The organism is Streptomyces sp. NPDC058671, from assembly GCF_042716475.1.
Taxonomy (GTDB): Bacteria; Actinomycetota; Actinomycetes; order Streptomycetales; family Streptomycetaceae; genus Streptomyces.
Window position 1 is genome coordinate 229,524 of sequence record NZ_JBHXSA010000009.1, and the last position, 50,531, is coordinate 280,054.

At 72.8% G+C, this 50,531-nt stretch carries 44 protein-coding genes (1 of these 44 only partly in view); 24 read left to right on the top strand and 20 right to left on the bottom strand.

Annotation, left to right across the window (positions count from 1 at the left end):
* On the top strand, nucleotides 1-59 hold the final stretch of the coding sequence (locus tag ACFWV2_RS14405) for an NUDIX domain-containing protein (RefSeq protein ID WP_384405287.1). Its footprint begins 976 nt before the window's first position; the window shows 59 of its 1,035 coding nt (coding positions 977-1,035); the start codon falls outside the window, past its left edge; its stop codon occupies nucleotides 57-59.
* A 13-nt stretch (nucleotides 60-72) separates the two neighbouring features.
* Here the strand turns inward: ACFWV2_RS14405 and ACFWV2_RS14410 are convergent, their stop codons facing one another.
* Complete coding sequence (locus ACFWV2_RS14410) at nucleotides 73-753, bottom strand: MBL fold metallo-hydrolase (RefSeq protein WP_384405288.1); 681 nt, start codon at nucleotides 751-753, stop codon at nucleotides 73-75.
* Between the two features lie 85 nt (nucleotides 754-838).
* Nucleotides 839-2,203 carry a dipeptidase gene (locus ACFWV2_RS14415; RefSeq protein WP_384405289.1) on the bottom strand — a complete coding sequence of 455 codons (1,365 nt, stop codon included), beginning with the start codon at nucleotides 2,201-2,203 and terminating at the stop codon, nucleotides 839-841.
* Nucleotides 2,204-2,562: 359 nt separating this feature from the next.
* Between ACFWV2_RS14415 and ACFWV2_RS14420 the strand changes: the two genes are divergently transcribed.
* The gene (locus ACFWV2_RS14420) at nucleotides 2,563-4,044 is read left to right on the top strand and encodes a geranylgeranyl reductase family protein (protein ID WP_384405342.1); all 1,482 of its coding nucleotides are present in this window, start codon (nucleotides 2,563-2,565) and stop codon (nucleotides 4,042-4,044) included.
* 168 nt (nucleotides 4,045-4,212) lie between these two features.
* Here the strand turns inward: ACFWV2_RS14420 and ACFWV2_RS14425 are convergent, their stop codons facing one another.
* A complete protein-coding gene (locus ACFWV2_RS14425; protein ID WP_384405343.1) occupies nucleotides 4,213-5,109 on the bottom strand; it encodes a maleylpyruvate isomerase family mycothiol-dependent enzyme in 897 nt (298 codons plus the stop codon).
* Between the two features lie 117 nt (nucleotides 5,110-5,226).
* Nucleotides 5,227-6,459 (bottom strand): MFS transporter, encoded by a 1,233-nt coding sequence (locus ACFWV2_RS14430; RefSeq protein ID WP_384405290.1) that lies wholly within the window; start codon nucleotides 6,457-6,459, stop codon nucleotides 5,227-5,229.
* Between the two features lie 114 nt (nucleotides 6,460-6,573).
* Here ACFWV2_RS14430 and ACFWV2_RS14435 point away from each other — a divergent pair, with 114 nt between their 5' ends.
* Complete coding sequence (locus ACFWV2_RS14435) at nucleotides 6,574-7,800, top strand: ROK family protein (protein ID WP_384405291.1); 1,227 nt, start codon at nucleotides 6,574-6,576, stop codon at nucleotides 7,798-7,800.
* A 67-nt stretch (nucleotides 7,801-7,867) separates the two neighbouring features.
* Here ACFWV2_RS14435 and ACFWV2_RS14440 read toward each other — a convergent pair whose 3' ends face one another.
* Nucleotides 7,868-8,335 carry an SRPBCC domain-containing protein gene (locus tag ACFWV2_RS14440; RefSeq protein WP_384405292.1) on the bottom strand — a complete coding sequence of 156 codons (468 nt, stop codon included), beginning with the start codon at nucleotides 8,333-8,335 and terminating at the stop codon, nucleotides 7,868-7,870.
* Nucleotides 8,336-8,538: 203 nt separating this feature from the next.
* On the opposite strand from ACFWV2_RS14440, the gene ACFWV2_RS14445 reads away from it, so the two are divergent.
* On the top strand, nucleotides 8,539-9,309 hold the full coding sequence (locus ACFWV2_RS14445; RefSeq protein ID WP_384405293.1) for an SAM-dependent methyltransferase: 771 nt from the start codon (nucleotides 8,539-8,541) through the stop codon (nucleotides 9,307-9,309).
* 73 nt (nucleotides 9,310-9,382) lie between these two features.
* On the opposite strand, the gene ACFWV2_RS14450 is transcribed toward ACFWV2_RS14445, so the two are convergent.
* Both ACFWV2_RS14450 and ACFWV2_RS14455 read right to left on the bottom strand, forming a co-directional pair.
* The gene (locus ACFWV2_RS14450) at nucleotides 9,383-9,988 is read right to left on the bottom strand and encodes an ATP-binding protein (RefSeq protein ID WP_384405294.1); all 606 of its coding nucleotides are present in this window, start codon (nucleotides 9,986-9,988) and stop codon (nucleotides 9,383-9,385) included.
* A gap of 231 nt (nucleotides 9,989-10,219) precedes the next feature.
* On the bottom strand, nucleotides 10,220-10,540 hold the full coding sequence (locus ACFWV2_RS14455; protein ID WP_384405295.1) for a hypothetical protein: 321 nt from the start codon (nucleotides 10,538-10,540) through the stop codon (nucleotides 10,220-10,222).
* A gap of 173 nt (nucleotides 10,541-10,713) precedes the next feature.
* Between ACFWV2_RS14455 and ACFWV2_RS14460 the strand changes: the two genes are divergently transcribed.
* Nucleotides 10,714-11,856 (top strand): PLP-dependent cysteine synthase family protein, encoded by a 1,143-nt coding sequence (locus ACFWV2_RS14460; protein WP_384405296.1) that lies wholly within the window; start codon nucleotides 10,714-10,716, stop codon nucleotides 11,854-11,856.
* On the opposite strand, the gene ACFWV2_RS14465 is transcribed toward ACFWV2_RS14460, so the two are convergent.
* The 3 genes from ACFWV2_RS14465 to ACFWV2_RS14475 all read right to left on the bottom strand — a co-directional run bounded on the left by ACFWV2_RS14465 (nucleotide 11,816) and on the right by ACFWV2_RS14475 (nucleotide 13,819).
* Nucleotides 11,816-12,316 carry an SRPBCC family protein gene (locus ACFWV2_RS14465; protein ID WP_384405297.1) on the bottom strand — a complete coding sequence of 167 codons (501 nt, stop codon included), beginning with the start codon at nucleotides 12,314-12,316 and terminating at the stop codon, nucleotides 11,816-11,818. The two genes, ACFWV2_RS14460 and ACFWV2_RS14465, sit on opposite strands and share 41 nt — an antisense overlap.
* A 241-nt stretch (nucleotides 12,317-12,557) precedes the next feature.
* On the bottom strand, nucleotides 12,558-12,995 hold the full coding sequence (locus tag ACFWV2_RS14470; protein WP_384405298.1) for an SRPBCC family protein: 438 nt from the start codon (nucleotides 12,993-12,995) through the stop codon (nucleotides 12,558-12,560).
* Nucleotides 12,992-13,819, bottom strand: coding sequence for a DeoR/GlpR family DNA-binding transcription regulator (locus tag ACFWV2_RS14475; RefSeq protein WP_384405299.1), 828 nt, complete (start codon nucleotides 13,817-13,819; stop codon nucleotides 12,992-12,994). The genes ACFWV2_RS14470 and ACFWV2_RS14475 overlap by 4 nt, the downstream gene beginning before the upstream one ends.
* Before the next feature lie 134 nt (nucleotides 13,820-13,953).
* Here ACFWV2_RS14475 and ACFWV2_RS14480 point away from each other — a divergent pair, with 134 nt between their 5' ends.
* Nucleotides 13,954-16,404 carry a hypothetical protein gene (locus tag ACFWV2_RS14480; protein ID WP_384405300.1) on the top strand — a complete coding sequence of 817 codons (2,451 nt, stop codon included), beginning with the start codon at nucleotides 13,954-13,956 and terminating at the stop codon, nucleotides 16,402-16,404.
* Here ACFWV2_RS14480 and ACFWV2_RS14485 read toward each other — a convergent pair.
* From ACFWV2_RS14485 to ACFWV2_RS14500, 4 genes are all read right to left on the bottom strand, one after another.
* Nucleotides 16,374-18,779, bottom strand: a complete 2,406-nt coding sequence (locus tag ACFWV2_RS14485) for a right-handed parallel beta-helix repeat-containing protein (RefSeq protein WP_384405301.1) — start codon at nucleotides 18,777-18,779, stop codon at nucleotides 16,374-16,376. The two genes, ACFWV2_RS14480 and ACFWV2_RS14485, sit on opposite strands and share 31 nt — an antisense overlap.
* 247 nt (nucleotides 18,780-19,026) lie before the next feature.
* Entirely contained in the window at nucleotides 19,027-19,851 is an 825-nt protein-coding gene (locus ACFWV2_RS14490) for an MOSC domain-containing protein (RefSeq protein ID WP_384405302.1), read from the bottom strand.
* 54 nt (nucleotides 19,852-19,905) lie between these two features.
* Entirely contained in the window at nucleotides 19,906-20,400 is a 495-nt protein-coding gene (locus ACFWV2_RS14495) for a DUF6643 family protein (RefSeq protein WP_384405303.1), read from the bottom strand.
* A 385-nt stretch (nucleotides 20,401-20,785) separates the two neighbouring features.
* Nucleotides 20,786-21,997: a glycosyltransferase gene (locus tag ACFWV2_RS14500; protein ID WP_384405304.1), complete on the bottom strand. Its 1,212-nt coding sequence runs from the start codon at nucleotides 21,995-21,997 to the stop codon at nucleotides 20,786-20,788.
* A gap of 57 nt (nucleotides 21,998-22,054) precedes the next feature.
* Between ACFWV2_RS14500 and ACFWV2_RS14505 the strand changes: the two genes are divergently transcribed.
* The 6 genes from ACFWV2_RS14505 (at nucleotide 22,055) to ACFWV2_RS14530 (ending at nucleotide 28,657) form a co-directional block, all read left to right on the top strand.
* Nucleotides 22,055-22,849, top strand: a complete 795-nt coding sequence (locus ACFWV2_RS14505) for a glutamate racemase (RefSeq protein WP_384405305.1) — start codon at nucleotides 22,055-22,057, stop codon at nucleotides 22,847-22,849.
* Between the two features lie 61 nt (nucleotides 22,850-22,910).
* Nucleotides 22,911-23,477: a hypothetical protein gene (locus tag ACFWV2_RS14510; RefSeq protein WP_384405306.1), complete on the top strand. Its 567-nt coding sequence runs from the start codon at nucleotides 22,911-22,913 to the stop codon at nucleotides 23,475-23,477.
* Between the two features lie 137 nt (nucleotides 23,478-23,614).
* Complete coding sequence (lnt, locus tag ACFWV2_RS14515; protein ID WP_384405307.1) at nucleotides 23,615-25,213, top strand: apolipoprotein N-acyltransferase; 1,599 nt, start codon at nucleotides 23,615-23,617, stop codon at nucleotides 25,211-25,213.
* Nucleotides 25,214-25,333: 120 nt separating this feature from the next.
* The gene (locus ACFWV2_RS14520; protein ID WP_384405308.1) at nucleotides 25,334-25,816 is read left to right on the top strand and encodes an NUDIX domain-containing protein; all 483 of its coding nucleotides are present in this window, start codon (nucleotides 25,334-25,336) and stop codon (nucleotides 25,814-25,816) included.
* 55 nt (nucleotides 25,817-25,871) lie between these two features.
* Complete coding sequence (locus tag ACFWV2_RS14525) at nucleotides 25,872-26,687, top strand: 3-hydroxybutyrate dehydrogenase (protein ID WP_384405309.1); 816 nt, start codon at nucleotides 25,872-25,874, stop codon at nucleotides 26,685-26,687.
* A 77-nt stretch (nucleotides 26,688-26,764) separates the two neighbouring features.
* Entirely contained in the window at nucleotides 26,765-28,657 is a 1,893-nt protein-coding gene (locus tag ACFWV2_RS14530; protein ID WP_384405310.1) for a helix-turn-helix domain-containing protein, read from the top strand.
* A 72-nt stretch (nucleotides 28,658-28,729) separates the two neighbouring features.
* Here the strand turns inward: ACFWV2_RS14530 and ACFWV2_RS14535 are convergent, their stop codons facing one another.
* Both ACFWV2_RS14535 and ACFWV2_RS14540 read right to left on the bottom strand, forming a co-directional pair.
* Nucleotides 28,730-30,097, bottom strand: coding sequence for an MFS transporter (locus ACFWV2_RS14535; RefSeq protein WP_384405311.1), 1,368 nt, complete (start codon nucleotides 30,095-30,097; stop codon nucleotides 28,730-28,732).
* 346 nt (nucleotides 30,098-30,443) lie between these two features.
* The gene (locus ACFWV2_RS14540; protein WP_384405312.1) at nucleotides 30,444-30,965 is read right to left on the bottom strand and encodes a DUF5597 domain-containing protein; all 522 of its coding nucleotides are present in this window, start codon (nucleotides 30,963-30,965) and stop codon (nucleotides 30,444-30,446) included.
* 252 nt (nucleotides 30,966-31,217) lie between these two features.
* On the opposite strand from ACFWV2_RS14540, the gene ACFWV2_RS14545 reads away from it, so the two are divergent.
* The 4 genes from ACFWV2_RS14545 (at nucleotide 31,218) to ACFWV2_RS14560 (ending at nucleotide 34,168) form a co-directional block, all read left to right on the top strand.
* Complete coding sequence (locus ACFWV2_RS14545; RefSeq protein WP_384405313.1) at nucleotides 31,218-31,751, top strand: hypothetical protein; 534 nt, start codon at nucleotides 31,218-31,220, stop codon at nucleotides 31,749-31,751.
* A 799-nt stretch (nucleotides 31,752-32,550) separates the two neighbouring features.
* Nucleotides 32,551-33,090, top strand: coding sequence for a hypothetical protein (locus tag ACFWV2_RS14550; protein WP_384405314.1), 540 nt, complete (start codon nucleotides 32,551-32,553; stop codon nucleotides 33,088-33,090).
* A 2-nt stretch (nucleotides 33,091-33,092) separates the two neighbouring features.
* Nucleotides 33,093-33,476, top strand: a complete 384-nt coding sequence (locus ACFWV2_RS14555) for a tail fiber domain-containing protein (protein ID WP_384405344.1) — start codon at nucleotides 33,093-33,095, stop codon at nucleotides 33,474-33,476.
* On the top strand, nucleotides 33,473-34,168 hold the full coding sequence (locus ACFWV2_RS14560) for a 2OG-Fe(II) oxygenase (RefSeq protein WP_384405315.1): 696 nt from the start codon (nucleotides 33,473-33,475) through the stop codon (nucleotides 34,166-34,168). The genes ACFWV2_RS14555 and ACFWV2_RS14560 overlap by 4 nt, the downstream gene beginning before the upstream one ends.
* Before the next feature lie 148 nt (nucleotides 34,169-34,316).
* On the opposite strand, the gene ACFWV2_RS14565 is transcribed toward ACFWV2_RS14560, so the two are convergent.
* On the bottom strand, nucleotides 34,317-35,135 hold the full coding sequence (locus tag ACFWV2_RS14565; protein ID WP_384405316.1) for an SDR family NAD(P)-dependent oxidoreductase: 819 nt from the start codon (nucleotides 35,133-35,135) through the stop codon (nucleotides 34,317-34,319).
* 298 nt (nucleotides 35,136-35,433) lie between these two features.
* Here ACFWV2_RS14565 and ACFWV2_RS14570 point away from each other — a divergent pair, with 298 nt between their 5' ends.
* Together ACFWV2_RS14570 and ACFWV2_RS14575 are read left to right on the top strand one after the other, a co-directional pair.
* The gene (locus tag ACFWV2_RS14570) at nucleotides 35,434-36,273 is read left to right on the top strand and encodes an SDR family oxidoreductase (protein ID WP_384405317.1); all 840 of its coding nucleotides are present in this window, start codon (nucleotides 35,434-35,436) and stop codon (nucleotides 36,271-36,273) included.
* Nucleotides 36,274-36,779: 506 nt separating this feature from the next.
* Entirely contained in the window at nucleotides 36,780-38,555 is a 1,776-nt protein-coding gene (locus ACFWV2_RS14575) for a cation:proton antiporter (RefSeq protein ID WP_384405318.1), read from the top strand.
* 9 nt (nucleotides 38,556-38,564) lie between these two features.
* On the opposite strand, the gene ACFWV2_RS14580 is transcribed toward ACFWV2_RS14575, so the two are convergent.
* Nucleotides 38,565-40,412: a glycoside hydrolase family 15 protein gene (locus ACFWV2_RS14580; protein ID WP_384405319.1), complete on the bottom strand. Its 1,848-nt coding sequence runs from the start codon at nucleotides 40,410-40,412 to the stop codon at nucleotides 38,565-38,567.
* A 251-nt stretch (nucleotides 40,413-40,663) separates the two neighbouring features.
* Between ACFWV2_RS14580 and ACFWV2_RS14585 the strand changes: the two genes are divergently transcribed.
* From ACFWV2_RS14585 to ACFWV2_RS14600, 4 genes are all read left to right on the top strand, one after another.
* The gene (locus ACFWV2_RS14585) at nucleotides 40,664-42,019 is read left to right on the top strand and encodes a DUF2254 domain-containing protein (RefSeq protein WP_384405320.1); all 1,356 of its coding nucleotides are present in this window, start codon (nucleotides 40,664-40,666) and stop codon (nucleotides 42,017-42,019) included.
* A gap of 9 nt (nucleotides 42,020-42,028) precedes the next feature.
* Complete coding sequence (locus ACFWV2_RS14590) at nucleotides 42,029-42,274, top strand: TetR/AcrR family transcriptional regulator (protein ID WP_384405321.1); 246 nt, start codon at nucleotides 42,029-42,031, stop codon at nucleotides 42,272-42,274.
* A gap of 320 nt (nucleotides 42,275-42,594) precedes the next feature.
* Nucleotides 42,595-43,167, top strand: coding sequence for a potassium channel family protein (locus tag ACFWV2_RS14595; protein ID WP_384405322.1), 573 nt, complete (start codon nucleotides 42,595-42,597; stop codon nucleotides 43,165-43,167).
* A 32-nt stretch (nucleotides 43,168-43,199) separates the two neighbouring features.
* Nucleotides 43,200-44,579 carry a chloride channel protein gene (locus tag ACFWV2_RS14600; protein WP_384405323.1) on the top strand — a complete coding sequence of 460 codons (1,380 nt, stop codon included), beginning with the start codon at nucleotides 43,200-43,202 and terminating at the stop codon, nucleotides 44,577-44,579.
* Nucleotides 44,580-44,605: 26 nt separating this feature from the next.
* Here ACFWV2_RS14600 and ACFWV2_RS14605 read toward each other — a convergent pair whose 3' ends face one another.
* Complete coding sequence (locus tag ACFWV2_RS14605; RefSeq protein ID WP_384405324.1) at nucleotides 44,606-44,902, bottom strand: hypothetical protein; 297 nt, start codon at nucleotides 44,900-44,902, stop codon at nucleotides 44,606-44,608.
* Between the two features lie 23 nt (nucleotides 44,903-44,925).
* Nucleotides 44,926-45,240 (bottom strand): hypothetical protein, encoded by a 315-nt coding sequence (locus ACFWV2_RS14610; protein WP_384405325.1) that lies wholly within the window; start codon nucleotides 45,238-45,240, stop codon nucleotides 44,926-44,928.
* A gap of 269 nt (nucleotides 45,241-45,509) precedes the next feature.
* Here ACFWV2_RS14610 and ACFWV2_RS14615 point away from each other — a divergent pair, with 269 nt between their 5' ends.
* Together ACFWV2_RS14615 and ACFWV2_RS14620 are read left to right on the top strand one after the other, a co-directional pair.
* A complete protein-coding gene (locus tag ACFWV2_RS14615) occupies nucleotides 45,510-49,244 on the top strand; it encodes a S8 family serine peptidase (RefSeq protein WP_384405326.1) in 3,735 nt (1,244 codons plus the stop codon).
* Between the two features lie 137 nt (nucleotides 49,245-49,381).
* Nucleotides 49,382-50,380 (top strand): TrmB family transcriptional regulator, encoded by a 999-nt coding sequence (locus tag ACFWV2_RS14620; RefSeq protein ID WP_384405327.1) that lies wholly within the window; start codon nucleotides 49,382-49,384, stop codon nucleotides 50,378-50,380.
* Nucleotides 50,381-50,531 lie beyond the last annotated feature (151 nt).

Genomic DNA, 50,531 nt, shown 5'->3' on the forward strand with positions numbered 1-50,531 from the left:
TGCGCGCCCGCGAACGCGGCACGGTGCTCAACCTGGAGGCCGGAGTCCCGGTGGGCTGACGGTCGTCGGGCCCTATCCGGCCGCGGCGGCGAGCAGGGCCGCCGCGTCCTCGGTCACCGGAGCGCCGTGGCCGCAGCACAGCACCGAGGGGGCGAGCTTCGCGAGGCGCCGCATCGAGTCGAGCGCCGCCGCGCGGTCCCCGTGGAACACACCGAAGGTCACGCCCTGGACGGACGCCACCGTGTCCCCGGTGAACAGCACGCCATGGCGCGGCAGATGCACGGCGATCGAGCCGGGCGTGTGCCCCGGCGTGTGGACCACCACCGCGCCGTCGCCGAAGCCCAGCTCCTCACCGTCCTCGACCTCCCGGTCCACCCGGGTCGGCGGCGCCTCCGGCACGGTGAGCCCGTGCGCGAACAGCGGCACCTCCCAGTCGAGGAGGTCGGGTTCCGGCACCGGCGCCTCGCCCCGGACCACCGGAGCGTCGAGCCGGTGCGCGAGGATCTCCGCGCCGTGCCGGTCCGCGAGCTCCTGCGCCGCGCCCACGTGGTCCCGGTGGCAGTGGGTCAGCACGACGCGGCGCAGCCGGTCCGGGTCCAGGCCGGCCGCCCGTATCGCCGTCGCCGTCCCGGTCGCCGTGCCGGCCCAGCCGGCGTCGATCAGGGTCAGCTCCTCCTCGTCCCGCCAGAGGTAGGCCTGTCCGATGGAGAAGTCGAGGAGGTGCAGCCGCGGGGTGATCCGAGTGGGTTCCATACGGCGAACCTACGCATCCGCGCAGGCCCGCCGCGTGTTCCTACGCTCTCGGCGAGCTTCGCCGAGCGCTGAACCCGACGTCCGGTCAGACCTGCTTCGAGCGGGCGTAACCGAGCAGGAAGTGCGCCTCCGCCACCGAGAGCCGCTCCAGCTCCTCGGGGGAGACCGACTCGTTGGGCGCGTGGATCTGCGCCTCCGGCTCGCTCAGACCGATCAGCAGGATCTCCGCCTCCGGGTACAGCTCGGCCAGCGTGTTGCACAGCGGGATCGAACCGCCCATGCCCGCCGCCTGCATCTCCTGACCCGGGTACGCGATCCGCATCGCCTCGGCCATCGACGCGTACGCCGGGCTCGACGTGTCCGCCTGGAACGGCTGGCCCTGACCCACCTGTTCGAGGGAGACCCGCGCGTTCCACGGCGTGTGCTTCTCGATGTGCGCGAACAGCAGCTTCGTCGCCTCCGCCGCGTCCTGGCCCGGTGGCACCCGCAGGCTGATCTGGGCACGCGCGGACGACGGGATGGAGGGGGTCGCGCCGGCCACCGGATGGCAGTCGATGCCGACGACGGTGACGGCGGGGCGCGCCCAGATCCGGTCGGCGACCGTACCGGCGCCCGGCAGGGCCACGCCCGAGAGAACCTTGGCGTCCCGGCGGAAGTCGTCCTCCGGGTACTGCAGGCCCTCCCACGCGCTGTCGCACGGGAGGCCGTCGATGACGGTCGAACCGTCCGGGCCGCGCAGCGAGTCCAGTACGCGGATCAGCGCGGCCAGCGCGTCCGGCGCGGCGCCGCCGAACTGGCCGGAGTGCAGGTTGCCCTCCAGGGTGTCGATCCGCACCCGGATCATCGTCATCCCCCGCAGGGTCGCCGTCACCGTCGGAAGACCCACCCGGAAGTTCCCCGCGTCGCCGATCACGATGGCGTCGGACGCGAGGAGTTCGGGGTGCTGCTCGGCGTACCGCTCCAGGCCGCCGGTCCCCTGCTCCTCCGACCCCTCGACGATCACCTTGACCGTCACCGGGACACCGCCGTTCGCCTTCAGGGCGCGCAGCGCGAGCAGGTGCAGGACGAAGCCGCCCTTGCAGTCGGCGGTGCCGCGCCCGTACCAGCGTCCGTCGCGCTCGGTCAGCTCGAACGGCGGGGTGAGCCAGGCGGACTCGTCCAGCTTCGGCTGCACGTCGTAGTGCGCGTAGAGGAGGACCGTCGGCGCTCCGGCCGGGCCGGGCAGGATGCCGTACACCGCCTGCGAACCGTCCGGGGTGTCGAGCAGCGCCACGTCCTCGAATTCCTCGGCCCGCAGGGCGTCGGCGACCCAGTTCGCCGCCGCCTCGCACTCGCTGCGCGGCGCCACGGCCTCGTCCGCCACCGACTCGAAGGCCACCAGTTCGGCGAGCTCGGCCTTGGCCCTGGGCATCAGGGACCGTACGGTCTCGGCGATCGGATTCGAGGTCATGGGCACGCTCCTGGTGGGTGCGACGTTACGACGTAAGGACGGCGATCGGCGTATGTCGTGGTACGACGAACGCACCGCCGATCCTACGGCGCGGGCCCCTGGCGACCGCGCCGTAGGATGCGTCAGGAGCAGACCACCGGTCGGATCAGGAGCAGAAGCACATCGTGAGCAGCGAGCACGCAGAGAACGCCGGTCCGGAGAACACCTCGCCCGAGGGCGCGGCTCCTGAGGGCATCGGTGTGGACGGGGCGGCGGACGTGGACGACGCGGCGGAAGCGGACCGGGGGGCGGAAGCGGATCCCGCGGACGTGGAGCCGAAGGCGGACGTGGATCCGACGGACGGGGGTGCCACGGCGGACGTGGATCCGTCGGCGGCCGGTGACGGTGACGGGGACGGCGACGTCTGGGACGTCGTGGTCGTCGGCGCCGGTCCGGCCGGGGCGACCGCGGCCTACGCGGCGGCCGTGGCCGGGCGTCGGGTGCTGCTCCTGGAGAAGTCCGAGCTGCCCCGCTACAAGACGTGCGGCGGCGGCATCATCGGCCCCTCCCGCGACTCGCTGCCGCCCGGCTTCGAACTCCCCCTCCAGGACCGGGTGCACGCCGTCACCTTCTCCCTCCAGGGGCGCTTCGCCCGTACCCGCCGCTCCCGCCGCATGCTCTTCGGGCTCATCAACCGCCCGGAGTTCGACGCCCAGCTCGTCGAGCACGCGCAGAAGGCGGGTGCCGAGCTGCGGACCGGGGCCACGGTCACCCGGGTGGAGCAGCACGGCCCGGCCGTCCCCGACCGGCGGACCGTCGCCGTCGTCCTCGCCGACGGCGAGACGGTGCTCGCGCGCGCGGTCGTCGGGGCCGACGGCAGCGCGAGCCGCATAGGGGCGCACGTCGGGGTGAAGCTCGGTCAGGTCGACCTCGGTCTGGAGGCGGAGATCCCCGTACCTCCGTCGGTGGCCGAGGACTGGAAGGGGCGCGTCCTCATCGACTGGGGCCCGATGCCCGGCAGTTACGGGTGGGTCTTCCCCAAGGGGGACACGCTGACCGTCGGCGTCATCTCCGCCCGGGGCGAGGGCGCCGCCACCAAGCGGTACCTGGAGGACTTCGTCGCCCGGCTCGGCCTGTCCGGCTTCGAGCCCGCGATCTCCTCCGGCCATCTGACGCGCTGCCGCACCGACGACTCGCCGCTCTCCCGGGGCCGGGTCCTGGTCTGCGGTGACGCCGCCGGACTCCTGGAACCGTGGACGCGTGAGGGCATCTCGTACGCGCTCCGCTCGGGCCGCCTCGCGGGGGAGTGGGCCGTGCGGGTCGCCGAGGCCGGGGACGCGGTCGACGCCCGGCGTCAGGCCCTCAACTACGCCTTCGCCATCAAGGCGGGGCTGGGTGTCGAGATGGCGGTCGGGCGGCGGATGCTCGCGCTGTTCGAGCGGCGGCCCGGGCTGCTGCACGCGACGATCACGGGGCTGCGGCCGGCGTGGAACGCGTTCGCCGACATCACCCGGGGTTCGGCGACGCTCGGCGGCATGGTCCGCTCGAACGGCATGGCCCGGCGGGCGCTCGAGGTCCTGGACCGGCGGATGGACACCGTGTCCGGTGTCGGCCCGGCGGGACGCGGGGTCGGACAGCGGGAACGGTCGGCGGCGGAGGCGTCGGGGTCGGGGTCGTTGTCGGAGGATTCTGCCGGGGATGCGGATTCCCCGGGGGACGCCGCGCTTCCCGCGGCTTCGTCGGCGTCTGGCAAGGCTTCGGATTCTCCCCAGGGTGCGGATTCTCCCAGGGGAGCGGAGTCTCGCAAGGGCGCGGAGTCTGCCAAGGACACGGAGGCGTCCGACGCACCGGAGGCGTCCTGACGCCTCGACGCGGGGGTGAGTGAGGCAGCGGACGGGCTCCGCCGCTCCGGCCGGTTCACGCGGCCGGCGTGGCGGGGCCCGTCGTCGTGTGGCGGAAGACGGGGACCGGGCCAGGAGGCGGGTCTGTTGCCGCGCGGCTGAGCGCGTCCCGCCCCGCGGGCCCTCCGCTCAGGCCCAGGTGATCCCCGAGGTCTCCCGCCACAGCCGCGCGAGCTCCTCGTCCCCGGTGACCGTCACGGCGTCGGTCGGCAGGCGGTTCCACAGGGTCAGGTACAGACGGTCGGCGGGCCCGCTCAGTTCGATGTCCGCCGAACCCGGACCCGAAGCCGAAGCGGCCACCGACTCCGGACCCGAACCCGAAGCGGCCACCGACTCCGGACCCGAACCCGAAGCGGCTACCGAACCCGCACCCGAAGCCGTATCGATGACAACCTCCGCGGCGGCATCCGCCCCCACGACCGACGACCGCCCCTCCCGTTGCGCGCGGGGCGGCTCCGTCGCCGACAGGCGTACGGTCCAGACGTCGCCCGTGTCCGTCGTGCGTACCCGCATCGTCCGTGGCCCGGCAGTCCGCACGCGGCTGCGGTCCCGGCCGTGGAACCCGCGCAGCAGCTCGTCGATGCCGTCGGCGGCGACCGTCGGGTCCACCGGTCCGGGGCCGGTCGCGAGCGCCGACTCGGCGTCCGCCCGGTGGACGGTCGTCTCGTGCGCCTGCCGTCGCGCCCAGAAGGCGAGCGGCGAGGGCGCGGGGAAGAGCATCAGGCACTCCAGCGTCTCCGGCGCCGCGCGCAGGGTGGCGACGAGGCCCGCGTGCCCCTCGCGGTAGTGGGCGAGCAGCGCGTCACCGTCGAGCGCCGGCTCGACGGCGCCCCGCTGGTACGTGGTGCGGCCCTCGGCCACGTAGGACGCGGCCCAGCGGTGCACCATCGTCGTGTGCCGCAGGACGTCCCGGATCCGCCACCCCGGGCAGGTCGGCACCTCCGCGTCCGGCCCGGCGGCGGCCGCCGCCTCGGCGAGGCGCCGGCCGGCGGTCTCCAGCACGTCGATGTGTTCCGTGATCTTCATGGTTCCCCCGGTGATCGCGTCCATGGGCGGGATTCTCGCAGCCACGGGCGTGCCGCGGAGGGGTTCCCGGTCAGCGGCCGAGGGGAGTCCGCCGCGGGTGCGGCGCCCCGGGGCGGCTCAACTCACCGATTCCGCCCCCGCGTTCCGTACCCAGTAGCCCATCGCCGCCGCGCCCGCGGCGAGCACGGCGACCGTGGTGAGGGCCAGCGGCAGGGAGAACCAGTCGGCGAGGAACCCGATCGACGGTGGGCCGAGCAGCATCCCTCCGTAGCCGAGCGTGGACGCGGTCGCCACCCCGGCGGGTCCTGCGACGGCGCCCGCGCGGGCCACGGCGACGGGAAAGATGTTGGCGAGTCCGAGGCCGGTGACGGCGAAGCCCAGGAGGGTGGCCCAGACGGTCGGTGCGAGCGCGCCGAGCAGCATGCCGGCGGCGGCCGTCGCACCGCCCGCGACCAGGGTCCGGGTCTGGCCGAGGCGTTCGAGGAGGGCGGTGCCGGTCAGGCGTCCTACGGTCATCGTCAGCGCGAAGACGGAGTACCCGGCGGCGGCCACCCCGGGGTGCGCGCCCAGGTCCTGCTCCAGGTGGAGGGCGCCCCAGTCGGCGAGTGCCCCCTCGCCGTAGGCCGTGCAGAGGGCGATCACCCCGAAGACCAGCACGGTACGGCGCGTCCCGCTCCGCGAGGAGCCGTCGGAGACGTGGGCGGCGGGCGCGAGGGACTCGGGCGGCGGGGCGGGGGAGGGGTGGCGCAGGAGTACGGGACCGGCGAGGGCCGTGAGGACCAGACCGGCGCCGGCGAGGCCGAGGAGGTGGGCGGTCGGGGAGAGGCTCCCCGCGAGCAGTCCGCCGAGGCCCGCGCCGATCATGCCGCCGAGGCTGAAGGCGGCGTGGAAGCTCGGCATGACGGGGCGCCGGAGCGCGGCCACGAGATCCACGGCGGCGCTGTTCATGGCGACGTTGATCCCCCCGTACGCGGCGCCGAAGACGAGCAGGACGAGTCCCAGGGCGAGCGGCGAGCGCGTGAGCGGGGGCAGGGCGACGGAGAGGGAGAGGAGGACGCCCGTGGCGACGGTGACCGCGTGGGACCCGTACCGGCGGCAGAGCCGGCCGGTCAGCGTCATGGTGATCACGGCGCCGGCGGACACACCGAGGAGGGCGAGGCCGAGGTCGCCGGCCGTGGCGCCGGTCTGCTGCTTGACGGCGGGGATGCGGACGACCCAGCCGGCGAACAGGAAGCCGTCGAGCGCGAAGAAGAGAGTCAGGGCGAGGCGGAGGCGGGACAGGGAGCGGGTGGCGGTGTCTCCGCCGGAGCCCCCCGAGGCGGCCGTCCGTACTTTGTTTAGTAGCGGCACAAACTCAGGATAGGGGGAGCCCGCGCCGGCGGGCAAGCGGTCGGTGAGCCTCCGCGCCTTCGGACCACAGGGGTACGGGACCTCCCGCCGTCCGATCATGGGAGACTCCCACCCATGAACGGCAAGGCGACGACGACCCGGACACGGCTGGACAGGGGGCGCAACGCGCTCGGCCCCGCACTGGAGCTGGTGCACACGGGCAGGGCGCCGACCCGGGCCGTCCTGACCGCCGAACTCGGAGTCACCCGGGCCACCGCCGGCGCGGTCGCCGCCGAACTGGAGGCCCTCGGTCTCATCCGCGTCGACTCCAACCCCGGCGCCGCCGCAGGCTCCCAGGGGCGCCCCTCGCACCGCCTCGCCGTCGACGAGAAGGGCCCCGTGGCCCTCGCCGCCCAGGTCCACGCCGACGGTTTCCGCGCCGCACTCGTCGGTCTCGGCGGGACGATCGTCGCCACCGCCCCCGGCTGCGTCACCGTCTCCGCCGACCCCGCCCAGGTCCTCGGTGCCGTCGTCGACGCCGGGGCCGCGCTGCTCCGGGAGACCGGCCGTCGGTGCGTGGGCGCCGGACTCGCCGCCCCCTCCGCCGTGGCCGAGCCCGAGGGCACCGCGCTCAACCCGCTCCACCTCGCCTGGCCCGCCGGGGCGCCGGTCCGGGAGATCTTCGCGGAACGGGTACGGGCCGCCGGCATCGAAGGGCCCGCCTTCACCGGCAACGACGTGAACCTCGCCGCCCTCGCCGAGCACCGCCACGGCGCGGGGCGCGGGGCGCGGGACCTGCTCTGCGTGGCCACCGGCCACCGGGGGGTCGGTGGCGCGCTCGTCCTCGACGGGCGCCTCCACACCGGCAGTGCGGGTCTCGCCCTCGAGGTCGGTCACCTCACCGTGAACCCCGAGGGCCGCCCCTGCCACTGCGGCAGCCGTGGCTGCCTCGACGTCGAGACCGACCCGCTCGCCTTCCTCACGGTCGCGGGCCGCACCCCCGGCCCCGAGGTGTCCCTGCTCCAGCAGTCCCGCGACCTGCTGCGCACCAGTCCCGACGATCCGGGGGTCCGGGTCGCCGTCGGGGAGCTGATCGACCGTCTGGGGCTCGGCCTGGCCGGTCTGGTGAACATCCTCAACCCCGACCGGATCATCCTCGGCGGCCTGCACCGCGAGCTCCTCGACGCCGACCCCGAGCGCCTCCGCGCGGTCGTCGCCGACCGCAGCCTGTGGGGCCGCAGCGGCGGAGTGCCGATCCTGCCCTGCACCCTGGACCACAACAGCCTCGTCGGCGCCGCCGAACTGGCCTGGCAACCGGTCCTGGACGACCCCCTGGCCGCCCTGGGCCGCGAACCGGTCTGAGGCGGCTCGGACCGCGGCCCGGCCTCCGCCCCGTACGAGAGACCGGACAGGCCCCGCGGCCTGGTGCCTACCCCTCGGAGCGGCCCTCTACCAGGGCGGCGAGCCGGTCCAGGGCCATGCGCGTCCCCGTCTCGTTGTCGGCGGCGGGCACCGCGTCCGGCACCCCCTCGTGGACGACGAGCACGTCCGTGCCGCCGCCGATCGCCACCAGCGTCGTCGTGAGGGTCATCGCGCCGTGCAGCCGGGGGTCCGGGGCCTCGAACTCGACGACCTCGACCACGCGTTCCTCCGCGAGCAGCTCCACGAAGCGCCCGTGGTACGTGTCCGTGCGCGCCCCCGACTTGCCCACGCCGTCCGCGGTCCCGTAGTGCAGCGAGACCCGGAAGGTACCGCCTTCGCGCGCGTCGAAGTCGTGCACCTCGCAGATCATTCCGTCCGGCACCCGCCAGCGCCCGACGGCGCCCGGGTCGAGCAGGGCACGGTAGACGGCCGAGGGCGGGGCGTCGACATGGCGGGACACACGCGTCGTGTACACGACTGCAAGGCTAGGCCGTGTCCGCAGCCACCGCCCCTCCGGCGGTGCCACCCTCCAACGGCGCCGCCCCTCGGACCGGACCGCCCCTCCAGCGGCGCCGTCCCTCCGGCGGTACGGCACCGCGGGCCGGACCGCTCCAAATCCCGGCCCGTCAACGGAAATCCCTGGTCGGTGACATGCCGGACGCCGTACTGTTCCCCCTCATGACCTCTTCTGGAAACGATCTTCCTCCGCGACTCGGCAACCTCACCTTCCACGGTCCCCTCTCCGAGGCCCGCGCCACCCGCATGATCGAGCGGCTCGCCGCCACCGAACCCGCCGACGTGCTCGACATCGGCTGCGGCTGGGGCGAGTTGCTGCTCCGGGTCCTGGAGGCGGCCCCCGCCGCCAAGGGCGCCGGCATCGACATCAACGCGGAGGACCTGGCCCGCGGCCGCGCCCTGGCCGAGGCCCGGGGGCTCGCCGACCGCGTCGAGTTCGTCGAGGAGTCGGCCCTCGGCACCGACCGCGGGCCCGTCGACGCGATCCTCTGTCTCGGGTCGAGCCAGGCGCTCTGCGACCCCGAGCAGCCGCACGACCCCGCGGCCGCTCTGCGCGAGCTGCGCCGGCTGGTCCGGCCGGGCGGCCGGGTCGTGCTCGGGGAGGGCTTCTGGGAGCGCACTCCCACCGAGGAGGAGCTGGCCGGCATGTGGCCCGGCGCGAACGCCGGCGACCACCTGTCCCTCGGCGCCCTCGTCGACCTCGCGATCGAGGCGGGATTCCGCCCCGCGTGGATCGAGACGGGGAGCGCGGAGGAGTGGGAGGAATTCGAGTCGGGCTACCGGTACGACACCGAGGTCTGGCTCGCCGCCCACCCCGACCACCCGCTCGCCGCCGAGACCCGCGAGCGCGTCGATCGGCAGCGTTCCACCTGGCTGAACGGCTACCGGCGGGTCCTCAACATGGCGTACCTCACGCTCATCGCCGTGGCCTGACACGACGACCACGGGGGGAAGCGCTCGTGCTTCTCGCGGGCGCTTCCCCCCGTGGCCAGGTCCCATGGGCCCTTCAGAGCGCTCCGCCCACCAGGACCGGCTCCGGGGTGAGGAGCGGTTCGGGCGCGAGGGCCGGTTCGAGGGCGGGGGCCGGGTCGACCGGGGCGCTGAGCGGGAGGCCGGAGAACCGTCCGTACCCCCGGAAGGGGACCTCGGCCGCGGAGTCGTACACGGCGCCCGAGCGGGCCATGACCGGGACGGGGCGCGGCGGCGCCGAGAGGGTGAACCACACCACCTTCCCGTCCCCGCCGCAGGGACGGACCCCCCAGCTCTCGCTGACCGCGCCGACGATGGCGAGGCCGCGGCCGGAGGTGGCCAGTTCGCCGGAGGCGTGGAGCGCCTCCGGGCAGCCGGCCTCCGGTATGCGGGGGTCGTGGTCCCGGACGGAGACCGTCAGCCGGTCGAGCAGCAGCTCGATCTCGACGGTGCACCGTTTGTCCGGCCTGGCGTGCCGGTGGACGTTCGTCAGAAGTTCGGTGACTCCGAGCACGGCCTGATCGACCAGAGCGTCGAGGTGCCAGTGACGCAGATGCGCGGAGACAATTCTGCGGACCTGTCCGATCCGCGACGGCAGGGCCTGAAGCTCCACCGCGTAATACCTGCTGGGCTCGCTGATCACGGCTGCGACTCCCCGAAGTAGTCCGGAAGAAGACGAAGATACGGATCTCTCCTGCGGCACAGGGAGCTCAGGACGGGGGCGGCGACCCGCAACGTACTGTCACCGCCGGTGAACCCACTGTGAGGTGATTCCAGCGTGAACCAGTGGTGACGGTCTCGCAACTCACGGCGACCCGAGGCCCGCGCCGGCCGTGCCCCGCCGCCCCCTCCCCGCCCAAGGCCGACGGACGCCTCAGCGCCGCCCGGCGGCCCGCTTCAGCGCCGCGAGGAACCGGCCCGACTCCTCCGGGTCGCCGTCGCCGCCGCCCTCGTGATCGTCGCCCAGCGTCAGCCGGTAGCGCGTGCCGTTCACCGTCGCCACGGCCTCGTCGGCCCTCGCGAACCACGGGCGGCCCGCCCTGACCCTGCTGACGGGCGCGCTGTCGATCTCGGTGCCGTAACTGGTGAGCAGGGCTAGCCGGCCGTCCTCGATCCGTACCTCCCCGGCGCGTGTCAACGACCGCGGCCAGCGGTCGATCCGTACGCCCCTCGCGCTGAACTCAGCCTCCGCCATGCCGATCCGCCCCTTTCACCCGGTTGTCGTTCCCAGTGTGCCGGGCCGCCCGTGCCCACACCAGAGGCCCTTCCGCAAGTCATCCCTATGGACAGTCAAAGGAAACGTTTGCCCAGGTGAGAGGGGTATCGTCGGCACTGGACACCCAGTGGAAAGACCGAGGAGAGGCGCGCATGAGCACCACGGAGAACAACGCGGGGAACCGCGCGGGCGTCGCCGCGGTGACCGTCGACGTCGACCGCAGCGATCCGGCGTACCGGTCCTGGCTCAAGGAGGCCGTCCGCAAGGTCCAGGCCGACGCCAACCGCTCCGCCGACACCCATCTGCTGCGCTTCCCGCTCCCCGAGAAGTGGGGCATCGACCTCTACCTCAAGGACGAGTCCACCCACCCCACCGGCAGCCTCAAGCACCGCCTCGCCCGATCCCTCTTCCTGTACGGCCTCTGCAACGGCTGGGTGCGGCCGGGGAAGCCCGTCATCGAGGCCTCCAGCGGCTCGACCGCCGTCTCCGAGGCGTACTTCGCGAAGCTCATCGGCGTGCCCTTCATCGCCGTCATGCCCCGCACCACCAGCCCCGAGAAGTGCCGGCTCATCGAGTTCCACGGCGGGCAGTGCCACTTCGTCGACGACTCGCGCACGATGTACGAGGAGGCCGCCGCCCTCGCCGAGCGCACCGGCGGCCATTACATGGACCAGTTCACCTACGCGGAGCGGGCGACCGACTGGCGCGGCAACAACAACATCGCCGAGTCCATGTACCAGCAGCTGAGGCTGGAGCGCTATCCGGAGCCCGCCTGGATCGTGGCCACCGCGGGTACCGGCGGCACCTCGGCGACCATCGCCCGCTACGTCCACTACATGCAGCACGACACCCGCATCTGTGTGGCCGACCCCGAGAACTCCTGCTTCTTCGACGGCTGGACGCATCACGACCCCGCCGCCACCGCGGACTGCGGCTCCCGGATCGAGGGCATCGGCCGCCCACGGATGGAGCCCAGCTTCGTGCCGGGGGCGGTCGACCGCATGATGAAGGTCCCCGACGCGGCGAGCGTCGCCGCGGTCCGCGCCCTGGAGGCCGCGATCGGCCGCAAGGCGGGCGGCTCCACCGGCACCGGTCTCTGGAGCGCCTTCAAGATCATCGCCGAGATGGTCGCGCACGGCCGGACCGGCAGTGTCGTCACCCTGATCTGCGACCCCGGCGAGCGGTACCTCGACAAGTACTACTCCGACGACTGGCTTGCCGCCCAGGGCCTCGACATCGCCCCGTACGGCGCCGCTATCGAACGGTTCCTGGCGTCCGGGTCCTGGCCGGAATGAGCCGTCGGTCCAGTCGGCGCGCCGCGTCCCGGAACCACAGCCCCACGCCGGGCCCCGCGAGCCGCAGCCCCAGCCGGAACGGGGCCGCGCCGTCCGCCGCCATGGTCCACCGAAGCCGGGTGCCCCGGCCCGAGGGGGAGAGGACCCACTCCTCCGCGAGGGCCGTGACGCCCGGGGCGTTGGTGGCGTCCACCCGGTAGGCGTACCGGACGTCGGGCTCGGAGGCCAGGACCGTCTCCTCGAACGCGATCCCGCCCCGCAGCCGGACGGTCCTGGCGGCCCCGTCGCCGGTGGGGACGGCGGAGACCACCGCCGTGAACCAGGCGGGCATGCTCCCCACCTCCACGGCGAGCGACCGGTAGACGGCCGGAGGCGGTGCCGCCAGCGTCGCGGTGAAGACCAGGCGGACGGGCGCGGATGCGGTGAAGTCGAGCTCCACCGGCCTCAGTCGGCGTGCCATGGACCGAACCTCCCCAGGACGGAAGCGAAAGAGCACCGTAGCTGACGAACTGTCAACAGCACAGGGGGGCGACGGCGTCACCCCCCTGTCACGCGAGCCCAAACCCCGGCGCCGGACCCGCGGAACCCGGAACCCGGCGCCCGTCGCAAGCCGCCCCGCAGCCGCCGCCCGTCGCAAGCCGCCCGGCACTTGACACCCCGCACCTGACGCCCCGAGCCCCCGCCAGGCGCCCGGAGCAGACTCAGGCCCTCCTCAGCAGCCCGTCCACCGCTCTGCCGAACAGGACCCGTCCCGCCCGCGCAAGCACCGGATCGAAGAACCTCGGCACCCCCCGTACGGACAGCTCCTCCGTCCACACCACCCGGCTGCCGCCGGGCAGCTCCGTCACCTCGACCAGGGCCCACCCCCGTACCACCCGGCCGGACTTCTCCAGCCGGCACGCACCCGGCCGGCCCGCCGCCGGGGGTTCCCAGCGCACGACCTCCATCGGGTCGTCGAAGGCGAGGCGACCGATCCCGGTACGTGCGGTGAACCGGGTGCCGGCCCGGTTCGGTCCCGGCGTCAGCACCCTCGTCCGCGTCAGCGGCACCAGACGCCCGTGCGCCGGCCAGTCCGTCAGCCGCCGCCACACCTCCGCGGGCGCCAGCGGCACCGTCCGCTCGACCCGGAAGCGGCTCACGCCTGCTCCTCGCCCGCCACCACGAGTCCGGGCAGCTGCTCGGCCACCTCGGCCCGTACGCCCTCGGGCAGCCCGCGGTCCGTCACCCAGGTGTCCACGTCCTCGAGCGCGGCGAAGGAACTCAGGCCCACCGTCCCCCACTTGGTGTGGTCGGCGACCACCACCACCCGGCGCGCCGACCGCATCAGGCACCGGTTGGTCTCCGCCTCCGCCAGGTTCGGCGTCGAGAGGCCGGCCTCCACCGAGATGCCGTGCACGCCGAGGAACAGCAGGTCGAAGTGGAGCGAGCGGACCGCCCGGTCCGCCACCGGCCCCACCAGGGCGTCGGACGGCGTCCGCATCCCGCCCGTCAGGACCACCGTCGCCGCCCCGCGACGGGACTCGCCCCCGCTGTTCGCGAGCTGGGCCTCGTGGAAGACGTCAGCGACCCGGACCGAGTTCGTCACCACCGTCAGGTCCGGGACGTCGAGCAGATGCCGGGCCAGGGCGAAGGTCGTCGTCCCGCCGGACAGGGCGATCGCCGTGCCCGGCGCGACCAGGGCGGCCGCGACCCGGGCGATCTCGTCCTTGGCGCTCGGTTCGAGCACCGACTTGGCCTCGAAGCCCGGCTCGTGGGTGCTCGCCTCGACCACCGGGACGGCCCCGCCGTGCACCTTCTCCAGCATGCCCTGCCGGGCCAGTGCGTCGAGGTCGCGGCGGATCGTCATGTCCGAGACGCCCAGGCGACGGGTCAGTTCGTTGACCCGGACACCGCCGCGCCGCCGGACCTCGTCGAGGATCAGGGCGCGCCGCTGCTCCGCGAGGAGGTTCTGGTTGTCAGTCACCGCCGGGGCCGGTCCTTCCGCAGGAGACAAGGGGATGGGTGTCGGATTCGGTGAGGAACGGTGCGCGGACGCGCATCCGTCCGCGATCCTGGTGCCGACGTCGCATCTTCCCACCCTGAGAGGAAGTCCCCTCAGTGTCCCCTGCCACACCCGCCCCGGAGAGCGGGGGCGCGGCGCTCGAACTCCTCGTCCACGGAGTCGGCGGAGCCACCCCCCAGGACATGCTCGACGACCCCAGGACCGTACGGATCACCGGCGACCGGACCGCCGCCGTGTACCGGCGGGCGGAGGACCTCGACGCCGAGATCCACCCCCAGCGGTACGCGGCACGCCCCATCCCGGAGGCGTACTGCTGGTCCAATCTGACCTCGGGCGACGGCGCCCGAGCCTTATGGCTGCTGCTCCTGCCGTTCATGGTGGTCAACCTGGCGCACTGGATGCGCCCGCCCGCCCGGGGCCGCCGCGGGACGGTCCGGCTGTACGGGGTCCTCGTCCGGCTCGTCGCCCTCACCCTCACCGTGCTCCTCACCGCCGCCGCCTGCGAGGTCGCGCTCGACCTGACGGCCTGGCAGTGCGCCGGGACCGCCGCCTGCGCCGACACGTACCCCTGGCTCGGCTTCCTCTCGGCGGACCGCGGCGGCTGGTGGTCCGCCCCGGGCCGCCGCCTCGCCCTCGCCGCCCTGGTGCCGGCCGCCCTCGTCGGCCTCCTCTGGTACCTGTCGAACCGCACCTGGAGCGCGTACGAGGCCCAGCGCCCGCCCACCGGCTACGACGCGCCCGGTACGGAGACGCCCGGTACCGCCGCCACCGCGACCGCCGCCACCGGGACGGCCACCACCGCCTCCGACACGGCGACGACAGGGATCACGGCGCAGGAAGGCGGCCAGGATCCCGTCGAGCGGCGGCCCGCCCTCGGCCGCCCCGGCTTCTGGTACGGGCGCAGGCTCGTCGCCCGCCTCAGAGCCGCCCACACCGCCGCCGGATTCCTCACCGTCTCCGCCGCCCTCGCCACCGCGACCGCACGGCACGACGCCACCACCTCCGGCACCGGTTCCGGCGCCGCCGTGGGACCGGCCCTCCAGGCCGCCGTCGTCGCCCTGTCCGTGCTCGTCGTCTGGGTCGTGTGCCGTCGCGGCCGCAGCGAGCGCCGGCTCGACCTGTGTGTCGAACGCGCCCTCGTCACCTGGCTGCCCGGCGCCTCACTCGCCCTCCTGGTCATCACCGCCCTGTACGCCGGCTGGTCCCGCCCCGGCTGGACGTCCACCGGCACCCTCCCCGGCGACGTCTTCTTCGGCGCCCTCACCCTCGCCCAGGGCGGCCTCGTCGTCGCCCTCGGCGTGGTCGCCCTGCTGCTCCAGCGACCCGGGCGGAACCCACGCACGGCGCTGCGCGGACTCGGCGGCCCCGCCGTCGCCATGCTCGCCTGCGCCCTCGCCGGAGTCATGTCCGGGGGAGTGGCCCAGCGGGTCGCCGACTGGCTCGACGGACCCGGCGCCGCCCACGGCGGCCCCCGGATCGCCCCGCCCGTGCTGCTCAGCTGGCAGGCGTCCGTCATCCCCGTGCTGCTCCTGCTGCTGCTCGCGCCGGCCGCCCTCCTCGCCGTACGGACCGCGCTCGCCGCCCGGCGGCTGCGCACCACCGTCGAGGCCGACTACGACACCGCGGACGAACGCGACCCGGTCCGTACGGGACAGATCGCGTCCGGCCGGGCCCGGGCCGCGCTCACCGACTCCGCGCCCGTCCTCGTCGGCGTCGTCTCGGGCGCCACCCTGCTGCTCGGAGCCGTCTCCGTCGCCGGCGCCTGGACCAGCGGAAACGTTCCCGGCCGGGCCTTCGACGGCGCCCACCCGGCCGTCGCGTCCCTGGCCTCCGCCGCCCAGGCCCTCGGTTCCTGGATGATCGGCTTCGGCTTCCTGCTCTTCGTCACCTGGGGCCGCCGCGCCTACCGGGACGCCTCCGCCCGCCGCACCATCGGCATCCTCTGGGACGTCGGCACCTTCTGGCCCCGCGCCGCCCACCCCTTCGCCCCGCCCTGCTACGCCGAACGCGCGGTGCCCGACCTGATCTGGCGGATGAACTCCTGGACCGGGAGCACCGGCGGCCGGCTCGTCATCTCCGGGCACTCGCAGGGCAGCGTCCTCGCCGCGGCCGCCGTCTGGCAGCTGCCGCCCGCCACCCGGCGCCGGGTCGCGCTCCTCACCTACGGCTCACCCCTGGAGCGCCTCTACGGCCGCTGGTTCCCCGCCTACTTCGGCCCGCACGCGCTGCGCTCCCTGAACCGTACGGTGCACTGCTGGAACAACCTGTACCGGGCCACCGACCCCATCGGCGGGCCCGTCCGGGTCCCCGCGGAGGACGGCCGGCCGGCCGTGGACGCGGCCGTCCTGCTCGACCCCGTCGCCTACGGCCGCACCCGCAGGCACCCGCTGCCCGAACCGATCCTCGGCCACTCCGACTACCAGGCCGACCCGACGTTCGCCCTGCGGCGCACCGCCCTCCTCGACCAGCTGCTCCCCGCCATGCCCCGGCAGCGCGACCCCAACGAGACGGCCGATCAGGGGAGTTCCGGCAGATCCTCCGGATAGAGCAGCGTCAGGTCGTCCGTGCTCGCCTCGGCGAGCGCGGACACCCGCCCCGCGTGCCGCTCCACCATCGACTCGAACGTCTGCCGCGCCGTGCGGCCATTGCCGAAGGCCGGACCCTTCGGCAGTTTCGTGAAGTACGCGAGCAGCGCCTCGTCCGTGCCCGGGGCGAGCCGGTACTCGTGCTCGTCCGCCTGCTGCCCCACGATCCGCAACAGCTCGTCCGGAGCGTAGTCACCGAAGCTGATCGTCCGTGAGAAACGGGACGCCACACCGGGGTTGACGGTGAGGAAGCGCTCCATCTCCGCCGTGTAGCCCGCGACGATGACGACGACCGCGTCCCGGTGGTCCTCCATCAGCTTGACCAGTGTGTCGATCGCCTCCCGGCCGAAGTCACGCCCCGAGTCCTCCGGCGACAGGGCGTACGCCTCGTCGACGAACAGCACCCCGCCCCGCGCCCGGTCGAAGGCCTCCTGGGTGCGGATCGCCGTCGACCCGATGTGCTCGCCGACCAGGTCCACCCGGGACACCTCCACCAGGTGCCCGCGCTCCAGCACGCCGAGGGAGGCCAGGATCTCGCCGTACAGCCGGGCCACCGTCGTCTTGCCCGTGCCCGGGTTTCCCGTGAAGACCAGATGGCGGCGGACCGAGGCCGCCTTGAGACCGGCCTCCTGACGCCTGCGCCCCACTTCGATCATGTTCGTGAGGGTGCGCACCTCCAGCTTGACGCTCTCCAGACCCACCAGGGCGTCCAGCTCGCCGAGCACGTCCTGCGACGAACGGGAAGCGGGCACCGGCTCCGGGACGGCCGGCGCCGCCGCCGTGGGGCGCGGAGCGGGCACCGTCCCGAGCAGCCCCGCCGACTGGGTGGCCGTCAGGACCGTCCCCCCGTCGGGTACGGAGGAGCGGACCGCGCTCTCGTCACTGGTGCAGTCCTCCGCGCTCGTCCCCTCCTCGGGGAACTCGTACCCGCCGCGCGCGCACCGCTCCGTACGGCACTTGCGCAGCGTGGTCCGGCAGCCGTCGGTGACGTGGAACCCGTAACCGCCGCTGCCGGTGACCCGACAGCCGTGGAAGGAGCCCCGCCCCTCGGCCGACACGTAGAACCCGGCCTCGGCGGGCGAGGTGACCGTGCACCGGTCGATCGTGGGGTCGGCTCCCTTGGTGACGATGACGCCCGTCTGCACGGAGTCGACGGTGCACCCGCTGAGGGTGCCGCCGCTGCCGTGGTCCCGGAACCAGGCGCCCGTCGACGCCTCCCGGATCCGGCAGTCGTCGAGCTGCGCCGTCGCCCCGTCGCTCACCGACACCGCCGTGTTCCGCACCTGCGACAGGTCGCTGTCGACGACGTCGACCCGGGAGCCCCGGTCGAGGACGAACAGCGCGTCCGGCACGTCGTGGACCCGGCAGGCGTCGAGGACGGCGGTCGCCCCGTCGCTCACCCAGACCGCCGGGTAGTCGCCCGTACTGTCGTGGATCTCGCACTGGTTGGCGTCCACCCGGGTCCCCGGGTCCCACACCGAGAGGCCGTTGCGGCCGAAGCGGCGGACCGTCGACCGGGTCAGGGTGAGCACCGAGCGGGAACGCAGGTCGACGGCGTTCTCGGGGATGTCGTGGATGTCGCAGTCCGAGAGGGTGAGCACCGCGTCGGTGTCGAGGGTGATGCCGTCCGCCGAGGTGCGGTGCACGGAGGAGTCCGTGAGGTGCGCGGTCGCGCGGGCGGCGATCTGGAGGCCGGCGCCCTTGATCTCGTACACCTCGCAGCCGATGCCCTCCAGGGCGCTGCCCTCGCCGGTGACGGCGATCCCGGCGCCGGAGGCGTGGTGCACCCGGCAGCGTTCGAACCGCGGATGCGCCCCGCCGCGCACCGAGATGCCCGCCTGCCCGGCGGAGACGACCTCGCACTCCTCGAACACCCCGCCGGCCCCGTCGAGTACGGCGATGCCGATGCCGGCGGGGTTGTCGACCGTGCAGCGGCGGACCGTCGGCCGGGCCGCGCCCCGCACCTCGATACCGGCGGCCGAGCGGGTCATGATCCGCAGGTCGAGCAGCTCGGGCGTGCCGTCCTCGACGAGCAGCGCCGGCGCGGCGACGTCCTGCCCCTCGATGTGGAGGTCCTGCACGGTGACGGAGGCGCGGAGCGTCAGCGCCACGCCGTCCGGCGGCGCGATCCGCACCGAGCCGACCCCGCCCTCGGGGCCGCGCAGGGTGACGGCCCGGTGTACGACGAGGTTCTCCCGGTAGGTGCCCGGCGCGACGGTGAGCACGTCCCCGTCCCCCGCGGCCTCGAGCGCCGCGGCCAGCGAGGGGTACTCACCCGTGCGGCGCCGCCACCGCGATGTGCCGGTGTGCGTCACCTGGACCGTGCCCTGTGCCATGGGTGTGTCCTGCCCCCGCCTCATGCCTCGCCGCTGATCGGATGCCCCACCGTAGCGCGCGCGGGGCGGCCGGGTTGACGGGTCACCGACGAGCACCCCTCCGCGCTCAGCTGCCCGTTCCCGCCCGGCCCCGGTCCGGCCCGGTCGCCGCCCACGCCCGGTCGAGACGCGCCTCCCCCCGGGCCACCGAGCTCTGTCGGGTGTCCCGCGTCCAGGCCGGGGGCCGACGCGCTCCGGGGGCCGCGTCTCAGTCGAGGATCTTGACCTCGTCGCCGACCCGGACCGTCCCGGTGTGCTCGGGGACGAGGTTCTGGCCGAAGATGACCCGGCCGTCGTTCCTGCGGTGCAGGGCGAGGGTCCGCAGCGGTTCCTTGCCCCGCTCGGCGGTGACCTGGTCCGTTGTGGTGACGACACAACGCCCGCAGGGCCTCGCGACCCGGAAGGTGACCTCTCCGACGGTGAGGCGCGTCCAGCCGTCCTCCTCCCAGGGGGAGGTCCCCCCGATCACCAGGTTCGGCCGGAACCGGTTCATCGGGAGGGGGCCCTCGGGGGAGTGGTCCCCCTGCGCGACGAGGGAGTTGAGGGCGTCGAGCGAGGACGTGGTGGCGACGAGCAGCGGATAGCCGTCCGCGAAGCTCACCGTCTCGCCGGGCAGGGCGTACGCCGGGTCGACGGGACGCCGGTGCTCGGGGGCGTCCATGTGGACGAGCCGGAACTCGCCCTCCAGGAAAGCCGAGAGCCAGCCTCCCGCCGCCGCGTCGGCCGGGACGGCCTCCACGGGCTTGTCGAAGACGTCCACCGTGAGGGTGGCCGAGGGGTGCGGCACCTCGACCGTCAGGGGCGGGTGGCCGGGCGCGGACAGGACGACCCCGCCGCCCGGCAGCGGCTCCGCCTTGGCCAACGCCATCCGGGGGTGACGGCGTTGGGTCACGACCTTGCCCGCGGCGTCGACGACGGCCCAGCGGCGGTCCCCGGCCAGCCCCCAGGGCTGGACCTCGGCCTCCGCGGGAGCCAGCGCGCGCATGGCCTTCACCGGATGGACGTGGACGGAGCGGAGCGCGGGAGTCGGCATGCCGTCATCCTGCCAGCCGCCCCGGACCGCCCGCGGTCCGGAGCGAGGCGCCGGTCAGTAACCCCCGCCCTGGTAGGGACGGTTGTACGGGTCGTCGTACGGGAAGGGGGCGGGCACCGGCGCGGGGGCGGGCCGGGGCGCCGCGGGGCGCATCGCCTCGTACCCGGCGGGCACCGGCCGGGGCTGCTGCGGGTACTGGCCGCCCTGGTAGCCGCGCGGGGCCACCTGCTGCTGCGGGATGTACGGGGCGGGCGCGTGCTGCAGGGGCACGGGGGCCATCTGCGGAGAGTGCTGCGGGTATCCGTAACCGCCGCCGTAGGAGGGCTGCGGGGCGGGCGCCGCGGGAAGGGCGGGCAGTGCGGAGGGAAGCGCCGGCAGGTAGGAGCCGCTCGCGGAAAAGCTGCTGCTGGTGTCGTAGGCGGCGGGCACTCGGATCGGGGCGATCTGAGGCGTACCCCGCTCCGCGACCAGGGAGTCGTAGATCGGGGTGTCCGGGAAGGACGGCGCGGTGTGGTAACCGCCTCCATAGGTGGAGCGGGGGGAGGTCATGGCACATAAGTTAAGCCCACGATGTGCTGGTTGGGGAGCCCGATTAGCGGGTTGTTTGACGGGCTTCGTGCGGAAGCGGATCCCCAATCAGAGCGAACGTGCCAAAAACGGGCGGCGCCAGGAGCCAAGATCGTGTAAAAGCCGAGTTCGGAGGGGGTTACCGGCGGGTCGGACCGTCTCGCTCCGGTGTGGCGTCCCGGGCATGAAGAACAGATAAAGAGAAAGTGCGGAGAAGGCGAGAGGGAAGTGATCATGAGCATGCTTAGGCGTCAATCCGCAGCCTCTCCCGGGGCATGCGTACGCGCCGAATTGGCGGCGCTACTCCCTGTGTCGGAAAAATCCTTTCCGGGCCGAGCCCCCACGGGCGCGACCGGTGGCCGACCGGTCACCTGTCCGGGGCCGCCTCCGGGCGCGGGTACGTCCGCCCCTTCCAGGCCGCCCCGACGCCCCGGTGGTGCCGCAGCGCCGAGTCCACCGTCATCAGGAGATAGAGGAACGCGGTGAACGGCAGCAGCGGAGCGAGCCACAGCTGCTGCCGGTAGTAGCGGAGCATCGGCGCGTACGTCCCCGCCATCACCGCCCAGGCCGCACCACCCGCCCAGGCCGCCACCGGGTCCCCGCCCAGCACACCCGCCACCAGGGCCACCGGCGGCACCAGGTAGACGAGAACAAGACCCGCCACCGTCCCGGTGAGCAGCAACGGGCTGTGCCGCAACTGCGCGTACGCGCTCCGCGAGACCATCCGCCACAGCTCGCCGAGACCCGGGTACGGGCGGACGCTGTCGACCCGCTCCGCGAGACCCAGCCAGATCCGGCCGCCGGCCCGCCGTACCGCCCGCGCCAACGACACGTCGTCGATCACCGCCTGCCGGATCGCCTCCGGGACGCCCGCCGCGTCGGCCGTAGCTGTCCGCAGCAGCACACAGCCCCCCGCGGCCGCCGTCGCCAGCGGCCGTGCCCGGTTGATCCAGCGGAACGGGTAGAGCTGTGCGAAGAAGTAGACGAACGCCGGCACGACCAGGCGCTCCCAAGGGCTCGTCACCCGGAGGCGGGCCATCTGCGACACCAGATCCAGATCGTTCTCCACCGCCGCCGACACGAGCAGCCGCAGACTGTCCGGCTCATGGGCGATGTCCGCGTCCGTGAGGAGCAGGAACTCCGGGCCCCGCGCGCGTGCCAGCGCCATGCCGTGCCGCAGCGCCCACAGCTTGCCCGTCCAGCCCCGCTCCGGCTCGCCCGGGGACACCACGGTCAACGGCAGCCCCTTGTACCCCTCGGCCAGCTCGGCGGCGAGCCTCCCCGTGCCGTCCGTACTCCCGTCGTCCACGAGGATCACGTCCGCGAGACCCGGATAGTCCTGCGCGAGGAGCGACGGCAGGCTCAGCGGCAGCACCCCGGCCTCGTCCCTCGCCGGCACGACGACGGCCACCTGCGGCCACCGGTCCTCGGCTCCCGCGGCAGTCGTGGTCTCCCCGCGCGCGTGGCGCCGGGCGATCGGCGGTAGCCGCTGGTCCGTACGCCAGAAGAACCCCTGGCCCAGCAGCAGCCAACCCCACACGACCGACGAACCGAGGGCGAACCAGGCGAGGGTGCTCATGCGCGGAGCATGCCCCAGATCGCGGGGCTTGTAAGGCTCATCGGCTAGGGTGACCGGGTGAAGATCGCGCTCATGGACTCCGGAATCGGCCTCCTCCCGGCGGCGGCCGCGGTGCGGCGCCTCCGGCCGGACGCCGATCTGCTCCTCTCCAACGACCCCGACGGCATGCCGTGGGGCCCGCGCACACCGGAGGACCTCACGGAGCGCGCCCTGGCCGTCGCCCTCGCCGCCGCCGAGCACCGCCCCCAGGCCCTCATCGTCGCGTGCAACACCGCCACCGTGCACGCGCTGCCCGCCCTGCGCGCCGCCCTCGAACCGGCCGTCCCCGTCATCGGTACCGTGCCCGCGATCAAGCCCGCCGCCGCGGGCGGCGGCAAGGTCGCCATCTGGGCCACCCCGGCCACCACCGGCAGCGCCTACCAGCGCGGGCTCATCCGCGACTTCGCCGACGGCGCCGAGGTCACCGAGGTGCCCTGCCCGGGGCTCGCGGACGCCGTCGAGCACGCCGACCCGGAGGCCGTGGACCGGGCCGTCGCCGCGGCCGCCGCGCTCACCCCCCGGGACGTCCGCGCCGTCGTCCTCGGCTGCACCCACTACGAGCTGGTCGAGGAGCGCATCGTCGCCGCCCTCGAAGCCCGCCGCGCCCCCGGGCTGTCCGCCCTCGTCTTCCACGGCTCGGCGGACGCCGTCGCCGCCCAGGCACTGCGCCGCGTCGGCGCCGAACCGGCCCCCGACGCCGACCCCACCGGGGGCCTCTCCGTCCTGCTCAGCGGACGGCCCGGACCCCTCCCGGCCACCGCGTTCGGCTACGCCGAAGGCCGACTCCTCGGGGCGACCGCGCCCGCTCACTGAACGTGTGCGGACGACCTCGTTCCGACGCGCTGTTCCGGCCGGCCCCGAGTACGCTTCCCTTATGAGGGAGCACGCCCGGAACCAGCACGCCGACGAGCGGAGAACCGTCGTCTGGACCGGCCGCGCCACCAACCGCTTCCAGTGGGTGGCCGCGGTCGCGGGCGCCGCCTGCATGGCCCTCGGCATCACCATCGCCGTGGAATCGCCCTGGACCTCCGGCATCGCGGCCCTCCTGATGGCCGTGATCGGCTGCGTCGTCGGCGGACTGCTCGTCCTCTTCGGCACGCTCGCCTTCGTCCACGTGGCCGTCAAGGTCGACGACCTCGCCATGGAGGTCCGCTGCGGCCACATCGGCCTGCCGCGCCGCCGCATCCTCCTCTCCCACATCGTCGGCGCGGAGTTCGCACCGAGCGTCACTCCCCGCCACTGGGGCGGCTGGGGCTACCGCTGGCGCCCCGAGATGGGCACGGCCGTGGTCGTCCGGCGCGGCGAGGGCCTGGTGCTGCGCCTCGGCGACGGGCGTACGTTCACGGTGACCGTCGACGACGCCGAGTCCGCCGTGCGCGCCATCCGCGACCGGCTCCGCCACCCGGCCCCGCCGGGACCGCCGGCGGCGACGGGCGTCTGAACCCGTCCGCACCACGCCTGCGGCGCGCCCGCGCCCGGCCCCGTACCCCGGCGGCGGACGTACGGGCAGGTCACCGGGGTCGCCCCCGGCCCCTGCCGGCCCCCTCGCCGACGGGAGCGACCCGTAGACTCCGCAAGGTGAGCGCCACCATCACCCCCGTCGACCCGTCCGGCACCGACACCGCACCCGGGCCGGGCTCCCGGCTGCGGCGGTTCGTGCGGCCCGGGGCGGCCCTGCTGTCCGGGTTCCTGCTCTACCTGAGCTTCCCGCCGCGGCCTCTGTGGTGGCTCGCGCTGCCCGCCTTCGCCCTGCTCGGCTGGACCCTGAGGGGCCGCCGCCTCCGCGCCGGCTTCGGCCTCGGCTACCTCGCCGGGCTCGGCTTCCTGATGCCGCTCCTCGTCTGGACCGGCGAGGAGGTCGGCGCCGGCCCCTGGCTCGCCCTGGCCGCCCTCGAGGCGCTCTTCGTCGCCGCCGCCGGACTCGGCGTCGCGGCCGTCTCCCGGCTCCCGGGGTGGCCGGTCTTCGCCGCCGGGGTGTGGGTCATCGCGGAAGGGGCACGCGCGCGCGTGCCCTTCGGTGGATTCCCCTGGGGCAAGATCGCCTTCGGACAGGCGGACGGAGTCTTCCTGCCGCTCGCCGCCGTCGGCGGGACGCCGCTACTCGGCTTCGCCGTCGCCCTCTGCGGTTTCGGCCTGTACGAGACGTACCGCCGGGTCCGGGTGCGCCGCGCCACCCGCGCCGTCCCCCGCGCCCCGCTCGCCGTCGCCGCGCTGTCCGTCCTCGTCCCGGTCGGCGGCGCCCTCGCGGCCCTGCCCCTCGTCGACGACACCGCCGAGGACGGCACGGCGACCGTCGCCGCCGTCCAGGGCAACGTGCCGCGCCTCGGTCTCGACTTCAACTCCCAGCGTCGGGCCGTGCTCGACAACCACGTCGCCCGCACCCGCGAACTCGCCGCGGACGTCAAGGCCGGCCGTGTTCCGCGGCCCGATTTCGTCCTGTGGCCCGAGAACTCCTCGGACATCGACCCCTACGCGAACGCCGACGCCGCCGACGTCATCGACGGAGCGGTCCGGGCGATCGGCGTGCCGACCGTGATCGGCGCGGTCGTCGCCCCCGAGACCGGCAAGCTCCGCAACACCCTCATCGAGTGGGACCCGGAGCGCGGCCCGGTCGCCACCTACGACAAGCGGCACGTCCAGCCCTTCGGCGAGTACATCCCGATGAGGTCCCTCGTCCGGGTCTTCAACAGCGACGTCGACCGCGTGAGCCGCGACTTCGGCGCCGGTACGAAGGTCGGCGTCTTCGACCTCGCGGGGACCAAGGTGGGCCTCGCCACCTGCTACGAGGCGGCCTTCGACTGGGCCGTGCGGGACACCGTCACCGAGGGCGCGCAGCTCATCTCCGTCCCCAGCAACAACGCCACCTTCGGCCGCACCGAGATGACCTACCAGCAGCTCGCGATGTCCCGCGTGCGGGCCGTCGAGCACAGCCGGTCGGTGGTCGTGCCCGTCACCAGCGGGGTCAGCGCGGTCATCCTTCCCGACGGCGAGATCGTCGCGGAGACGAGGATGTTCACCCCGGACGTCCTGGTCGAGAAGGTGCCGCTGCGCTCCTCGCTGACCCCGGCGACCCGGATGGGCACCCTGCCGGAGGCCCTGCTCGTGGCGCTCGGGGCCGCCGGCCTCGGCTGGTCGGTGGTCCGCACCGTACGGGCCCGGCGTATGCGGGCGGAATGAGCCCGCTCCGGGCGGAGGGACCCGGTTCCGGGCGGATCGCGCGGCGCCGAGCGGATCATGTCGGATCGCGCCCTGACCGGGGCAGGAACCGCCGTGCGCCCATGACCTAGGGTCGGACGCATGGCTACCCCCGACTTCATCCGGTCCCTGCGCGAGAAAGCGGGACAGCAGCTCCTCTTCCTTCCCGGTGTGAGCGCCGTCGTCTTCGACGACCGGGGCCGGGTGCTGCTCGGCCGACGTTCCGACAACGGACAGTGGGGGATCATCGGCGGCATCGTCGACCCGGGCGAGCAGCCCGCCGACTGCGCGGTGCGCGAGGTGTACGAGGAGACAGCCGTCCGCTGCGAGGTCGAGCGGATCGTGCTCGTCGAGACCCTCGACACGCCGATCGTCTATCCCAACGGCGACGCGTGCCAGTTCATGGACGTGTCCTTCCGCTGCCGCGCGGTCGGCGGCGAGGCCCGGGTCAACGACGACGAGTCCACCGACGTCGGCTGGTTCGACGTGGACGGCCTGCCCGAGATGGCGCGCTTCTCCCATCTGCGGATAGAGAAGGCGCTGGCCGACGAACCCACATGGTTCCGCACCACACCCACCAGCTGAACTATGGACTCGGCGCACATCGGTGGGGGAGAGGGCCCTTCGTAGGGTGCGGAGCATGAGCCCCGCACCCGCACCGGCGCCCCTGTCCCCGGCCCAGCCCCGCGCCGTCACCCTCGACCTCACCGGCCGCACCGCGCTCGTCACCGGCGCGGCCGGCGGCATCGGGCGCGCCTGCGCGCTGCGGCTCGCCGCGGCGGGGGCCGAGGTCAGAGCCGTCGACCGTGTGCCCGAGGGCCTGGAGAGGCTGGCAGAAGAGGCGGCCGCCCTCCCAGGAAGCCTCGAACCCCGGCTCCTCGACCTCACCGACCTGGACGCCGCCGAGGCCGCCGCCGCGGGCACCGACATCCTCGTCAACAACGCCGGACTCCAGCTCGTCCGCCCCATCGAGGAGTTCCCGCCGGACGTCTTCCACACCGTCCTCACCGTGATGCTGGAGGCGCCCTTCCGGCTCATCAGGGGCGCCCTGCCCCACATGTACGCCCAGGGCTGGGGCCGGATCGTCAACCTCTCCTCCGTCCACGGCCTGCGCGCCTCCCCCTTCAAATCCGCGTACGTGGCCGCCAAGCACGGCCTCGAGGGCCTCTCCAAGACCGCCGCCCTCGAAGCCGCCCCGCACGGGGTCACCTCCAACTGCGTCAACCCGGGCTACGTACGCACCCCCCTCGTCGAACGGCAGATCGCGGACCAGGCCGCGGCCCACGGCATCCCCCCGGAGCGGGTCCTCTCCGAGGTCCTGCTGAAGGACTCGGCTCTCAAGCGGCTCCTCGAACCGGAGGAGGTCGCCGAGGCCGTTCTCTATCTCTGCACCCCCCAGGCCTCGTTCATCACCGGCACCTCCCTGACCCTCGACGGCGGCTGGACCGCGCACTGAACGGCCGGCCGAACGTGGTCCAGAAGGCTGTCCACAGGGGTGGTGCGACCACACCTACGGCAGGTATCCCTGTGTCCATGCCCCACGAACACGTCTCCTACCTGGAACTCCTCGCCCGCGGAGCGGCCACGGAGGCCTACGACCGGCCCGTGCTCCTCGCCCGTGCGAGCGGCGCGGGCCCCGAGGCGCTGGCCGGGCTCGAAGAGGCCAAGCAGCTCGCCCTGCGGGTCCGGGCCGAGCTGGAGGGACGGCGGCGGCGCGAGGCGGAGCTGTCCGCGCTCTTCGCCACCGCCCACGACCTCGCGGGACTCCGCGACCTCGACGCGGTACTGCGGGCCATCGTCCAGCGCGCCCGCTCCCTCCTCGGCACCGAGGTCGCCTATCTGAGCCTCAACGACCCGGCCGCGGGAGACACCTACATGCGGGTCACCGAAGGCTCGGTCTCGGCGCGCTTCCAGCAGGTCAGGCTGGGAATGGGGGAGGGGCTCGGCGGCCTCGTCGCCCAGACGGCCCGCCCGTACGTCACCGACGACTACTTCGAGGACCCGCGCTTCCAGCACACCCGGAGCATCGACGCGGCCGTACGGGACGAGGGCCTCGTCGCCATCCTCGGCGTCCCGCTCAGCCTCGGCAGCCAGGTCATCGGCGTCCTCTTCGCCGCCGACCGCAGAGCCAGGGTCTTCGAGCGCGAACAGGTCGCCCTGCTCGGTTCCCTGGCCGCGCACGCCGCCGTGGCCATCGACACGGCCAACCTCCTCGCGGAGACCCGCTCCGCCCTCGCGGAGCTGGAGCGCGCCAACGACATCATCCGCGAACACAGCGGAGTCATCGAGCGGGCCTCGGAGGTCCACGACCGGCTCTCCGAACTCGTCCTGCACGGCGGCGGCGTCCACGACGTGACCGACGCCGTCTCCGAAGTCCTCGGCGGCACCGTGGAGTTCACCGAGGAGGGCGCCGGAGCCGTCCGCCGCGCCGGGGGCCACGCCGTCCGCGAGGGCGACGACTGGGTCGCCGCCGTCTCCGCGGGCGGCGAGACCCTGGGCGCCCTCGTCCTCCGCGGCCGGCCCGACCTCGACCCGGTCGACCAGCGCACCCTGGAGCGCGCCGCCCTCGTCACCTCCCTGCTGCTGCTCGCCCGCCGTTCCGCGGGCGAGGCCGAACAGCGGGTACGGGGCGAACTCCTCGACGACCTCCTCGACGCCCCCGACCGCGACCGCCGCCTGCTCAGGGAGCGCGCGGCCCGGCTCCGTACCGACAGCGAGGCCCCGCACGTCGTCCTCGCCGCCCGGATCGACCGGGCCGGCGGCGCGGCCGACCCCGACGCCGGCGGCCGCGAGGGCGCCGACCGCCAGCGCCTGTGGTCGGCGGCCACCCACCTCGCCGCGACCCGCCACGGACTCGCCTCGGCACGCGACGGCGGTACGGTCCTGCTGCTGCCGCTCGGCCCCGGCGAGAGCGCCGCCGAACTCGCCAGGGGGACCGCGCGGAGCCTCGGCGGCACCCTGCGCGAACCGGTCACCGTCGGCGCCTCCGCGCCCGTGCGGGCACCCCTGGAGCGGCCGGGCGAGGTGGCCGTCGCGTACGGGGAGGCCCGCCGCTGCCTCGACGCGCTCGTCCTGCTGCACCGCGCGGGCCAGGGCGCCGCCGCCGAGGACCTCGGCTTCCTCGGCCTCCTGCTCGCCGACGGCCGGGACGTCGACGGCTTCGTCGACCGGACCATCGGCCAGGTCGTCGCGTACGACCGGCGCCGTGGCACCGACCTGGTCCGCACCCTGGACGCCTACTTCGCGAGCGGCATGAGCCCGGCCCGTACCAAGGACGAACTCCACGTCCACGTCAACACGGTGGCCCAGCGCCTGGAACGGGTCGGCCGGCTCCTCGGCCCCGACTGGCAGTCCCCGTCGCGCGCACTGGAGATCCAGCTGGCGCTGCGCCTGCACGCCCTCGCGGACGCGGTCACCGGCAGGTAGCACACGGCGAGAGCCCCGTGCGGCGCCGGTGAGGGCGGGGCACGGGGCTCGTCCGTGGTGCCGGTTCGCGGATCAGACCTCGGCACGGACGCGGGATGCCGGGGAGGTCCGCTCCTCGATCTCCCCGAGGTCACGGTCGCGGGTCTCCCGGGCACACGCGATGGCGACGATCGTGACCAGCGCGGCGGCGATCACGTACAGGGCGATCGGGGTCGAGTTCCCGTAGTCGGCGAGGAGCGCGGTCGCGATGAGCGGGGCGGGCGCTCCGGCGGCCACGGAGGAGAACTGGGCGCCGATGGACGCGCCGGAGTAGCGCACCCGCGTCGCGAACATCTCGGAGAAGAAGGCCGCCTGAGGTGCGTACATCGCCCCGTGCAGGATCAGGCCGACGGTGACCGCGAGCAGCAGGCTGCCGAAGGAGCCCCGGTCGATGAGGGAGAAGAACGGGAACATCCACGCCCCCACGCCGATCGCGCCGATCAGATAGACCGGCCGGCGGCCGATGCGGTCGGAGAGCGCGCCCCAGGCGGGGATGACGGCGAAGTGGACGGCGGAGCCGATGAGGACCGCGTTCAGGGCGGTCTGCTTGGAGAGGTCGACCTCGGTGGTGGCGTACACGAGGATGAACGCGGTGATCACGTAGTACGAGATGTTCTCCGCCATGCGGGCGCCCATCGCGATCAGCACGTCCCGCCAGTGGTGCCTCAACACGGCGACCAGCGGCATCTTCTCGGCCTGCCCGGCGACGGCCTTGCGCTCCTCTGCGGCGGCGAGGGCCGCCTTGAAGACGGGCGACTCGTCGACCGAGAGCCGGATCCAGAGGCCGACGATCACCAGGACACCCGAGAGCAGGAAGGGAACGCGCCAGCCCCAGGAGGTGAAGGCGGCGTCCGAGAGCAGCGCGGTCAGTGCGGAGAGGACACCGGTCGCGAGCAACTGCCCGGCCGGCGCACCGGTCTGCGGCCACGAGGCCCAGAACCCGCGCCGCTTGGCGTCCCCGTGCTCGGACACGAGCAGCACCGCCCCGCCCCACTCGCCACCGAGCGCGAAGCCCTGCACGAGCCGCAGCACGGTCAGCAGCACCGGAGCGGCGGACCCGATGGTCGCGTGCGTCGGCAGCAGCCCGATGGCGAACGTCGCCCCACCCATCAGCAGCAGGCTCAGCACCAGCAGCTTCTTCCGCCCGAGCCGGTCCCCGTAATGCCCGAACACGAGCGCCCCGAGGGGCCGCGCGGCGAACCCGACCGCGTACGTCAGGAAGGACAGCAGCGTCCCGACCAGCGGATCGGACTCGGGAAAGAACAACTTGTTGAACACGAGCGCCGCGGCGGACCCGTACAGGAAGAAGTCGTACCACTCGATGGTGGTGCCGATGAGGCTGGCGGCGACGATCCTCTTGAGGGAGTTGGGTGGCGTCGGGGAGGTTGTTGCGGCGGCCATGTGCACCACTTCCAGGCGGGTACGGGGACGTTTCGGTGTCGCCATACCGTAGGAAGGGGCAGGTCAGGGGCGTATGTGGTGGGACACCATAGTTCGGGTGCGCTGTGTGCGCCGGGCCTCCATGGCCTGCTGTTTCGATCCCGCCGAAGGCCTGTGACACCGAACGGTCCGGTGGGGAGCGAGCTACGCACGGCGATGTCCGCATTTGCTCCTCCCCGACAGTCGTCCGACGGAACGGTCAACCACGCCGTTCCGTCGGACTCGTTCGACCTGCCGCGCACCGTCGGGCAGTGTCAAGGCCCGCGCGAGCCGGGGACCTCCTCGCACCAGGTCCGTGTGCCGGTGCTCAGCGGTCGTTCTGCGCCGTCACCAGAGCGTCGCCCGCGTGTGCGACCGGTGCCGTCTCGCGGGAGTACACGGAGAAGCGGACGATGCCGGACTGGGTTCCGGTCGTGAGCATGAAGCCGTGCATGGGGGCCGGGGTCTCCGCGATACGGATGCGGGTTCCCGCGAACGTCTCGTCGCCGTTGAGCCGTCGCTGCGGTGACAGCCGGCCGTCCTGGACCACGAGTTCCTCGGCCCGGAGGAGGGCGACCGGGCGGCCGTCGCGGGGCGACGGGTCCACGGTGAAGTTGTGACCAGCTGCGATGAAGGTGTGCGTGTCCACCTGGAGGAGGAGGCCGTGGCCGGAGGCCTCGCCGTCGACGCGCTCCGTGTGGACCCGGATGACGAACTCGTACGCGGCGAGGCGGATCACCTGTTCCTCGCCGGGCTCCACCCGGAAGCCGCGGACGCGGCCCTCCGGCTGGGCGCGCAGGGTCTCCGACTCGAGCGCCGCGAGTGCTCGGACGGTACGGGGGCCTCCCAAGCGGCGAGGGCGGCCGCGCCGTGGGAACGCGGGGAGCCGAGGAGCCCGACCTCGTTCTCCACCTGCACCATGATCACTGTCCCGTCGCCGCGGTCCGCGAGGGCCAGGTGACGTTCGGAGAGCTGCTTCCCTCCGGCGCCCAGGCCCCGCACCGGCTCCGCCAGGTGCTCCCTGACCGGCATGCCCGGGCTCAGGGCCGCCAGGAGTCCGGCGGCGCTGGCGTTGTCGGTCTCCGGTGCTAGCGTCGCCACCATGGCGAACCGTTCGTATCTCTACTCCGCAGACTCGATGCCGAGCGAGGCAGAGGTCCCTCAGCGGATCCGATGCATATCCGAGCACAACGGGGAGATCCCGCTCGCACACAAGCTCCTGGTGGGGCGCGGAACGGCCATCGTCCCGTCCATGATCTGGAACCCTCCGATCGGCATCGCCGCGGACTACGCAGACGGGGTGGCCCTGCTCCTGGACCTCCTGCGCGCGGTCGGCAAAGGCCTGGAAGGCGACGTCGAGTTCGCCGCATGCGTTGACAGGACCACGGCCCACCTTGAGAAGCAGCAGGCGAAGTACTTCGTCCTCGAGGCCGGGGAGATCGTCTCGATGACGGGCGACGATCCGGCAGCGAGCGTGCGGCGTCTGGCGTCCGAGGACGTCCCCGACGCCGTCGCCGAAGCCGAGGCGGCGATCGCCGGCCAGAACGACGACTGGCTGGCATCGGTCCGAGCCGACTGGCAGCGGCACTTCGCGTCCTTCTACAGCGAGGCGCTCTACTTCTCCTTCCCGGACTGACGGGGCTTGCCGTACGGGGCGGGGCGATGCAGGCCATCGATGCGCACTGCGACAAAGGGGGTCCCAGTCGTAAACCGGGAGCCTCTTTCGTTGCGTACCCACCGGGGCAGTGCGCTGTACGGGAATGAACCCCGGTGCTCGGCCCACGCCGAGGACGACCGGATGCAGCCCCCAACACAGAGCCCGTCAGCGGGTGGTGGCGGGCCCCCTTCGGCGCCTGGTCGTCAGCGGGCAGCCGCAAAGGGTTCCTCCGCTCGCCGACTGTCGCCGGGACCTTACGGGCAGGAGGGGCGAGGGACGTACGTCGCCGTCTGATTCCACTCTCCGGTGTGGCGTTCAGGGGGTTGTTCCCTCGATCTCCCCGATCTCCTCGTCTGTCTCCTGCGCCGCGGGTCCGGGCGGGACCACCCGCCCGGAGCCGGGCCGGGACAGCCCATGGATGAAGACAGCCCGGACCTCACCCACCTGAACAGCCGCGATCTCCCCTCGTACGGGCGGCACAGTGGGTTCCGGGCGGCTTCCGCCTCATCGCGGTCGTCGGAGTCGGCGGGTCGGCCACGCATGCTCAGGGCGGCCACGCGCTGGCCGGAATGAATCGTCCGCGTTCGTCACGGCACCGTCGGCGGTTCATCAGATGGTGCGAAGTCGTGTTCATCGGACGCCCATCCCGGACGGGTGTGGCTACGGTCGTCCGCGTCGTCCCACGTGGGGCGGCGCCGGTCGAGTGCCGCACGTGCCAGGACCGTCCCGGCCTTCCCGCGCCGGTGCGGAGCGCCCGCGCGGCTCCCAGGGAGTGGACATGGGTTCTGTCGGACGTAAGACCGTCGCGGTGATGGCAGCCGCTCTGGCGTCGCTGGGTGCGGGGAGCGGTGTCACCGCGACCGCGACCCCCTCGTCGCCCGCGCCGTGCAGCGGCGCGGAATGCCCCAGCCTGAAGCCGGTCAGGCTCACGACCAGCCAGGCGACCTTGAACGTCACCCAGATGCAGCTGGAGAACATCCACGCGATGCTCTCCGACGCCCTCACCGGGGAGCCCATCCCGGGAGCGAAGATCGTGTTCGCGACCGTCGGCGGCCGCACGCTCGGAGCGGCCTTCACCGACTACGACGGTGTGGCCTCCATCACCGCCCCGGAGAACCTGGGTCCCGGAACGCTCCAGGAGCTGCTCGGCGGCTACGAGGCCGCGCTCGTCGGCGACGGCGTCCACGCGCCCGTCGGGGCCCACGGCGCGATCACCGTCGGCACGGACCAGGGGCCCGGGGTACCGGGCTCCCCGTGCTCGCTCTGCAGTGACCGCGGGCTCAAGCAGGACGTGGTCCCGGTCGACTGGAGCCGGTGACGATGCGGATCCTCCACCGGCGGGCCCGGGCGGCCGGCCACGCTTCCCCGGACCCGGGCGCGGCAGGTACGCCGGACAGCACCGCGGTGACCCCGGTCGGCGCGGTCAACGGCTTCACCGTCCTGGAGACCGTGGCAGCGCTACCGGTCAGCACCTGGCGCTACCTCTGGGAACCCGACGACGTCCGTCACCTCGGACCGATGGCCCAGGACTGGCACGCCGCTTTCGGCTTCAACCGGGACGACACCAGGATCCCCGTCGTCGACGGCCTCGGCGTGGCCCTGGTCTGCATCCAGGCGCTCCATCGCCACGTGGAGGAACTCCAGGCCGAAGTGACCCGGCTGCGCGAGACCACCGCCGTGGCCCCGTCCGAGGCGGGGCGATGACGGCGGACAGTCTCTCCCCGGTGTCCACGGACGCGATCTGGCGGCTGCCCGTGACGGTCTGCCGCATCACCGGCTTCCTGGGCGAGCGCACAGCCGGCCTCCTGTTGGAGCGCGCCATCGCCTCCACGGGCGACCGGCTGAAGCCCTCGATGGTCCGGGACCGGGAGCTGGACCCCGACCTGCGCAGGTCCCGGTCGTGCCCCGACTTCGAGGCGCCCGAACTGCTGGCGGCCATCGATGACGTCCGGGAGGCGGTCGAGCACACGCTGGGCGTCGACTGCGGCCACACCGAACCCCGCTACGGCCTCAACGTGCACAACGACGGGGACTTCTACGGGCCGCACCAGGACACCAGCGTCGCGTACGCCCCCCGGCGTCTGCTCACGTTCGTGTACTACCTGCACCGCACGCCCCGGCCGTTCGGGGGCGGCGAGCTGCGCGTCTTCGACGCCGCCCTCCCGCTGCACACCGAGACGACCGGAGAGTGGGAGGAACGCACCTGGCGGGACTGGGAACCCGAGCACGACAGCATCGTGTTCTTCCTGCCCACCGCCTGGCACGAGGTGCGACCGGTGGTGTGCCCGGGCAAGCAGCACGCGGACAGCCGCTTCGCCGTCAACGGCTGGTTGTGCGGACCCGACCCGACGCACCGCGAGGGGGCGCATGCCGGTGAGAAGGCGGCCTCGTCCTGACGATCCACCGGACAGGGCCTGGTGATCGGAGTCGGGGATTCGCCGCCTACTGCCGACGAATCCCCGACTCCGATCTGACGGCCGTCCCGGCCCGGCGGGGTGACCGCGACAGTGGAGCGTGACCGGTCATGGCCGCCGGGACTGTCGGTCAGGCCCGCGGGGCGCGTGGCTCCAGCCGGAACTCGAAGCCGAGGGTGCCGGGGTCGAGTGCGGTCGCGCCGCCGTCGACGGTGAGCGTCGCACCGTTGACGAACGACGCGGCGGGCGACAGCAGCCAGGCGATGGCCTCCGCGACCTCGTGGGCCTCACCGGGGCGTCCGGCGGGCAGGACCCGGGTCACCTCCTCGTACGCCGCTTCCAGACCGTTCCCGCCCAGGCCCGCCTCGTCGGCGAACCGGTTCATCCGACGGTCCGCCATGTCGGTGCGCACCCAGCTCGGGCACACGGTGTTGGCGCGCAGCCCCGCGCCCCCGTAGTCGACAGCGAGCGAGCGGCACAACTGGAGCAGCGCCGCTTTCGACGTGGCGTAGGCGGCGTTGCCGACGCCGTTGCGCAGAGCGGACACCGAGGCCACCGCGACCACCGCGCCGCGGACGTCGAGCAGGTGCGGGAGCGCGGCGCGCAGCAGCAGGAACGGACCGGTGAGGTTGGTCCGCATGACCTCGTCCCAGTCCTCCAGGGTCACCTCGCCCACCCCGCCACCCCGCCCGATGCCGGCGTTGAGCACGAGGCCGTCGAGCCGCCCGTACGTACCGACCACCGTCTCGACGAGCGAGGCCACGGCGGCGGGGTCTCCGATGTCCGACGGTACGGGCAGGGCGCCGGTCTCCTCGGCGACCAGCCGCAGCGGTTCGGGACGGCGCCCGGACACCGCCACCTGGTGTCCGGCTCGGGCCAACGACCGCGCGGTCGCGGCCCCGATCCCCGTTCCACCGCCGGTCACCAGGTACACGCGCTCGTTCGCCATGTCCGCTGCCTCTCCCGTGTCTCGTCCGCCGTCCCCGTCCCGGTGATCCTAAGGAGTGCCGAGCATCGGCGCCGTGAACCCGTCCTTGACGGCCGTCGCCCACGCCCCGCGCGTCGGCGACCACCTCCTCGCTCGGCTGGGCTGACGCCAGGACCGCTGGCCCGATCGGACGAACATGCTCGGCCGGGCAGCGCAACGACGGCTCTCGGGGCCTGCCGACCACCGCATCCGGTGATTGCGTGACGTCCGTGCCCGGCCGGCCGCGGCGGAGCACGGACGCGCAAGGAGGCAGGGCGACATGGGTTCCACCGTGGAAGCACCGCGGGGTGTGATCCCCGCGCGTCTGCTGCACGGCCAGAAGGCGCTGGTCACCGGGGCCAACTCGGGCATCGGCAAGGCCACGGCCATCGGCCTGGGCAGAGCCGGCGCCGACGTGGTCGTGAACTACGTGGCGGGTCGTGAGGCCGCCGAGGAAGTGGTCGAGGAGATCGCCTCGTTCGGGGTGCGCGCGGCGGCCTACGAGGCGGACGTGTCCCAGGAGGACCAGGTCACGGCCATGACGGACCGGATGGTCCAGGAGTTCGGGACCATCGACATCATGGTCGCCAACGCGGGACTGCAGCGCGACGCCCGGCTCACCGAGATGACCCTCGCCCAGTGGCAGAAGGTCATCGACGTCAACCTCACCGGACAGTTCCTGTGCGCCCGGGAGGCGGCCAAGGAGTTCCGGCGCCGTGGAGTGGTACCCGAGGTGTCCCGTGCCGCCGGGAAGATCATCTGCATGAGTTCGGTGCACCAGCTCATCCCGTGGGCGGGCCACGTCAACTACGCGTCCTCCAAGGGCGGTGTGCAGATGATGATGCAGACCCTCGCCCAGGAGCTCGCACCGGAGAAGATCAGGGTGAACGCGGTCGCGCCGGGGGCGATCAGGACGCCGATCAACCGTGGAGCGTGGGAGACACCCGAGGCCAGGGACGAACTGCTGAAACTGATTCCGTACGGCCGGATCGGTGATCCCGAGGACATCGCGCACGCCGTGGTCGCACTCGCCTCCGACCTCATGGACTACGTGGTGGGAACCACCCTGTACGTCGACGGGGGCATGACCCTCTTCCCCGGGTTCGCCACCGGCGGATGACCCCTTCCCGGCCCGTCATGTTCACGAGCAGCTAGGGCGCGTATGTCCACCTCGCTCCACCTGCCGGCGGGTGCCCCGGCTCAGCCGCTGCCGGCCCGGGAACTCATGGCCTTCACCCTGGCCTCCCACAGGAGGCGGCGACTGGGCACTCTCGCCGCAGTCACCCCCCTGGCCGCGATCACCGGGTTCGTCACCCGTGAGGATTCCCCCCACGTGTGGCACGGACTCACCCACGGTCTCGGCCTGCTCAGCGTCGCCGTGGCCGACGCCGCCGGTGCGCCCGCCACCCTGACATGGCCGGCGATCGTCACCCTGGGGGCCCTCGTGGCTTGCCGGCCGTCGTCCTCTTCCACCGGCTGGACACCCGCGGGGAGCTGGAGGGGCTCACGGACGCCGAGCTACGAGGCGGAAGGGGCACGGACGGTGACGGTGTGGCTCGGAGCGGCTGATCGCCCGGGCCCACGCTGCGTCCCCCTCGTGCCCGGACTCCGACGAAGGAAGCCGCTGTGACCGACGACGAGATCCTCATCGGACTCGCCCTGACGGTGGTGCTCGCCACCGGCTCGCAGATCCTGGCGAGCAGGCTGCGCGTCCCCGCCCTGATCATCCTGCTTCCCGTCGGGTTCGCGGCCGGCGCGATGACGGACGTCATCCACCCGGACAAGCTGCTCGGTCCGGGCTTCTCGGCCCTGGTGTCGCTGTCCGTCGCCGTGATCCTCTACGACGCCGGTCTGGGGCTCGACCTGCGCAAGCTCGCCCACCACACCCGAGGCATCGTGGTCAGGCTGCTCGTGTACGGCGTGCTGCTCACCTTCCTCGTCACCGGGGCGGTGGGACCCGCGATGTTCGACATGCCCCTGCGCGTGGCCGCGATGCTCGGCATGATCCTCGTCGTCTCGGGGCCCACGGTCGTCGGGCCACTGCTCGACTTCGTACGACCGAGCGACAAGGTGCGGCGCATCCTGATCTGGGAGGGGACGCTGATCGACCCGATCGGCGCCATCCTGGGCGCGCTCACCTTCCACGCGGTCGCGTCGTCCCACCAGATCGACATCGGGCGGGGTTACCAGTTGGGGCAGTTCGCCCTCAGCCTCGCTTTCGGGCTGGTGGGCGGGGCGGTGGCGACCGCGCTGCTGTGGTTCACCCTGCGCACCCTTCGACTCGGCGAGACCCTGGGAACACTGGCCCAACTCGCCATCGTGATCGGTGCAGCGGCGGTCTGCGACGTCGTACGGGACGACACGGGGCTCATCGCCGCGATCGTGGCGGGGCTGGCGGTCTCCAACATCCGGGGCTTCGACATGCCCGCGCGCCGACCCTTCCTGGAGACCCTGGTCCAGTTGATCATCGGCCTGCTGTTCATCTCCATCTCCTCCACCGTCACCCCCGCGTCCCTGGTCCCGGTGCTCCTTCCCTCCCTCGGCCTGATCGCGATCCTCGTCCTGGCCGTCCGACCGATCGTGGCCTTCGGCGCCGCCGTGCACACGGATCTCTCCCGTGGCGAACGCGCCTTCGTCGGATGGATGGCCCCCCGCGGCATCGTCGCGGCGGCGACGGCATCGGCCTTCTCCTCCGGCCTGGTGGAACGGGGGGTGGCCGGGGCGGAGAAGATCCTCCCCGTCACCTTCCTGGTGATCGTGGGAACCGTCGTGCTGTACGCGCTGACGGCTGTGCCGGTGGCGAGACGGCTCGGAGTCGTCAGGACGACGGGTACGCGCGTCCTGCTGGTGGGCGGCGAGCCGTGGGTGGTCGACCTGGGGCGGGCCCTGCGGTCCGCCGGCCTCGACGTGCTGATGTGGGCGGGACGCGAAGAGGAACGGGAGAGGATCCAGCAGACAGGCCTCGCACTCGCCAATGGTGATCTGCTGGCGACGGGGATCAACCCCGGGGCTCGTCTGGAGGGCGTGGCGGCCGTCTTCCTGGCCACCGACGACGACGACTTCAACGCCCTCGCGTCGGTCGTCATGCAGGACAACGTCGAGGGGCCCGTCTACCGGGTGGGGCCACCGCACGACAGCCACGGCGTGGTGGCTCCGTACACCGGCGGCGACATCCTCTTCGGCCGCTCCCTCGTCCGCCACGTCCTGGCGGAGCGTTACGGGCGGGGCGCCCGGTTCGTGGTGAGACCCTTCTCCGACCCGCCGCCGCCGGGACACGACACGCTCTTCGTGGTGCGAGCCGACCACCGCCTGGACCCCGTCACCGAGAGCGAGGCGGCCGTCCCCGAGGAGGGGGACACCGTCGTCCTCCTCGGTCCCGTCCCGACCACGGCCGGGCGGTGAGACGCGCTCCTACAGTCCGCTCCTTCGCGTCCCCTGGAGCAGCGGGTCCAGGGTGATCGCCGCGTCGATCAGGGCCAGGTGCGTGAACGCCTGGGGAAAATTGCCCAACTGCCGTCCGGTCAGGTCTATCTCCTCGGAGTACAGGCCCAGATGGTTGGCGTAGGTGAGCATCTTCTCCAGCACGAGACGGGCCATGTCGGTGCGCCCGGCCCGTGCGAGGGCGTCGACGTACATGAACGTGCACAGGGAGAAGGTTCCTTCGGAGCCGCTCAGTCCGTCGGGTGACGCCTCGGGGTTGTAGCGGTAGACGAGGCTGTCGCTGACCAGTTCACGGTCCATCGCGTCCAGGGCGGATGTCCACATCGGGTCGTCCGGCGTGATGAAGCCGACCGTCGGCATGCGCAGCAGCGACGAGTCGAGCACGTCGTCGCCGTAGTGCTGCACGAAGGCCTGCTTGTTCACGTCCCATCCCTTGCTGAGCACCTGCGCGTAGATCTCGTCCCGCGCCTCCACCCAGCGGCCGCGCGCCGCCGGACGGCCGTCGTCGGTGGCGATGCGCACGGCGCGGTCGAAGGCCACCCAGGACATCACGCGGCCGTAGGTGAAGTCCTTCCGGCCGCCACGGGTCTCCCACAGCCCTTCCCCGGGCTGGTCCCAGTGGTCGACCAGCCAGTCCAGCAGGGTGTGCAGGGCCTTCCAGCCCCGGTTGTCGAGATGCATGCCGTGCTGGTGCGCGAAGTAGATGCTGTCGAGCGCCTCGCCGTAGATGTCCAGTTGCAGCTGGGTCGCCGCCCCGTTGCCGATGCGGACCGGGGCGGAGCCGCAGTATCCCTCCCAGTGCTCCAGGGTCTCCTCCACCATGTCGGACGAACCGTCGACCCGGTACATGATGTTCAGCGGCCCGGTGCCGTCACCCTGGTCGGCTTCCTCCTTCACCCGGTCGTGCAGCCAGCTGATGAACGCCGTCGCCTCTTCCTTGAAACCCAGGCCCAGCAAGGCGTAGACCGAGAAGGAAGCGTCGCGGATCCAGGTGAAGCGGTAGTCCCAGTTGCGCTCGCCGCCGAGCTGCTCCGGCAAAGCCGCCGTCGGGGCGGCGACCAGGGCGCCGGTGGGCGCGTAGGTCATGAGCTTGAGCGTCACGGCCGAGCGTTCCACCGCCTCCCGCCACCGCCCTGAATAGGTGGACTGACTGAGCCACGAGCGCCAGAAGCGGACCGTCTCGTCGAAGAGCTTCTCGAACTCCGCCACCCGGACCTCGTGGGGCGGTCCTCCCGGCGAGGATTCCATGACCAGGCCACGCTGCTGACCCGCTCGCAGAGGCAAGGTGAAGCGCAGGTCCTTGTCGCCCGAAAGGATGTCGAGGAGCCGGTCGTCCTGCGGTTCACGGACGGCGTGGACCGCGAGGTTCATGTCCGCCGAGGTGAACAGGGCCCCGTGCTCCGTGATGTGCAGCTCGTGCGGCTTCCGGCCGTAGTCGAAGCGCGGAGCGATCTCGCCCTCGAAGGTCATGCTGCCGCGGACACAGCGCAGCATGCGGACCAGCTGGTGCCGCGGCGTCGCCGTCGTCCCGGTCACCGGCATGAAGTCGACGACCTCGCCCGTACCGGCCTCGGTCATGAAGCGCGTCACCAGGACGGCGGTGTCCGGGTGGTAGAGCTGCTTGGTCGTGTACGTCTCCGCTGTCGGGCGCACGGTGAAGTGGCCGCCCTTCCGCCGGTCGAGCAGGGCGCCGAAGACGCTGGGGGAGTCGAAGCGCGGACAGCAGAACCAGTCGATCGTCGCATCGGTCGTCACGAGGGCCGCGGTCTGCAGGTCACCGATCAGACCGTGGTCCTCGATCAGGGGGTAGTCGTCCATCGGGGCCTCTTCCATCACCGGTCGACCACGCGCGGCGCACTGTCGCGCCGGGGTCCGGTGGCCCCGGCGACACCCGATCAGCTTAGGCCGAGGTGTCCGGTTCGTCCTGCCGGCCTCACGTACGGAGGGCGGCGGGAGTGCTGCTGCTGCGCAGGTCCCCCGATCGCCCTACCGTGAGATGACGGTGATCCCGCAGAGCCGTCTCATGTGCCCGCAGAGCACCCGACTGCTCCAGGCGAAGGGGGCGTGACGTGGGTGTTCCGACGTCCTGGGCGGCCCGGTTCAAGCTGCGCCAATACGTCAAGGCAAGCCTGTGGATCGTGCCGATGCTCGGTCTCGTCCTCGGCGCCCTCCTCGCCGAACTCGCCCTCGCAGCCGACGCCGCCGACTGGCCGCCGAGCGGCTGGCACTACTCCGCGACGACGGCGAGCGACGTCCTCACCGCCATCGTGGGGGCGATGGTCGCCCTGCTCGGATTCGTCGTCACCATCGGTGTACTGGTCGTGCAGCAGGCCACGGGAACCCTCTCCCCCCGCTACATGCGCCTGTGGTACCGGGACAGGCTGCAGAAAGCTGTTCTGGCCACCTTCACCGGGACCTTCGCGTTCGCCTTCTCCCTGCTGCGCAGCATCGAATCCGGCTCCGTCCCCGACCTCGGCGTCACCCTGGCCGGCGTCGCGGTGGCCGTCAGCCTCGTGCTCCTGCTCATCTACCTCAACCGGTTCACCCACAGCCTCCGACCGGTGGCCATCGCCGAGCTGGTCACGCGCATGGGCGAGGACGTCTTCACCACGGGCGCCTCGGCCGTCCGGGGCGCGGCGCCGAGCCGAGACGGAACCGTGCCGACCGGCACTCCGGTGCTGCGTCTCAGCACCGGACACGGCGGAGCCGTCCAGGCTTTCGACGTCGCCGGGTTGGTCGCAGAGGCGGCGCGCCACGACTGCGTCTTCGTCGTGACCCGGCTGATCGGAGACTTCGTACCGGCGGGCACCGTCCTCGTGGAGGTGCACGGGGGCACGTCGACACCCGACCCGGACCGGGTGACCGCGCTGGTCGCCCTCGGGCCCGAGCGCACCATCGAGCAGGACCCGGCCTTCGCCGTACGGGTTCTCGTCGACATCGCGATCAGGGCCCTCTCCCCGGCGGTGAACGACCCGACCACCGCCGTGCAGGTGATCAATTACATCGAGTCGTTTCTGCACACGGTCGGCAGGGAGCGTCTCCCCGGGCGCTACGTTCTGGCCGATCGCGAAGGCCACGCCCGGCTCGTGCTACCCGGGCGTGACTGGGAGAGCTACCTGCAGCTCGCCGTCTGTGAGATCCGCGACTACGGAGCGTCGTCCGTGCAGATCTGCCGACGGCTCCGCGCCATGCTCGAAGATCTGCTCGACGCACTGCCCCCGCCACAGCAGGCCGCCGTGCGTGCCGAGTTGCACCTCCTCCAGGAGTCGATCGAGCGAGGGTTTCCCGACGCCACCCGCAGAGCCATCGCGCAGGATGCCGACCGCCAGGGCATCGGCGGACACCCTCGTCCCCGGACGGGTGATTCCCCGTCGTCACCACCCCACCCGCCCCCGGCCTCCGTGCGCCGGAGGGCGCGGCCGTAGGCTCTGGGCATGGTGGGTACGCTGTCGGAGGGGCCCGCGCGAGGGCCGGGCCGCCCGCGGGAGGGGCGGGTCGGCGGAGCCGTCCTGAACGCGGTCGTGGACATGGTCCACGAGCAGGGGATCGGGGCGGTCCCGATGGACGCCGTCGCGGCGCGGGCCGGAGTCGGCAAGCCCGCGATCCACGGCGGTGGCCCACCAGGCAGGATCGCCGTCATCGGGGTGGAACCGGCCGCGGACCTTCCGCGCCCCCGCTGAAACGGGGGCCGGGGTTCACCCGAACGGCCGCCACAGGTGGTGCGGCTGACGGTCCGTGTCCTTCGGTGACGCCATGAGGGCGGCGGCACCGGAGGGCCCCGTGCGGGCGTGGCTCCGGTCGCGGGACCTGGAAGGAGCGCCTTTGCTGGACTGGCGGCGGGTGCTCCGCCGCTCGCGGCCACCCGCGGAGTGCTCTCGCAGGAGATCCGTATGGAACCCCAGCCCCGCCGGCCGGATCCCTCGCACCGCGTGCCGTCTCCCGAGCGGCAGCGGAGCGTGTCGGCGGATCCGCGGCGCCGGATCACGGAGCCGGCGGCCTCATGAGTACGCCGCGGGGGGGTGACCGGGAGCGGTGGCTGCGCGCGCCCCGCATGCGCCTGCTCCTGCCGCTCCTGCGTTCCACGGTCGTGGTGGCGGCGGCCACCGTGGCGTACTTCCTGCTTCCCCTCGGCCGTGACCTCGATCAGCACACCGCCACGGTGCTCGTGATGGGTCTGTTGGGCATCGGCGTCCTGCTCGCCCTGCAGGCGGTCAGCATCATCGGTTCGTCACACCCCCGGTTGCGCGCCGTCGAGGCGCTGACCACCGCCGTCCCGCTCTTCCTGCTGCTGTTCTCGGCCACCTATTTCCTCTACGCGCGAGAACAGGGAGGGCACTCCTTCTCCGAGCCGCTCAGCCGGACCGACTCCCTGTACTTCACCGTGACCGTCTTCGCCACCGTCGGCTTCGGTGACATCGTGCCCGTCTCCCAGACGGCCCGGGTGCTGACCACACTCCAGATGGTGGCGGACCTCATCCTGGTAGGCGTGATCGCGAAGGTCATGGTCGGAGCGGTACGGCTCGGCCTGGAGCGACGTCGGCCCTCCCCGGCACCGGAACAGCGTGAACAGTGATCGTCGTCTCCCCGGCCCGGAAGGACTGACCCATGACGCCGCCGAAAGCCCGCCCGGCTCCCGATCGAGGTCCGGCGGATTCCGTGGAGGCCGACCGGTTGCGCGAGCTGTTGCGGACGCCCGCGTACCGCAAGGTCCTGGTCTTCAGCGCTCTGATCGGCATCCCCATCTCCTTGGCGGCCTTCTGGTTCCTGGTCGGTCTGCACGAGCTGGAACACGTGCTGTGGGCGGACGTGCCGAAGTCACTCGGCTGGGACACGCCGCCGGCCTGGTGGCCAGTGCCGCTGCTCTCCGTCGCCGGGGTCCTCGTGGGGCTGGTCGTGACGCGTCTGCCCGGCTCGGGCGGTCACGTTCCGGCGTACGGCCTGCACGCGGGAGCCGCCTCGGCGGCCGCCCTGCCCGGAGTGATCGTCGCAGCCGCCGCGGGCCTGCCACTCGGCGCGGCCCTCGGCCCCGAGGCGCCCCTGATCGCGCTCGGCGGCGGCCTCGCCCTGCTCTTCCGTCGTCTCGTCCGCGCGCCCGCCACCCCGCAGAGCACCGCACTGCTGGGTGCGGCCGGCGCGGCGGCAGGCATCGCCGCCATCTTCGGCAACCCGCTCATCGCCGCGGTCCTTCTGATCGAGGTGGCGGGCGTGGGTGGTCCGCAGCTGTTCGTCGTCATGCTTCCCGCTCTGCTGTCGAGCGGCGTCGGGGCGGTGGTGTTCACCGGCTTCGGGCGCTGGACCGGCCTGGAGACCGGCAGTCTCTCCGTGCACTTCCCCACGTCGCCCCCACGCCTGGACACCGGCGACGTGGTGTGGTCGGTCGTGCTGGCGGCAGGCATCGGTGCGCTGGTGCATCTGGTGATCATCGGTGGCCGGCTGACCGCTGCCTTCGTGGCGGACTCCCCGTTCGTCCGGACGGTGATCTGCGCGGTCGCCGCCGGAGGCTGCGCCGCCCTCTACACGGTCGTCACGGGTCGCACCCCGGTCGAGGTCGCCTCGTCGGGCCAGGCCTCCCTGGCCGAACTCGCCGCCGATCCGCACGCCTGGAGCGTGGGCGCACTTCTGGCCGTCCTGCTGTGCAAGTCCGCCGCGTACGCCCTGTGCCTGGGCAGCCTCCGCGGCGGACTCGTGTTCCCCGTACTCTTCCTGGGCGCGGCGGCAGGCGTACTGCTCGCGCCGCTGCCCGGCCTCGGGGTGATCCCGGGTGCCGCCGCCGGTATGGCCGCGGCGGCGGCCGCCGCGCTACGGCTTCCGGTCAGCAGCGTGGCCCTCGTGGTCCTGGTCCTCGGGAACTCCGAGACGATCCCGGTGGTGATTCTGGCGGCCGTGACGGCCTTCGTCACCGCCGAGCTGCTTCCGCCCGGTCCGTCGGCCACGTCCCGCCGCCGACGCGGAAGGGAGCCTGAGGGTGGAATCGTGCGGGCCTGACGGACGGGGTCCCGACGGAGCCGTGCTCAGCAGAACCATCCGTCCTGGACCCAGCCGTGGCGGTTGATGTGGCCGTAGGCGAAGCCGTACACCCAGCCGGACTGCTTGCTCTCCACGTGGAAGGTCTGGCCCTGGTAGAGGGTGCCCATCCAGGCACCCAGCGGGGCGGTGCGGACGAAGAGATCCTGGGCGCAGACGGTCTCCCGCTCGCCGACCGTGCCGTTGGCGGCTTGGGCGGGGCCGGCGGAGAGCAGCAGGGTGGCGCCGATGGCGGCTGCCACCGCGGTGGTGCGGAGCGCGCGGACGGTGCGGGGTGCGGACATGACGTTTCCTCTCGTAGTCCGGCTCACCACGAGCCGTAGCCGCCGATGCACTCGTGGCGCACGTAGCCCCAGTCGTTGGGGCCGAAGTCGAAGGTGGCGGCCCAGCCGTTGTAGACCGGGTGGGCGCCGCGCGTGTGGCCGACCTTGTCGCCGTAGGACAGGGTGCGGACCAGGCCGGTGGGGCCGGAGGAGCTGTTGTAGTTGGCGTAGAAGCCGGCGCTCTGACAGGTGATGACCGCGTGCTCCGGGACGACCGCGGACTGGGCCGGGGCCTGGAGCAGTGCGGCGGCGGCGACCGCGGTGGCACCGGTCGCAAGGACACGCTTGATGTGCGGCATGGCGCATCGACTCCTCGCTGATGACGGCTGGTGGACGCGCGTAAACCGTAGCTTTCTTGTCGTGCACTCAACAAGACCGCAACGGGTGGGCCTTCGCTCGCGAGGCGAGCCAGGAGCCGGCCGGTCGGTCCGTGTACCGAACAGCACTGCCATGAACAGACGTTGTCGCCCGGAATCGCACGGTTCACGGCTGACAAACATGTGCCATGGCGAGGACTTGCCGTCGCGAGGCCTTCACGCCGGCTTCCACCGGTCGGTAGACCCGGGGCATGTACTTCCCCTCTCATGCTTCCGCCTTCTGGCGCGGGCGCCGGCGCCTGATCTCGGCGGCCACCGCCGTGCCCCTGCTGGCGTCGGGCATCGCCGTTCTGCACGCGCCCGCACAAGCCGCCCCGAGCAAGCCCGCCGTGTCCGCCAAGCCGTCGGCGACCCACAAGGTCACCCTCGTCACCGGAGATGTCGTCACCGTGACCACCACGGCCGACGGCAGGCAGAACGCCGACGTCGACCGTCCGGACGGCGCCGTCGGCGGTGTGAGACTCCAGGAGTCCAACGGCGACTTGTTCGTCATCCCGGACGAAGCGGCGCCACTGCTCGGCACGGACAAGCTGGACCGGAGGCTGTTCAACGTCACCGACCTGATCGAGATGGGGTACGACGACGCGAAGTCGGTCGCGGTGCCGCTGATCGCGACGTACGCCGGACCGACGTCACGCGCGGCCGGAGAGCCGACGCCCCTCCGAGGCAGCAGGCTGACCCGCAAGCTCGAAGGCATCAGGGGTGCGGTGCTCAGCACCGAGAAGCGGCAGGCGCGCACCTTCTGGACCTCTCTTGCGCCGCAGGGCAGCGCCACGCTGGGCGCGGGAGTCGAGAAGCTGTGGCTCGACGGCCGCGTGAAGGCCACGCTGAACGAGAGCGTGCCGCTGATCGGCGCGCCTCAGGCCTGGGCCGCCGGCTACGACGGCAAGGGCGTCAAGGTCGCGGTGCTCGACACCGGCATCGACGTCGACCACCCCGACGTCGCCGACCTGATCGACGGCACGGCGAGCTTCGTGCCGGGCGAGGGCGTCACCGACGTCAACGGGCACGGCACGCACGTGGCCGGCACGATCGTCGGTTCCGGAGCTGCTTCCGGAGGCGCGAACAAGGGCGTGGCGCCCGGCGCCGACCTGATCGTCGGCAAGGTGCTCGGAGGTGCCGAGGGCTCCGGCCAGAACTCCTGGGTCATGGCCGGCATGCAGTGGGCCGCCGAGTCGGGCGCGGACGTGGTCAACATGAGCCTCGGCGACTCCTACCCGACGGACGGCAGCGACCCGATGTCGCAGATGGTCGACGCGCTCTCCGCGCGGTACGGCACGCTGTTCGTGACAGCCGCCGGCAACGCGGGGCCGGAGAGCATCTCCGCCCCGGGCGCGGCCGCGTCGGCGCTGACCGTGGCCGCCACGGACAAGCGGGACCGGCTCGCCTCCTTCTCCAGTACGGGCCCGTTGGCCGTCTCCGGTGGCATGAAGCCGGACATCGCCGCACCGGGCGTCGACATCACCGCGGCCCGGTCGCAGGACATGACCGACGGCGGGGAGGGCCTCTACCGCACCCTCAGCGGTACGTCGATGGCCACACCGCATGTGGCGGGCGCGGCGGCGATCCTGGCCCAGCGGCACCCGGAGTGGAGCGGCCCGCAGCTGAAGGAGCACCTGACGAGCACCGCGCGGGGCCTGGACGGCGGGTACTCGCCGTACGAGGTCGGCACCGGCCGACTCGATGTGGCCGCTGCCGTGCGCACCGAGGTCCGTGGCACCGGATCGCTCTTCTTCGGCAACCACACCTGGCCGCACCAGCCGGACGACGTCGCCGTCACGAAGGACCTGACCCTCACCAACACCGGATCCGCCGACGTGACGCTGAACCTGGCGCTGACCGATGGCGACGGGCCGTTCACGCTGGGAGCCACCGCCGTGACCGTCCCGGCAGGCGGCACCGCCACCGTCCCGGTGACCGGGGACCCGCGAGCCGTGTCGGCAGGGCGGCACGCCGGCTACGTCGTCGCCACCGACGCGGTCACCGGACAGCCCCTGACTCGCACGTCCGTCGCACTCCTCAAGGAGGAGGAGCGTCACGACCTGAACATCAAGCTGGTCGGCAAGGACGGCAGGCCCGCCTCGGGCTGGGTCGGAGTCAATCTGGCCGGAGACGTATGGCCGTGGTCGGTCTACGTCGACGGCTCGACGACCATGCGCGTGGCGCCCGGCCTCTACACCGTCGCGGGGTACCTCGACGTGGCAGGAGAGAAGGCGGACCGCTCGGGTCTCGCCGTGCTCGTCGATCCCGAGACGGTGCTCCAGGACGGTTCGGCGGAGGTGGTGCTGGACGCGAGCAAGGCACGCCTGCTGCAGACCGAGGCCCCCCGGCTCACCGAGGACCGCCAGCGCAAGGTCGACTTCAACGTCCACTACGACGGCCTCGACCCGTACATGGACTACCGCAGCGCCTATGTGCTGCCCCCGGCGTACGACGACGTCTACGTCGCCCCGACGGAGCCCATGGAGCGGGGCGAGTTCATCCTGACCACCCGCTGGCGCAAGGGCGAGCCGCAACTCGGCCTGACCACGCCGAACGGCCGGCTCCGGTTCGAGTCCCGGGTGCAGGCGGGCAGCGCCCTGGGCACCGCTACGGACACCCTGGGCATCGTCTACGCCGGCCACGGCGCGGCGGCCGCGTACGAGGGCCTCGGCGCCAAGGGCAGGATCGTCGTCGTCGAGCGCAGTGACGAGGTCTCGCCGCAGGAGCGCGCCGAGTCCGCCGCCGCGGCCGGAGCGAAGGCGCTCCTCGTGGTCAACGACGGTGTCGGAGCCCTGATGGAGTACGTCGGCGAGTCGGCCGTCCCGGTCGCCACCGTGCACCGCGACGCGGGCAAGGCCCTGGTCGCGATGGCCAGGGCGGGCACCCACAAGCTGACCATGAAGCAGAGCGAGTACACCCCGTACGTCTACGACCTGACCCGTGACTACCCCGGCCAGGTGCCGGACCGGGCTCTCGTCTACCAGCCGACCCACCAGGACCTCGCCCGGATCGACGCCCGCTACTACGCGGCCGCGGGTGGCCGCTCGGCCGAGGGCTACCGCTCCGACTTCACCCTCAGCCCGTCGCTCAACTTCCCCGAGAAAGAGTGGCACCCGGGCACCCGCACCGAGTGGGTGACGCCGGGTCAGGTCTGGCGGGAGTTCCACACGCAGGGTGTCGACGGACCGCTGCCGTGGTCGATGGTGTCGGGCGACAACACGTACACCAAGGGCAGCACCACCCGGCTGGACTGGTTCGCTCCGGTGACCCGGCCCGGCCAGAGCGAATCCTTCGGCGTGTACAACTCCCGCTGGCGGAACTTCATGACCTGGAACGTGCAGGCGTGGGCCTCCGCCAGCGACACCATGCGGCTCGGTGGCTATCTGCCGTGGGGTGAGACCCCCTCCCACCTGCAGGTCTTCCAGGGCGACACGCTGATCCACGACAACCCGGTCAGCGGCGACATGCAGTGGGTGGAGGTGCCGGCGGGCAGACTGCCCTACCGTGCCGTCCTCGACGCGGAGCGGCCCGGTGACGTCTTCCGGCTGTCGACGCGTACGCACACCGAGTGGACCTTCCTCTCGGACACCGTCGACTCGGAGTCCTTCGAGCCGTTCTCGGTGCTGAACCTGGACTACGAGGTGGAATCGGACCTGCACGGTGACGTCAGGGCCAACGCGACCCAGCAGATCGCGCTCACGCCGGAATCCATGGACCTCGGCACCGTGCCGGGCACCGTCAGAACGGTGACGCTGGACGTCTCGTACGACGACGGCACCACCTGGCAGAAGGTGACCCTGTCCAAGGGCCCCGGTGGCTCCTGGACGGGGTCGTTCAGGACGGCCAAGAAGCCGGGCGGCTTCGTCTCACTGCGCGCGAGCGCCGCGACGGACAGCGGCTTCAGCGTCAGGAACGAGATCATCCGGGCGTACGGCCTGCGATGAACCGGACTGTCGGGCCCCGGGGCGGCAACTCCCCGGGGCCCCTCCCCCCGCACATGCTCCCACCAGGGGCTATTCAAGGTCTGCCGCCATGGCGCATACTCTCCCCGCTGCGACAAGCGGAAGAGAGTCGATCGCGGATGCTGGATGTTCTGGGCCTCGAACCCGACGACGAGCGCGTATACCGGGCACTGCTCGGACAGCCGAACTCCAGCGCGGTCACTCTCGCCGACCTCCTGTCCCTGCGGCGGGCCCGAGTCGACACGGCGCTGTCCCGGCTGACCGAGTGGGGACTGGCGACCCGATCGGCCGACGAGCGATTCACCGCCGCACCGCCGGCCATGGCGCTCGGTGCGCTCATCAGCCAGCGCCGGGACGGGCTGCGCATGGCCGAGCACGCCCTCGTGGCCTTCGCCGAGGAACACCGGGCGGCGATGACCGGCAGCAGCATCAGTGATCTGATCGAGGTGGTCACGGGCGTCGACGCCATCCGGCATCGCTTCCTCCAGGTGCAGCAGGCGGCCCGGACACAGGTCCGCTCCTTCATCACCGCGCCGTTCGTCGCCCTGCCCCCCGAGGAGAACACGGCCGAACCCATGGCCCTCGACCGTGGAGTGCTCTTCCGCGCCGTACTCGACCGCGCCGTGCTGGCCGAGCCCGGGATCGTCCGCGACGCCGTCGACTCCCTGCGCAACGGAGTGCAGTTGCGTGTCACCGACCACCTGCCGATGAAACTCGTGCTGGCCGACGCGCACCTCGGCCTGGTCCCGCTCGCGGTCACCCCGGCGGGCGAGCCCGGCGCCGCACTGCTGCACCGCAGTGGCTTGCTCGACGCGCTGGACGCGCTGTTCGAGACGGTATGGCGCACGGCCCGTCCCCTCGAACTTTCGGGTACGGGAGCCGAATCCGAAGCCGTCGTCGAGGCCGGCCCGCAGGGCCCCACCGAGCTCGACCGCAGGATCCTGGCGCTGCTCCTGGCCGGACTGACGGACCAGACGGCCGCCACCCAACTCGGTCTGTCCCTGCGCACCCTCCACCGCCGCCTGCGCCGTCTCATGGACGTGGCCGGAGTCCAGACCCGGATGCAGCTGGGCGCCTTCGCGGTCCGGAGCGGCTGGGCGGAGCATCTTCCGGCGTGACGAGGAGGTGCGCCGCCGGATCGCGGCGGCGTGGCCCCAGGCGCGCGAGCGGGAGTCGATTACCTCACTGACACGCGCGCGGAAATCTATGTCGGCGGGAGTAGACATTGGGTGGTGTCACGGCTATGGTTTCTCTCGTAGCCCAGAGAGA

What these genes read in the sequence shown, in the direction of transcription:
- ACFWV2_RS14410 (WP_384405288.1), bottom strand. Translation starts at nt 753, where the DNA reads ATGGAACCCACTCGGATCACCCCGCGGCTGCACCTCCTCGACTTCTCC.
- ACFWV2_RS14530 (WP_384405310.1), top strand. Translation starts at nt 26,765, where the DNA reads ATGCCCCACGAACACGTCTCCTACCTGGAACTCCTCGCCCGCGGAGCG.
- ACFWV2_RS14615 (WP_384405326.1), top strand. Translation starts at nt 45,510, where the DNA reads ATGTACTTCCCCTCTCATGCTTCCGCCTTCTGGCGCGGGCGCCGGCGC.
- ACFWV2_RS14425 (WP_384405343.1), bottom strand. Translation starts at nt 5,109, where the DNA reads ATGAAGATCACGGAACACATCGACGTGCTGGAGACCGCCGGCCGGCGC.
- ACFWV2_RS14435 (WP_384405291.1), top strand. Translation starts at nt 6,574, where the DNA reads ATGAACGGCAAGGCGACGACGACCCGGACACGGCTGGACAGGGGGCGC.
- ACFWV2_RS14600 (WP_384405323.1), top strand. Translation starts at nt 43,200, where the DNA reads ATGACGCCGCCGAAAGCCCGCCCGGCTCCCGATCGAGGTCCGGCGGAT.
- ACFWV2_RS14610 (WP_384405325.1), bottom strand. Translation starts at nt 45,240, where the DNA reads ATGCCGCACATCAAGCGTGTCCTTGCGACCGGTGCCACCGCGGTCGCC.
- ACFWV2_RS14520 (WP_384405308.1), top strand. Translation starts at nt 25,334, where the DNA reads ATGGCTACCCCCGACTTCATCCGGTCCCTGCGCGAGAAAGCGGGACAG.
- ACFWV2_RS14415 (WP_384405289.1), bottom strand. Translation starts at nt 2,203, where the DNA reads ATGACCTCGAATCCGATCGCCGAGACCGTACGGTCCCTGATGCCCAGG.
- ACFWV2_RS14460 (WP_384405296.1), top strand. Translation starts at nt 10,714, where the DNA reads ATGAGCACCACGGAGAACAACGCGGGGAACCGCGCGGGCGTCGCCGCG.
- ACFWV2_RS14445 (WP_384405293.1), top strand. Translation starts at nt 8,539, where the DNA reads ATGACCTCTTCTGGAAACGATCTTCCTCCGCGACTCGGCAACCTCACC.
- ACFWV2_RS14570 (WP_384405317.1), top strand. Translation starts at nt 35,434, where the DNA reads ATGGGTTCCACCGTGGAAGCACCGCGGGGTGTGATCCCCGCGCGTCTG.
- ACFWV2_RS14500 (WP_384405304.1), bottom strand. Translation starts at nt 21,997, where the DNA reads ATGAGCACCCTCGCCTGGTTCGCCCTCGGTTCGTCGGTCGTGTGGGGT.
- ACFWV2_RS14555 (WP_384405344.1), top strand. Translation starts at nt 33,093, where the DNA reads ATGCGGATCCTCCACCGGCGGGCCCGGGCGGCCGGCCACGCTTCCCCG.
- ACFWV2_RS14525 (WP_384405309.1), top strand. Translation starts at nt 25,872, where the DNA reads ATGAGCCCCGCACCCGCACCGGCGCCCCTGTCCCCGGCCCAGCCCCGC.
- ACFWV2_RS14485 (WP_384405301.1), bottom strand. Translation starts at nt 18,779, where the DNA reads ATGGCACAGGGCACGGTCCAGGTGACGCACACCGGCACATCGCGGTGG.
- ACFWV2_RS14560 (WP_384405315.1), top strand. Translation starts at nt 33,473, where the DNA reads ATGACGGCGGACAGTCTCTCCCCGGTGTCCACGGACGCGATCTGGCGG.
- ACFWV2_RS14465 (WP_384405297.1), bottom strand. Translation starts at nt 12,316, where the DNA reads ATGGCACGCCGACTGAGGCCGGTGGAGCTCGACTTCACCGCATCCGCG.
- ACFWV2_RS14565 (WP_384405316.1), bottom strand. Translation starts at nt 35,135, where the DNA reads ATGGCGAACGAGCGCGTGTACCTGGTGACCGGCGGTGGAACGGGGATC.
- ACFWV2_RS14595 (WP_384405322.1), top strand. Translation starts at nt 42,595, where the DNA reads ATGAGTACGCCGCGGGGGGGTGACCGGGAGCGGTGGCTGCGCGCGCCC.
- ACFWV2_RS14455 (WP_384405295.1), bottom strand. Translation starts at nt 10,540, where the DNA reads ATGGCGGAGGCTGAGTTCAGCGCGAGGGGCGTACGGATCGACCGCTGG.
- ACFWV2_RS14580 (WP_384405319.1), bottom strand. Translation starts at nt 40,412, where the DNA reads ATGGACGACTACCCCCTGATCGAGGACCACGGTCTGATCGGTGACCTG.
- ACFWV2_RS14545 (WP_384405313.1), top strand. Translation starts at nt 31,218, where the DNA reads ATGGCGAACCGTTCGTATCTCTACTCCGCAGACTCGATGCCGAGCGAG.
- ACFWV2_RS14590 (WP_384405321.1), top strand. Translation starts at nt 42,029, where the DNA reads ATGGTGGGTACGCTGTCGGAGGGGCCCGCGCGAGGGCCGGGCCGCCCG.
- ACFWV2_RS14550 (WP_384405314.1), top strand. Translation starts at nt 32,551, where the DNA reads ATGGGTTCTGTCGGACGTAAGACCGTCGCGGTGATGGCAGCCGCTCTG.
- ACFWV2_RS14620 (WP_384405327.1), top strand. Translation starts at nt 49,382, where the DNA reads ATGCTGGATGTTCTGGGCCTCGAACCCGACGACGAGCGCGTATACCGG.
- ACFWV2_RS14510 (WP_384405306.1), top strand. Translation starts at nt 22,911, where the DNA reads ATGAGGGAGCACGCCCGGAACCAGCACGCCGACGAGCGGAGAACCGTC.
- ACFWV2_RS14490 (WP_384405302.1), bottom strand. Translation starts at nt 19,851, where the DNA reads ATGCCGACTCCCGCGCTCCGCTCCGTCCACGTCCATCCGGTGAAGGCC.
- ACFWV2_RS14535 (WP_384405311.1), bottom strand. Translation starts at nt 30,097, where the DNA reads ATGGCCGCCGCAACAACCTCCCCGACGCCACCCAACTCCCTCAAGAGG.
- ACFWV2_RS14605 (WP_384405324.1), bottom strand. Translation starts at nt 44,902, where the DNA reads ATGTCCGCACCCCGCACCGTCCGCGCGCTCCGCACCACCGCGGTGGCA.
- ACFWV2_RS14495 (WP_384405303.1), bottom strand. Translation starts at nt 20,400, where the DNA reads ATGACCTCCCCCCGCTCCACCTATGGAGGCGGTTACCACACCGCGCCG.